The 57,671-nt window shown below is 71.1% G+C and carries 46 protein-coding genes and 1 pseudogene (1 of these 47 running past the window's edge); 23 read left to right on the top strand and 24 right to left on the bottom strand.

Features of this window, described 5'->3' with window-relative positions:
- Positions 1–223, top strand: partial view of an RNA polymerase sigma factor gene (locus ACH34Q_RS21730; RefSeq protein WP_395984831.1) — the 3' portion only. Its footprint begins 968 nt before the window's first position; only the last 223 of its 1,191 coding nucleotides appear in the window; its start codon lies beyond the left edge, outside the window; the stop codon is at positions 221–223.
- 751 nt (positions 224–974) lie between these two features.
- Here ACH34Q_RS21730 and ACH34Q_RS21725 read toward each other — a convergent pair.
- On the bottom strand, positions 975–2,504 hold the full coding sequence (locus ACH34Q_RS21725) for a DUF222 domain-containing protein (protein WP_395984830.1): 1,530 nt from the start codon (positions 2,502–2,504) through the stop codon (positions 975–977).
- A 267-nt stretch (positions 2,505–2,771) separates the two neighbouring features.
- Here ACH34Q_RS21725 and ACH34Q_RS21720 point away from each other — a divergent pair, with 267 nt between their 5' ends.
- Entirely contained in the window at positions 2,772–3,272 is a 501-nt protein-coding gene (locus ACH34Q_RS21720; RefSeq protein ID WP_395984829.1) for a GNAT family N-acetyltransferase, read from the top strand.
- Between the two features lie 251 nt (positions 3,273–3,523).
- Here the strand turns inward: ACH34Q_RS21720 and ACH34Q_RS21715 are convergent, their stop codons facing one another.
- The 3 genes and pseudogenes from ACH34Q_RS21715 to ACH34Q_RS21705 all read right to left on the bottom strand — a co-directional run bounded on the left by ACH34Q_RS21715 (position 3,524) and on the right by ACH34Q_RS21705 (position 5,143).
- Positions 3,524–4,264, bottom strand: a complete 741-nt coding sequence (locus tag ACH34Q_RS21715; RefSeq protein ID WP_395984828.1) for an SDR family NAD(P)-dependent oxidoreductase — start codon at positions 4,262–4,264, stop codon at positions 3,524–3,526.
- Positions 4,265–4,316: 52 nt separating this feature from the next.
- Positions 4,317–4,748 (bottom strand): annotated as a pseudogene (locus tag ACH34Q_RS21710) (TauD/TfdA dioxygenase family protein); the annotation flags it as partial.
- Positions 4,749–4,798: 50 nt separating this feature from the next.
- Positions 4,799–5,143 (bottom strand): TauD/TfdA dioxygenase family protein, encoded by a 345-nt coding sequence (locus tag ACH34Q_RS21705; RefSeq protein WP_395984827.1) that lies wholly within the window; start codon positions 5,141–5,143, stop codon positions 4,799–4,801.
- 604 nt (positions 5,144–5,747) lie between these two features.
- Between ACH34Q_RS21705 and ACH34Q_RS21700 the strand changes: the two genes are divergently transcribed.
- A complete protein-coding gene (locus ACH34Q_RS21700) occupies positions 5,748–6,182 on the top strand; it encodes a Fur family transcriptional regulator (protein WP_395984826.1) in 435 nt (144 codons plus the stop codon).
- 143 nt (positions 6,183–6,325) lie between these two features.
- Here the strand turns inward: ACH34Q_RS21700 and katG are convergent, their stop codons facing one another.
- Both katG and ACH34Q_RS21690 read right to left on the bottom strand, forming a co-directional pair.
- On the bottom strand, positions 6,326–8,548 hold the full coding sequence (katG, locus tag ACH34Q_RS21695; RefSeq protein WP_395984825.1) for a catalase/peroxidase HPI: 2,223 nt from the start codon (positions 8,546–8,548) through the stop codon (positions 6,326–6,328).
- Positions 8,549–8,621: 73 nt separating this feature from the next.
- Positions 8,622–9,053, bottom strand: a complete 432-nt coding sequence (locus ACH34Q_RS21690) for a Fur family transcriptional regulator (protein ID WP_395984824.1) — start codon at positions 9,051–9,053, stop codon at positions 8,622–8,624.
- 206 nt (positions 9,054–9,259) lie between these two features.
- On the opposite strand from ACH34Q_RS21690, the gene ACH34Q_RS21685 reads away from it, so the two are divergent.
- The 3 genes from ACH34Q_RS21685 to ACH34Q_RS21675 all read left to right on the top strand — a co-directional run bounded on the left by ACH34Q_RS21685 (position 9,260) and on the right by ACH34Q_RS21675 (position 11,584).
- Positions 9,260–9,679 carry a YciI family protein gene (locus ACH34Q_RS21685; protein WP_395984823.1) on the top strand — a complete coding sequence of 140 codons (420 nt, stop codon included), beginning with the start codon at positions 9,260–9,262 and terminating at the stop codon, positions 9,677–9,679.
- Between the two features lie 72 nt (positions 9,680–9,751).
- A complete protein-coding gene (locus tag ACH34Q_RS21680; protein ID WP_395984822.1) occupies positions 9,752–11,038 on the top strand; it encodes an RNA polymerase sigma factor in 1,287 nt (428 codons plus the stop codon).
- Positions 11,039–11,116: 78 nt separating this feature from the next.
- On the top strand, positions 11,117–11,584 hold the full coding sequence (locus ACH34Q_RS21675; protein WP_395984821.1) for a hypothetical protein: 468 nt from the start codon (positions 11,117–11,119) through the stop codon (positions 11,582–11,584).
- Here the strand turns inward: ACH34Q_RS21675 and ACH34Q_RS21670 are convergent.
- Entirely contained in the window at positions 11,561–13,075 is a 1,515-nt protein-coding gene (locus ACH34Q_RS21670) for an IS200/IS605 family accessory protein TnpB-related protein (RefSeq protein WP_395984820.1), read from the bottom strand. The genes ACH34Q_RS21675 and ACH34Q_RS21670 overlap by 24 nt on opposite strands.
- 519 nt (positions 13,076–13,594) lie before the next feature.
- On the opposite strand from ACH34Q_RS21670, the gene ACH34Q_RS21665 reads away from it, so the two are divergent.
- Positions 13,595–13,819 (top strand): hypothetical protein, encoded by a 225-nt coding sequence (locus ACH34Q_RS21665; RefSeq protein ID WP_395984819.1) that lies wholly within the window; start codon positions 13,595–13,597, stop codon positions 13,817–13,819.
- Between the two features lie 23 nt (positions 13,820–13,842).
- Here ACH34Q_RS21665 and ACH34Q_RS21660 read toward each other — a convergent pair whose 3' ends face one another.
- From ACH34Q_RS21660 to ACH34Q_RS21615, 10 genes are all read right to left on the bottom strand, one after another.
- A complete protein-coding gene (locus ACH34Q_RS21660; protein WP_395984818.1) occupies positions 13,843–14,865 on the bottom strand; it encodes a DUF418 domain-containing protein in 1,023 nt (340 codons plus the stop codon).
- 165 nt (positions 14,866–15,030) lie between these two features.
- Complete coding sequence (locus ACH34Q_RS21655) at positions 15,031–16,626, bottom strand: alkaline phosphatase D family protein (RefSeq protein ID WP_395984817.1); 1,596 nt, start codon at positions 16,624–16,626, stop codon at positions 15,031–15,033.
- Between the two features lie 45 nt (positions 16,627–16,671).
- Positions 16,672–20,415, bottom strand: a complete 3,744-nt coding sequence (locus ACH34Q_RS21650; protein ID WP_395984816.1) for a glycosyl hydrolase — start codon at positions 20,413–20,415, stop codon at positions 16,672–16,674.
- On the bottom strand, positions 20,412–21,239 hold the full coding sequence (locus ACH34Q_RS21645) for a carbohydrate ABC transporter permease (RefSeq protein ID WP_395984815.1): 828 nt from the start codon (positions 21,237–21,239) through the stop codon (positions 20,412–20,414). The genes ACH34Q_RS21650 and ACH34Q_RS21645 overlap by 4 nt, the downstream gene beginning before the upstream one ends.
- Entirely contained in the window at positions 21,236–22,204 is a 969-nt protein-coding gene (locus ACH34Q_RS21640) for a carbohydrate ABC transporter permease (RefSeq protein WP_395984814.1), read from the bottom strand. Before ACH34Q_RS21640 ends, ACH34Q_RS21645 begins: the two co-directional genes overlap by 4 nt.
- A 3-nt stretch (positions 22,205–22,207) precedes the next feature.
- Entirely contained in the window at positions 22,208–23,491 is a 1,284-nt protein-coding gene (locus ACH34Q_RS21635; protein WP_395984813.1) for an extracellular solute-binding protein, read from the bottom strand.
- 59 nt (positions 23,492–23,550) lie between these two features.
- Positions 23,551–26,298 carry a family 78 glycoside hydrolase catalytic domain gene (locus tag ACH34Q_RS21630; protein ID WP_395984812.1) on the bottom strand — a complete coding sequence of 916 codons (2,748 nt, stop codon included), beginning with the start codon at positions 26,296–26,298 and terminating at the stop codon, positions 23,551–23,553.
- A 373-nt stretch (positions 26,299–26,671) separates the two neighbouring features.
- Positions 26,672–28,087 (bottom strand): FGGY family carbohydrate kinase, encoded by a 1,416-nt coding sequence (locus ACH34Q_RS21625; protein ID WP_395984811.1) that lies wholly within the window; start codon positions 28,085–28,087, stop codon positions 26,672–26,674.
- A 16-nt stretch (positions 28,088–28,103) separates the two neighbouring features.
- Positions 28,104–29,243, bottom strand: coding sequence for an NAD(P)-dependent oxidoreductase (locus tag ACH34Q_RS21620; RefSeq protein WP_395984810.1), 1,140 nt, complete (start codon positions 29,241–29,243; stop codon positions 28,104–28,106).
- Positions 29,240–30,031 carry a DeoR/GlpR family DNA-binding transcription regulator gene (locus ACH34Q_RS21615; protein WP_395984809.1) on the bottom strand — a complete coding sequence of 264 codons (792 nt, stop codon included), beginning with the start codon at positions 30,029–30,031 and terminating at the stop codon, positions 29,240–29,242. Before ACH34Q_RS21615 ends, ACH34Q_RS21620 begins: the two co-directional genes overlap by 4 nt.
- A 256-nt stretch (positions 30,032–30,287) precedes the next feature.
- Here ACH34Q_RS21615 and ACH34Q_RS21610 point away from each other — a divergent pair, with 256 nt between their 5' ends.
- From ACH34Q_RS21610 to ACH34Q_RS21590, 5 genes are all read left to right on the top strand, one after another.
- A complete protein-coding gene (locus ACH34Q_RS21610) occupies positions 30,288–31,838 on the top strand; it encodes an FGGY-family carbohydrate kinase (RefSeq protein WP_395984808.1) in 1,551 nt (516 codons plus the stop codon).
- A 24-nt stretch (positions 31,839–31,862) separates the two neighbouring features.
- Positions 31,863–32,468 carry a histidine phosphatase family protein gene (locus ACH34Q_RS21605; protein ID WP_395984807.1) on the top strand — a complete coding sequence of 202 codons (606 nt, stop codon included), beginning with the start codon at positions 31,863–31,865 and terminating at the stop codon, positions 32,466–32,468.
- 136 nt (positions 32,469–32,604) lie between these two features.
- On the top strand, positions 32,605–33,726 hold the full coding sequence (locus ACH34Q_RS21600) for a TetR/AcrR family transcriptional regulator (protein WP_395984806.1): 1,122 nt from the start codon (positions 32,605–32,607) through the stop codon (positions 33,724–33,726).
- Positions 33,723–34,334, top strand: coding sequence for a transcriptional regulator (locus ACH34Q_RS21595; protein ID WP_395984805.1), 612 nt, complete (start codon positions 33,723–33,725; stop codon positions 34,332–34,334). Before ACH34Q_RS21600 ends, ACH34Q_RS21595 begins: the two co-directional genes overlap by 4 nt.
- Positions 34,335–34,347: 13 nt before the next feature.
- Positions 34,348–35,910, top strand: a complete 1,563-nt coding sequence (locus ACH34Q_RS21590; RefSeq protein WP_395984804.1) for a pyruvate, phosphate dikinase — start codon at positions 34,348–34,350, stop codon at positions 35,908–35,910.
- Positions 35,911–35,978: 68 nt separating this feature from the next.
- Here ACH34Q_RS21590 and ACH34Q_RS21585 read toward each other — a convergent pair whose 3' ends face one another.
- The gene (locus ACH34Q_RS21585) at positions 35,979–37,034 is read right to left on the bottom strand and encodes a class I SAM-dependent methyltransferase (RefSeq protein ID WP_395984803.1); all 1,056 of its coding nucleotides are present in this window, start codon (positions 37,032–37,034) and stop codon (positions 35,979–35,981) included.
- Between the two features lie 230 nt (positions 37,035–37,264).
- On the opposite strand from ACH34Q_RS21585, the gene ACH34Q_RS21580 reads away from it, so the two are divergent.
- Positions 37,265–37,765 (top strand): hypothetical protein, encoded by a 501-nt coding sequence (locus ACH34Q_RS21580; protein WP_395984802.1) that lies wholly within the window; start codon positions 37,265–37,267, stop codon positions 37,763–37,765.
- 70 nt (positions 37,766–37,835) lie between these two features.
- Here ACH34Q_RS21580 and ACH34Q_RS21575 read toward each other — a convergent pair whose 3' ends face one another.
- Both ACH34Q_RS21575 and ACH34Q_RS21570 read right to left on the bottom strand, forming a co-directional pair.
- Positions 37,836–40,922, bottom strand: coding sequence for a BTAD domain-containing putative transcriptional regulator (locus tag ACH34Q_RS21575; protein ID WP_395984801.1), 3,087 nt, complete (start codon positions 40,920–40,922; stop codon positions 37,836–37,838).
- A gap of 197 nt (positions 40,923–41,119) precedes the next feature.
- Complete coding sequence (locus ACH34Q_RS21570; protein WP_395984800.1) at positions 41,120–41,812, bottom strand: helix-turn-helix transcriptional regulator; 693 nt, start codon at positions 41,810–41,812, stop codon at positions 41,120–41,122.
- 110 nt (positions 41,813–41,922) lie between these two features.
- On the opposite strand from ACH34Q_RS21570, the gene ACH34Q_RS21565 reads away from it, so the two are divergent.
- The 6 genes from ACH34Q_RS21565 (at position 41,923) to ACH34Q_RS21540 (ending at position 47,931) form a co-directional block, all read left to right on the top strand.
- Complete coding sequence (locus ACH34Q_RS21565; protein WP_395984799.1) at positions 41,923–42,357, top strand: DoxX family membrane protein; 435 nt, start codon at positions 41,923–41,925, stop codon at positions 42,355–42,357.
- A gap of 150 nt (positions 42,358–42,507) precedes the next feature.
- The gene (locus ACH34Q_RS21560) at positions 42,508–43,305 is read left to right on the top strand and encodes an SAM-dependent methyltransferase (protein WP_395984798.1); all 798 of its coding nucleotides are present in this window, start codon (positions 42,508–42,510) and stop codon (positions 43,303–43,305) included.
- Between the two features lie 272 nt (positions 43,306–43,577).
- Positions 43,578–45,185 (top strand): ferric reductase-like transmembrane domain-containing protein, encoded by a 1,608-nt coding sequence (locus tag ACH34Q_RS21555; RefSeq protein ID WP_395984797.1) that lies wholly within the window; start codon positions 43,578–43,580, stop codon positions 45,183–45,185.
- A 48-nt stretch (positions 45,186–45,233) separates the two neighbouring features.
- The gene (locus tag ACH34Q_RS21550; protein ID WP_395984796.1) at positions 45,234–45,728 is read left to right on the top strand and encodes an FMN-binding protein; all 495 of its coding nucleotides are present in this window, start codon (positions 45,234–45,236) and stop codon (positions 45,726–45,728) included.
- An 11-nt stretch (positions 45,729–45,739) separates the two neighbouring features.
- On the top strand, positions 45,740–46,570 hold the full coding sequence (locus tag ACH34Q_RS21545) for an FAD:protein FMN transferase (protein WP_395984795.1): 831 nt from the start codon (positions 45,740–45,742) through the stop codon (positions 46,568–46,570).
- Between the two features lie 161 nt (positions 46,571–46,731).
- Positions 46,732–47,931 carry a cysteine desulfurase-like protein gene (locus ACH34Q_RS21540; RefSeq protein WP_395984794.1) on the top strand — a complete coding sequence of 400 codons (1,200 nt, stop codon included), beginning with the start codon at positions 46,732–46,734 and terminating at the stop codon, positions 47,929–47,931.
- Positions 47,932–47,981: 50 nt separating this feature from the next.
- Here the strand turns inward: ACH34Q_RS21540 and ACH34Q_RS21535 are convergent, their stop codons facing one another.
- Both ACH34Q_RS21535 and ACH34Q_RS21530 read right to left on the bottom strand, forming a co-directional pair.
- On the bottom strand, positions 47,982–48,644 hold the full coding sequence (locus ACH34Q_RS21535; RefSeq protein ID WP_395984793.1) for a Fic family protein: 663 nt from the start codon (positions 48,642–48,644) through the stop codon (positions 47,982–47,984).
- Positions 48,644–49,384 carry a hypothetical protein gene (locus ACH34Q_RS21530; protein WP_395984792.1) on the bottom strand — a complete coding sequence of 247 codons (741 nt, stop codon included), beginning with the start codon at positions 49,382–49,384 and terminating at the stop codon, positions 48,644–48,646. The genes ACH34Q_RS21535 and ACH34Q_RS21530 overlap by 1 nt, the downstream gene beginning before the upstream one ends.
- A gap of 132 nt (positions 49,385–49,516) precedes the next feature.
- Here ACH34Q_RS21530 and ACH34Q_RS21525 point away from each other — a divergent pair, with 132 nt between their 5' ends.
- Entirely contained in the window at positions 49,517–49,813 is a 297-nt protein-coding gene (locus tag ACH34Q_RS21525; protein ID WP_395984791.1) for a hypothetical protein, read from the top strand.
- 68 nt (positions 49,814–49,881) lie between these two features.
- On the opposite strand, the gene ACH34Q_RS21520 is transcribed toward ACH34Q_RS21525, so the two are convergent.
- Positions 49,882–50,751 carry an alpha/beta fold hydrolase gene (locus tag ACH34Q_RS21520; protein WP_395984790.1) on the bottom strand — a complete coding sequence of 290 codons (870 nt, stop codon included), beginning with the start codon at positions 50,749–50,751 and terminating at the stop codon, positions 49,882–49,884.
- A gap of 181 nt (positions 50,752–50,932) precedes the next feature.
- On the opposite strand from ACH34Q_RS21520, the gene ACH34Q_RS21515 reads away from it, so the two are divergent.
- On the top strand, positions 50,933–54,145 hold the full coding sequence (locus ACH34Q_RS21515; RefSeq protein ID WP_395984789.1) for a BTAD domain-containing putative transcriptional regulator: 3,213 nt from the start codon (positions 50,933–50,935) through the stop codon (positions 54,143–54,145).
- On the opposite strand, the gene ACH34Q_RS21510 is transcribed toward ACH34Q_RS21515, so the two are convergent.
- Entirely contained in the window at positions 54,138–55,073 is a 936-nt protein-coding gene (locus ACH34Q_RS21510; RefSeq protein ID WP_395984788.1) for a sigma-70 family RNA polymerase sigma factor, read from the bottom strand. The two genes, ACH34Q_RS21515 and ACH34Q_RS21510, sit on opposite strands and share 8 nt — an antisense overlap.
- 197 nt (positions 55,074–55,270) lie before the next feature.
- Between ACH34Q_RS21510 and ACH34Q_RS21505 the strand changes: the two genes are divergently transcribed.
- Together ACH34Q_RS21505 and ACH34Q_RS21500 are read left to right on the top strand one after the other, a co-directional pair.
- Positions 55,271–55,915: a TetR/AcrR family transcriptional regulator gene (locus ACH34Q_RS21505; RefSeq protein WP_395984787.1), complete on the top strand. Its 645-nt coding sequence runs from the start codon at positions 55,271–55,273 to the stop codon at positions 55,913–55,915.
- A 122-nt stretch (positions 55,916–56,037) separates the two neighbouring features.
- Entirely contained in the window at positions 56,038–57,645 is a 1,608-nt protein-coding gene (locus ACH34Q_RS21500) for a right-handed parallel beta-helix repeat-containing protein (protein WP_395984786.1), read from the top strand.
- Positions 57,646–57,671: the final 26 nt, after the last annotated feature.

Genomic DNA, 57,671 nt, shown 5'->3' with positions numbered 1-57,671 from the left:
CGTCGCCGAGGTGCACGGCCCGGCACCGGCGCTGGCCGCCATCGATGGACTGGACCTGCCGGGCTACCACCTGCTGCCCGCCACCCGCGCGGACCTCCTCACCCGCCTCGGCCGTACCGCCGATGCCGTCGCCGCCTACGACGCGGCGATCGCCCTGGCCACCAACGACACCGAACGAACCTTCCTGCAGAGGCGGCGGGCACGTCTAACACCGGACACCTGACCACCGCCCCACTCGACCAGATCCTGTGATCACTCCTTCTCAAAGGACCACAACGCAAGTCCCCGTCAACGAAGCGGTGTGGGAAACCGGCCCGTCGGAGGAGGGTCGCAGGGCCGGATTCGAGCGCAACGGATGGGCCATGGGCACGTCCACGACGAGCTCTTGACGTCCATCGACCAGATCTACCCGCGCGCCGAAGCGTTCTTGTTCCACGAGTTCTTCGCCCGCACCTGGGGCGCCCTGGAGGACATGGCGAACACCCCCATCGGACGTGCCTTGGGCACGCAGCCCACGTACGCGCGACGCGCTCAGAACCGCAACTGGGCGGAGACGACCGTCCTGTCCGGTGACGTCGTGGCGGCCACCGGCGAGCTGAAGCCAAGCAGGACCGGGATCTGCAGTTGCACACAGCGTGGCCCTGGCCCAGTGGATGCTAGAGAACAACCTCGTCGCCGAGATCAACCTGCGCATCGTCCCCGTAGTCGTTGGCCAAGGCACATGGCTGTTCCCCTACGGCGGCCGGAGATCGCGCTTGGCCTGGTCGACTCGCGTGCCGACTCGAAGGACGCAAAGATTCGCGTCTACCGGCCTGACGGTCGTCTGCGGTACGCAACGTGAGATGAGTGCGCAATCAGCAAAGTCGATCACGGAACGGTACGGGATCGCGTGGCGGAACGTGCCCACGGTGTGGGGCCATAGGCACCGGGGGCCGTGCCCGCGTCATCGCAGTGTGCTGGACACGGCGTCCCGGTCATGGGCGGGTGCGTTGGTGTGTGGGTGAGCATGTTCGGGCTGGTCGGCGGTGGTTGCGGCGGAAGGTGTACCGGCCGGAAACGATCTCCAGACCCCCCTCGTTCCCCTCGTGTTCCTGGGTCTCCTCCGGCGCCTCGCATTCCTGGGGTTCCCAGAACTCCTCGCTTTCCTGGGATTCTGAGGTCCAGGTGGGCTCTGGGGTGCAGGTGGGTTGTGGGGTATAGGTCGGTGGCGGGCGGCGTTGTCCGTGGGCGTCGGGAGGAGGCAGGAGTCGGTAGATGAAGCGGCCGTCCTGGTCTTTGTCGATCTGGAACAGGCCGGGGTCGGTGTGCTTGGCGCGGTTGTGCCAGCCGCAGCACAGCGCGAGCCGGTCCACATCGGTCGGGGCATCACCCAGCACCCACCCCTGGACATGATCGACCTCGCACAAGGTCCCGGGCACCTCACAGCCCCGCACCACACACCTCGGATACAGGGCCTCCAGCACCCGCCGCTGCCCGACCGAGGCGAACCGAACCCGCCGCCCCAGATACAACGGAACACCACCAGAACCCAGCAGCAACGGCGACACCCCGGCCGACAACGCGATCCGCCGAGCCTGCTCTGCGGGGATCGGGGTCCCGTCCAGCAACCGCGCCCCGACACCACCCCTGCCACCCACGTCGCGTAGCGGCCAGGACACAGCGGCGGGCACGGCTCCTGGCAGCCGCTCCACCGGCTTTCCAGTGCGATCGTGGTGTGGGGTGGTGCCGCCGGTCAGGGTGTCCAGATCGATGACGAGAGTGACCTTGGTACCGCGATGCCCACCCGACAGGACACTGGACAGCGCCGCAGCCGTCCGCTCCGGCAGATCCCGCCGGTCCTCGGGTCCGGCGGGCTTGGCCAGCGGCCCCAGAATGCCGTCCCACACGGCCGCGTCCTCGGCGTTCAGCCAGCCCTTCACATACCGGCCGCCGTCCAGTGAGCGCGTCGAGGCGATCCACGACCGCTCATAACCTCGTACGGCGTCATCGGGAGCCTGCTCGGTGCCGTCGCGTTCGGCGATCACCTCACGGATCCGCGACCCGAACGCCGCGACCTTGCCCGCCGAGAAACCGTCGTCGGCCATCTCCAGCAGCAGTTCCTCGGCGCGGACACAGTCCTCCTCGCCCAGGCGGGCCACCGACTGAACGATCGCCACCGCGTACCCCGACGACAGCGACCCATCACCCAGCCGTTCGGCCACCTCGGGCACGCGAGGCAACTGGCGAGCCAACTGGACGCGTTCCTTGGCGCGCGCATCACGCATCCCCAGCCGCGACCGCAACCACGCCTGCGTCGACGGCAATCCCCACCGGCGCAATTCCCCTGAACCATCCACCACACCGATCAGGCGAGCCAACACGCTTTCCTGCACATCAGCCGCCCGCATCAGCGCCTCGGCCCATTCCATGCACACCGCAGCCGAGTCATGGACCTGCCGGGCGGCGAGCTCAGACGCCACCGCCGCCGCCATATCCACCAATGCGCCGGTGGACAGCGCCCCCACATCGACTCCACTCGAACACATGACCTAATACTACCGAACGCATTCTATTGATCACAAGGAGTTACTAGAGCGCTGTCCCCGAAGTAAGCACACCCTTCCCTTTCTGTCTCCGCTCGGCCTGAATTTCCGCTCGGCTTGAGTCTCCGCTCGGCCAAGTTGATGCCCAATCAGCGAGCCTGAGCAGGCGGGCGCCCGCCTGGTGCCGGATCAGCGCATCTGATGCGGCAGCCTGATCTACCGAAGGAAGAAATGGAAAGGAGTCGTGTCATGGAGATCCGGCAGGGCGGGGTGGCCGACGTGCCAGTGGTCATGAAGATGCTGGACGGAGCGGTGGCCTGGCTGGCCGACAACGGCCGTTCGGGCCAATGGGGCGAACGCCCGTGGTCTGAGGATTCGGAGAAGGTGCGAAGCATCACCGACAAGGTGCGCACCGGCACCGCCTGGATCGCGGAGATCGACGGAGGACCGGCGGGTGCCATGACGCTCTCGCGGACGGTGCCCCACTATGTCTCGGCTGCTGACGAGCCGGAACTGTACATCACACTGCTCGTCACGGCTCGGTCCTTCGCAGGCCGCGGGGTAGGGGCCGCACTGCTGGCACATGCCGTCGCGGAGGCCGGGCGCCTGGGCGTCGGCCTGCTCCGGGTCGACTGCTATGCCGGTGAAGACCGCCAGTTGGTCGCGTACTACCGCCGCAACGGCTTCATCGAAGCCGAAGCGTTCAAGGTCGGCAGCTGGCCTGGCCAGCTGCTGTACCGAAGAATCTGAAGCGCGTCACCTGTTCTCGGATCTTCCGCCCGCGTCAGTTCCATTGAGGTTCTCTCTATGACCTTCTGTTGAGCGAGCCGAAGAACGTACAGGTCCGCTATCGCAGCAGCGAGCAACGCGATCATCTGAGCCGGACCGGCTGGTTGCTCAGCCGGCCCCCACCGACCCTCGCATTCGCTCGTGGCGTGTTCGCTGTCCCCGGCCACTTGGAATGGCGGACACACCACGAGTCGGCGCGAGGGAGGGCGGGGTCAGGTGTTGCGGCCGCCGTTGACGCCGATGATCTGGCCGGTGATGTAGCCGGCCTCCTCGTTCACCAGGAAAGCGCAGGTGGCGGCGACGTCCTCGGGCCGGCCGATCCGGCCTACCGGGGTGTTCGCGATCTGCTGGTCCAGGTCGAAGACGCCCTGCTCCAGGGTCTTGCGGAGCATCGGGGTGTCGATGAAGCCGGGCGGGATCGTGTTGACCGTGATCCCGTATGGGGCGAACTCCAGCGCCAGCACCTTGGTCAGGCCGACCACGCCCGACTTCGCGGCGACGTACGCGGCCAGGCCGCGCGAGCCGCTGTGGACGCTGGACGAGGAGATGTTGACGATGCGGCCCCAGCGTTCCTCGATCATGTCGGGCAGGACCGCCTGGCAGCAGTCGAACGTCCCGGTGAGGTTGACGGCCAGGGCGCGGTCCCAGGTCTCGGCGGCGATGTCGAGGAACGGGCCCGCGATGGTCGCCCCGGCACTGTTCACCAGGATGGACGGTCTGCCCAGCCGGGATCGCACCTGTTCCACCCCGGCGTCGATGGCGGCGCGGGCGGTCACGTCGACGGGCAGCCCGATGGCCTTGCCGCCGGCCTCCTCGATCGCGGTGGCCGCGGCTTCGGCCGCGGTGCCGTCGAGGTCGAAGATCGCCACCAGGGCGCCGTCGGCGGCCAAGTGCCGGGCGATGGCGGCGCCGATACCCGAGGCTCCACCGGTGACGATCGCGGCCCTGGTCATGCTGTCCCCATTCTGGGGACGGTCCCCCAGATCCCCCGAACGGCTTCGCCGCTCATTGGATGGGCTCGTCGCCGCGCAGCGTTGTGCGGTGCATCCGGCGTTCCTTCGTACGGTCGAAGGGGCAGGCGCGGTGGACGAGGCCTCGGTTGTCCCAGACCACCAGGTCGCCCACCGTCCAGGCGTGCCGCAGGACGCGGTCCGGTGTGGTGGCGCGTTGTTCGAGGTCCTTCAGCAGCGCGCGGCTCTCCTCGATGCCCATCCCGACGATGTGGGACGCGCTCGCGCTGAAGACCAGGTAGCGCCGTCCCGATTCGTGCTTCCAGACCAGCGGATGCTCGCGGGGGCGCCGCGAGTCCCACTCCGCCTGCTGCTTCGGCGTCGGGTCCGGGTACGACAGGCGCTGGATCGTCTCGAAGGTGTGGACGACGCGGAGGTCGGCGAACCGCTCCTTCTCCGCGTCGGAGAGGGCCTCGTAGGCCACGTAGGTGCTGGCGAACTACGTCTCGCCGCCCTCGGGGGCGACCGCGTGGGCGCTCAGGATCCCGGCCTTGGCCGGGATCGCGTCGAGGGCGCCGTCGAGGGCCAGTAGTCGTTGCTGGCGAAGTACTCCGCGTTCGGGTTGGACGGGTCGAAGCTGATCTCCATGACCTCGGGGTTCGTGTACCCGGGGAAGCGGACCAGGTCGCCCAGCCGCCGGCCGAACGCGGCCTGTGCCCGATCGTCGATGCCCAGTTCGCGGAACAGCAGCACGTCGTGCGCTTCGAGCGCCTCCAGGCAGGCGGCCGGGATGCCGTCGTCGTTCAGCAGCCGGTCGGCGTCGACGTCCAGGATCTCCACCCCGACGTGCTCGCTGAGCTTCCTCGTCTTGATCGCAGCCATCGGTTGCTCCTTCTCGGTTCCGCCTGGAGGTCTCGGTTCCGCCTGGAGGTCTCGATTCCGCTCGGAGGCCTCGGTTCCGCCTGGCGATCGGTCCTGCCGGCGACCTGGCCCTGCTCGTGCATGGCCGAGGCCCAGTCGTAGAGCGCCTTCGGGCCGCCGACGAACTCTCCCGCCGCGATGGTGGCGTCGTGGTGTTAGGCCGACAGGAACAGGTCCCGGTCGAAGCGGTCCGGTGAGGTCCTCGGGCAGCGAGAAGGCGTTGTTGACGAGGATGTCGAGCCGGCCCTGTTCGCGTTTCACCTGCGCGAACAGCGCGGCGATCTGGTCGTCATCGGCGTGATCGACCCGTACCGCGACGTCTTCGCCGCCGCGCCGGCCCGACCTCGGCGGCGGTCTCGCCCACGGTGCCGGGCAGCGGGTGGGAACCCGGCGTGACAGTACGGCCGGTGACGTAGACGGTCGCGCCTTCCGCGCCGAGCGCCTGAGCCCCACCCCACGTTGACTCGTGGCGTGTTCGCCCTTCACCGCCGGTGGCGGGGCGAACACGCCACGAGTCAACGGAGCGGGCCGGGGGCGGTTGGGGCATTCATGTAGATTTGGCGGCATGACCGCGTCCCAGGCTCCGACCACCGCCGAGCAGTTGCGCGGTGCCGGGCTGCGGGTGACGGCCGCTCGGGTGGCGCTGGTCGAGACCGTCCGGGACGGTGATCACCTCGGGGCCGAGGCCATCGCCGCCGGGGTACGCGACCGGGTGGGCCATGTCTCTCTGCAGGCCGTGTACGAGGCCCTCCACGCGCTCACCGCGGCGGGCCTCGTCCGCCGCATCGAGCCGGCGGGCAGCCCGGCCCGGTTCGAGGGGCGCGTCGGCGACAACCATCATCACCTGGTGTGCCGGAGCTGCGGAGCGGTCAAGGACGTCGACTGCACCATGGGGCATCCGCCGTGCATGGACCCGGTGGACGACGGCGGATACCTGGTCGACGAGGCCGACGTCACGTTCTGGGGACTGTGCCCGCAGTGCCGCCGGCCTGAGGACTGACCAGCCGAGGGCTGACCGGCCGGCTGAACCGCTGACTGAATCGCCGGCTGCCGGGGTCTCCCGCGATCTTTCGGCCGACCATGTCCAAGCCGACGACGTCCAGGCCGGCCGCGCGGGCCGGCCTGGACGCCTCGGCGCCTGGATCAGGCCAGGTCGAACCGGTCGAGGTTCATGACCTTGTCCCATGCCGCGACGAAGTCGCGCACGAACTTCTCCTTCGCGTCATCGCACGCGTAGACCTCCGCGAGCGCGCGCAGCTCGGAGTTCGACCCGAAGACCAGGTCGACGCGGCTGCCGGTCCACTTGACCTCGCCCGTGGCGGCGTCGCGGCCCTCGAACGCGTTCGCGTCCTCGGACGTCGCCTTCCACGTCGTGCCCATGTCGAGCAGGTTGACGAAGAAGTCGTTGGTCAGGGACCCGGGGGTCGCGGTCAGGACGCCCTGCGACGACCGCTGGTGGTTCGCGCCGAGGACGCGGAGGCCACCGACGAGGACGGTCATCTCGGGGGCGCTCAGGGTCAGCAGGTTCGCCCGGTCGACCAGGAGGTACTCGGCCGGCAGCCGCTCGCCCTTCCCGAGGTAGTTGCGGAACCCGTCGGCGCCCGGCTCGATCGCGGCGAACGACTCCACGTCGGTCTGCTCCTGCGTGGCGTCCGCGCGGCCCGGCGTGAACGGGACGTCGATGTCGAAGCCGGCGTCCTTGGCCGCCTTCTCGACGCCGGCGCACCCGGCGAGCACGATCACGTCGGCGATCGAGACCCGCTTGCCGCCGGTCTGGGCGGCGTTGAAGGCCTCCTGGACGCCCTCCAGGGTGCGCAGCACCAGCGCCAGCTCGTCGGGGTCGTTGACCTCCCACCCGCTCTGCGGCTGGAGGCGGATGCGGGCACCGTCGGCGCCGCCCCGCTTGTCACTGCCGCGGAACGTCGAGGCCGACGCCCACGCGGTGGCCACGAGCTGGGAGACCGCCAGGCCGGAGGCGAGGACCCGCTCCTTGAGGGAGGCGATGTCCGCGGCGTCCACGAGTTCGTGGGTCACCTCGGGCAGGGGGTCCTGCCACACCAGCGTCTCCGTCGGGACCTCCGGGCCGAGGTAGCGCACGACCGGCCCCATGTCGCGGTGGGTCAGCTTGAACCACGCACGGGCGAAGGCGTCCGCGAGCTCGTCGGGGTTCTCCAGGAAGCGGCGCGAGATCGGCTCGTAGATCGGGTCGAACCGCAGCGACAGGTCGGTCGTGAGCATCGTCGGCGCGTGCGTCTTCGACGCGTCGTGGGCGTCGGGGACGGTACCGGCGCCGGCACCCTCCTTCGGCCTCCACTGGTGCGCGCCCGCGGGGCTCTTGAACAGCTCCCACTCGTACCCGAAGAGGATCTCGAAGAAGCTGTTGTCCCAGGTCGTCGGGGTGTTCGTCCAGATGCCCTCCAGACCGCTGGTGATCGCGTCGCCGCCCTTGCCGGTCCCGAAGCTGTTCTTCCAGCCCAGGCCCTGCTCCTCGATCGAGGCGGCCTCGGGGTCGGCGCCGACGCTCTCGGCCGGGCCCGCGCCGTGGGTCTTGCCGAACGTGTGGCCGCCCGCGATCAGGGCGACCGTCTCCTCGTCGTTCATCGCCATCCGGCGGAACGTCTCGCGGATGTCGCGGGCCGCGGCGAGCGGGTCCGGGTTGCCGTTCGGGCCCTCCGGGTTGACGTAGATGAGGCCCATCTGAACGGCGGCGAGGGGGTTCTCGAGCTCGCGGTCACCGGTGTAGCGCTCGTCGCCCAGCCAGGTGGACTCCGGGCCCCAGTAGACGTCCTCGTCGGGCTCCCAGACGTCCTCGCGGCCGCCGCCGTAGCCGAACGTCGTGAAGCCCATCGACTCCAGGGCGACGTTGCCGGTGAGGACCAGCAGGTCGGCCCAGGACAGGTTCTGGCCGTACTTCTTCTTGACCGGCCACAGCAGCCGGCGGGCCTTGTCGAGGTTGCCGTTGTCCGGCCAGCTGTTGAGCGGCGCGAAGCGCTGCTGGCCCGACCCGGCGCCGCCGCGGCCGTCGCTGATCCGGTACGTGCCGGCGCTGTGCCACGCCATCCGGATCATGAACGGGCCGTAGTGGCCGAAGTCCGCCGGCCACCAGTCCTGCGAGGTGGTCAGCACCTCCGCGATGTCCCGCTTCACGGCGGCGAGGTCGAGGCTCTGGAACGCCTCGGCGTAGTCGAAGTCCGCGTCCATCGGGTTGGCCACGGCGGTGTTCTTGGCGAGGACCTTCAGGTTGAGCCGCTCGGGCCACCACTGGCGGTTGCCGCCGCCCTGGGTCGGGTGCGGTGCCCGCACCGGACAGCCGCCTCCGTCATCGGTCTTGGCGTCGGTGACGATCGCCTCATGGTTCTCAGTCATAGGAATCCTTCCGAACCGGGGGATCATGGTGTTGGGGAACACCGTGGTGGGAACTGGTGCTGGGGAACGTGTCTCAGGTATTGCGGGCGGTGGAACAGTCGGGGCACAGGCCCCAGTAGATGACCTCGGCCTCGTCGATCGTGAAGCTCCGGTCATCGGACGCGGTCAGGCAGGGCACTTCGCCGACCGCGCAGTCGACATCGGCCACGACACCGCACGACCGGCAGACGACGTGGTGGTGGTTGTCCCCGACGCGCGACTCGTAGCGGGCCACGGAACGGGACGGCTGGATGCGGCGCACCAAGCCCGCTGCCGTCAGCGCGTTCAGCGCGTCGTACACCGTCTGGTGGGACACCTTGGGGAGCTCCTGGCGTACGGCACGGATGATCGAGTCCGTGTCGGCGTGCGGATGCGCGTTCACCGCCCCCAGCACCGCCACCCGAGGACGGGTCACGCGCAGGGCGACTCCGCGCAGCATCTCCTGGAAGTCCGAGGTCGTGGACACGCCACAAAGGCTGGCCCACTTTCTGGAATCAGTCAAGAATCTGGGCCCGCGAACATCCGCTCCCGCGAAGAATCCGCTCCGCCGGAAACCGCTCCCGGAGAAACGGTGCCGAAAAATCCGGCGGTCGTGTTGATCCCTGGCCCTCCCGTTCGACCTAGGAGTGAGAGGGTCCGAAAGGGGGCCCGGACGACCCAGGGAGATGGATCATGAAGTACATGCTGATCATGCGTGCGACCGACGAGGCCTTCAAGGGCATGGTGGACATCGACTTCGACCAGATGCTCGAGACCGTCGGCACGTACAACCAGGAGCTGATCCGGGCCGGTGTGCTGCTCGCCGCCGAGGGGCTGGACGACGCCGAGGAGGGCGTGGTCGTCGACTACTCCGCCGAGCCGCCCGTGGTCACCGACGGCCCGTACGGCGAGACCAAGGAGCTGTTCGGCGGCTTCTACATCCTCAACGTGGCCTCCAAGGAGGAGGCCGTCGAGTGGGCCAGGCGCTCGCCGATGACCGGTCCCGGCTTCAAGACCGAGATCCGCCGCGTCACCACGATCGACGAGTTCCCGCAGGACAACGAGTGGATCCAGAAGGAGCGGGCGTGGCGCGAGGCCACCGGCCAGCTCTAAGGGGACACCGGCCGGCTCTGAGGGGACACCGGCCGGCTCTGAGGGGGCGAGCTCTGAGGGGAGACTGCGGAGATGGGTGACCCCACCGGCCGGGAGGCCGTGGCCGCCGTCTGGCGGATCGAGTCGGCACGGATCGTCGGCGCGCTCGCGCGGTACACCGGCGACTTCGCGCTGGCCGAGGACCTCGCCCAGGAGGCGCTGGCCGAGGCCCTGGTGACCTGGCCTCGCGACGGCGTGCCGCGCCGGCCGGCGGGGTGGCTGCTGACGGTCGGGCGGCGCCGCGCGATCGACGCGTTCCGGCGGCGCTCCGCCCGTGACGAGAGGTACGCCGCGCTCGCCCAGGACCTGGGCGAGGGCGGCGTCCTCTCGGGGAGCGCGCCCGCCGATCCGGTCCGGGAGGCCGAGGACGTGCTGTGGGATCCGGACCGGATCGACGACGACGTGCTCGCGCTGATGTTCACCTCCTGCCACCCCGTGCTGTCGCGGGAGGCGAGCGTGGCGCTCACCCTGCGCGTGGTCGGCGGCCTGACCAGCGACGAGATCGCCAGGGCGTTCCTCGTCCCGACCGCCACCGTGCAGGCCCGGATCACCCGGGCGAAGAAGACGCTCGGGGCGGCCCGGGTGCCGTTCGAGGTACCGCCGCCCGAGGAGCGGACCGGACGGCTCGGCCCGGTGCTCAGCGTGATCTACCTGATCTTCACCGAGGGGTCCACGGCCAGCTCGGGTGACGATCTGATCCGGTTCGACCTCGCGGGCGAGGCGCAGCGCCTCGCCCGGGTGCTGGCCCGGCTGGTACCGGACGAGCCCGAGGTCCACGGCCTGCTGGCGCTGCTGGAGCTGACCGCCGCGCGCTTCCCCGCCCGTACCGGACGGGACGGCGAGCCCGTACTGCTGGAGCACCAGGACCGCCGCCGCTGGGACCGCGCCGCGATCCGCCGTGGACGGGCCGCCCTGGCCCGCGCGGAGCGGGCCGGCCGGGGCCTGGGCGCGTACGGCCTGCAGGCGGCGATCGCCGAATGCCATGCCGTCGCCCCGTCCGTCGAGGCGACGAACTGGGATCGCATCGTCCTCATCTACGAGGCGCTCGGCCGGCTCGCGCCGTCCCCGGTGGTCGATCTCAACCGGGCGGTGGCGGTCTCCATGGCGCAGGGACCGGCGGCGGCGCTGCCGATCGTGGAGGATCTGGCGGCGGCCGAGGCGCTGCCGGTCTCGCACCTGCTGCCGAGCGTTCGCGGCGAGCTGCTCACCCGCCTGGGACGCGCCGATGAGGCGCGCACCCAGTTCGAGCTCGCCGTACGGCTGTGCGGCAACGAGCGCGAGCGGGCGGTCCTGGAACGCAAGCTCGACGACCTCGGCTGATCCGCACCGCCGGCGGACGGACACGGCGGTTTCAGGGCCCGTCGCGGCGGCTTAAGATCGTCACCGGGGGGTGGGTACGTGGACGACTGGGAGCTTTTCGACCAGGTCGGCGAGGTCGTCAGGGGTTCGGTGCCGCCTGCCCTGGGCCAGGTGCACCTGCAGGTGCGCCGCCAGGGAGTGAAAGCGTGGTTCGGCGGCCCCGAACCCCTGCGCGAGCACTACGAAGCCCAGATCATCGGCGCCGACATCGTCGCCGCCGCCCGTACCCGGGCCCTGGAGATCGGCTTCCACGCCGAGCACCGCGCCGAGGGTGACAACGACGCGGTGCTCGCACGCCTGGGCGCCGCCGAGCCGAGCTGGCGCCCGCTGCTGGGCGAGGACGCCGTCGCCGGAGCGTTCATCGGCCCGGCGTCCTGGCGGCGGATCTCCGAGGTCTGGCTCGATCCCGATCTGGACGGCGCCGACGTCGCGTTCGAGATCGGCGTGCGCCTGGTCGACTACATGCGCGCCCTCGAACCGTTCCTAGGGACTGAGCGTTGCTTGTAAGGGCTCAGTCGGACGCTCCGAGCGGTGTTGGGCGTCCTGGTCTTCCGCGTTCACGCCGCGTTCGGCGCCGACCGATCGTGTCGGTGGTCCGGGACTGCGGGGGCGGGGTCCCTCACGCCCTCGGTCATCGTGTCCGGCCTGGGCGGTCCGATGCCCCGCACGATCGCTCTGGTCGTGCGGGGGCAGTGCCGTCCGTCGCCGGATACGGTGCCCCAGGGCGCGTCGTCCGATCGCCACCGACGCGGCCTCATGCCGCGTAGCGGCCGGCTTCTTACTGGTGGCGGGCTTGTGCCAGTGCTGTGCTCCCCACTTGCTGGTGTAGGCGGGATCGACCGCGATCACGCCGAGACCGGCCTCGGCGCACATCGACAGCAGCCGTGCGCGAAGCCGCCCGGTCGGGATACCGGAGATCAGCTGCCGGAAGCGCTTGTTGCGGCCGTGCTTCTCGCGGGTTGTGGAGTGGGTGAAGTCCAGGTCTTCGATCGCGATGGCCTGCACGCCGGTGCGCTTGGCCCAGTGCAGCAGGCGGGTGAGGGCGTGCCGCAGTTGCGCGTCGCGGTGGGTGGCGGTGCCGGTCAGGTCGTAGCCGAAGCGGCGCGGCCGGCCGATCGGGTTGCCGTGCTCGTCCAACAGCCACGCGGCCAGATGGTCGGCGTTGGTGTTCACCCCGACCACACCACCGGCCCGCAACGAATCCAGAGGAACAATGGGCAGGTCTTTACGGGTCCACGAGGCGTCCAGGTACCAGCGGCTTCTGGTCACGTCCAGATGGATGCGGTAGGAGACGGCCCGGTTCGCGGCGATGCGGTCGCGCCACTCGGCGCCCCGGTGCGGGAAGGACACGCGGGCGGCCAGAACGTACCGGCCGTGCCGGGCGTTGGCGTACTCGGCGAGTGGGGCGGGCAGTTTGATGCTGATCTGGCCGTCGGGGGTGACGCGGATCGTCTCGTTGCCCCACCGCTTGCCGGACTCGCCGTCGGCGGTCAGGAACCAGCGCGCCGCCTCCCACTCGGCCCGCCACCCGGCCTCGGTCCTGCCCGCGGCATCCAGGTTGTGCCGCTGGTTGAACAGCCGCCTGCCACCCCGCACGACCGAGACGCGCCCGGCCGCGCGTTCGGCACTGACGCGTTGATACTCGGCTTCCAGGATCGCCAGTCGGCGGGTCTTGCAGAACCACTCGTGCCTGCTGCGGTAACCGCCGGGCCGCCCCGTGGCGCCCTTGTCCCCGACCGGCAGGGACAGCCGGTATCGGACGGTGCCGATTCCCGCGGTCAGCGATTGCAGGTGCTGCCACTGGGCGCGGCGGGACAGGCCCCACTGATCGTGGGTGCTGGAGGTGACCGACCCGGCCCACCGCGACGATGACTGGGCGGTCAGGTCCCGCTTGCGCGCCGCCCAGGTGTCGGTGGAGTGCGCCAGGCCGTCCCGGCAGCGCCGGGCCAGGTCACCCGAGGCCAGCGAACCCATATGCGCACCGATCAGGCGCAGCACCTCCTCGTCCCGGGCCGTCAGGCCCTTGAGACGATCTCGGACACTGACACCGGGCGACCCGCCGGCAACGAACGGCCGAGCGATCTCCCGCAAAGGCCTCCGGACAGTCTCCACCACGCTCAGCAGCCTCCAACACTCTGCGGGCACGGTCCTTGACCGACCCGTGCCCGTACAGACGGGCACCCCGCACCCACCCAGTCAGATACACACGGTAATCGTTACGAAACCCAAAGTCACATGATGAGGGATATCCGCCTCTCGGACACCCTGGACGAGCGCGCCGTACAGGGTGTCCTCGGGCAGCGCGCCGGTGAGGGCGGGCCGTCCATCGAAACGGAACACCGGCACACCAGTCACGCCCCCGGCCCGTACACAATCCAGGTCAACGCATGGCGGAAGGCCGCTGGAAGGCCGGCGGAAGGCCAGTGGAAGCCGGCGGGCGCCGGCGGTGTAGGGGTGGGCCCGGGTGGGCAGCCCTCAGCTGTATCGGCTTCTTCGGATTCCGGCCCAGGAGACTTCATGCTCGTCAAAACGCTGCTCGCGTTCGTCAAGGGGATGCTGGCCATCGCGACGGCGCTGGTTCCCGCGTCCGTCCCGGCCGTCGCCGCCGTCGCCGTCCTCGGCTCCACCGCCATGGTGACCGCCGGCTGCGGCGAGGGCGACGACGGCGACGACGGCGGGAACAACGACGACCAGGAAAATGACGACGGCGGCAACGACGACGGTGGCGACGACGGCGACTAACGATGACGGCGACTAGCCCCCGCTCATGACGGCGCTCGCTGGGGTGGGCGGGCTCGGATCGGCAGCAACCGCCAGTAGGTGACGCATCGCCATGCCCACTCCAGCGGGCCGTAACGGAACGCCCGCAGCCACGCGTTGCTGAACACTGCCTGGATTGCCAGGACACCGGCGCCTAGGAGAACGGCCAGACCCCACTGCGGCGTGTCCCGCAGCCCCAAGGCCCCGCCGATCGGTACGAACAGCATCGCCGCGGTGACGTAGTTGGTGAGCGCCATGCGTCCCATCGGGGCCAGAACCCAGGACGCGGCGGGCCCGGCGGGCGTGCGGAGTACGAGCAGGAACAGCACCAGATATCCGGCGGACATGGACAGCGAGAGGACCAGCCCGAGCCGGATCCCGGGCAGCCCGGACGCGAGCTCCCACCAGGCCGGAAGACCTATGGCCGCGATTCCGGCGCCGGCTACCGGGAGCCTCCGTACCGTCCAGCGCTGGAGGTTCTCGGGTACTTCCAGCTCGGCGAGGGCGAAGCCCAGCACGAGCAGCCCCGGCAGCACCGCGAACCCTCCGGTCCCCGCCAGTACGCCGACGGCGGTCAGCACGGCCCCGCTCAGCAGCAGCTCCCGTCCGGCGAGGAGGCTGAACGGGAGCAGGACGAGGACGCCGGTGATGGCGAACGGCAGCAGGACCTCGCCCGGTTGCAGCAGGTGGAACGGCACGCCCAGGATCCCCAGCGCCACGAACCTCCGCAGCAGCAGCACGCGGGGCCGCGCCGCGTGCCGCCGGGCCGACCTGAGGAAGATCCCGAACCCGATGCCGAACAGCAGAAAGAAGATGGGGTAGAAGCGCCCCAGAACGAAGACCCGCAGCTCGGCGGGCAACTCGTCGGCGTAGGCGAACATCTCCAGGGTCTGCGGGATGTTGATGAAGACGATCCCGCACAGCGCGAATCCCCGCAGCGCGTCGAGCTCGGCGATCCGCCGCCCCGGCCGCACGGGCACGGGACCCGCCGCGCTCCCCGGATCGTCACCGGCCGGCGTATCCGCCATGCTCGTCCCCACCCGGGCCAGCCTGGCACAGTCGCACGGCGCCGAACACGACCCGTACACCGCCGGGCGGGCCGCTGACGCCCGCCCGGCGGTCCGTGTGGTCAGACTGTTCGGTGCTCTGACTGTTTGGTGCTCAGGTTGGTCGGTGCTCAGGCTGGTTGGGGCTCAGGCTGGTTGCAGGCCCGGATTGCCGTTCTCGGTGACGAAGCTCTTCCGGACGCTCACCGGCGCCCCCGGGCGCGTCACGTATGGGAGCACCTTGAAGTCGGCGCGGCAGGTGTCCTTGTTCAGCGTGCAGGTCACGTAGCCGCGCTGGTAGCTGGTGAACTTGATGTGCTCGTTGGCGTCGAGCAGGTTCTGGCCGCCCGGGTCGAGGTCCATCCCGTCCATCTTGGTCGAGATGGATGTACCGACGAATTCCACGCCGAGCGTCCGGGACCGGGGGTCATCGAAGTCGAGCTTCAGGTCGGCGGCCATGTGCCGGTGCATGTCACCGGTCAGGACGATCGGGTTGCGTACCTTCGGGTCGGCGAACCGCTCGAACAGCCGGTCGCGGGCGGGCTTGTAGCCGTCCCAGAAGTCCATGACGAACGCCCTGCCGTCGCCGGGAACGGTGTCGACCTGGGTGACGGGGATCTGCTGCGGGACGATGTTCCAGGTGGCGTCCGAGCTCTTCAGCCCGTCGAACAGCCACTTCTCCTGGGAGTCGCCGAGGACGGTACGGCCCGGCAGGAGCCGGTCGGCGCAGTCGCTGGTCTTGTCGTTGCACGCCTGGTCGTCGCGGTACTGGCGGGTGTCGAGCATGTGGAACTTCGCCAGCCGGCCATAGCCGAGGCTCCGGTAGAGGCGGGCGTCCGGTCCCTTGGGCTTGGCGGCCAGCCGCAGCGGGAGGTTCTCGTAGTACGCCTGGAAGGCCGCCTCCTTGCGCTTGACGAAGACGGCCGGGTCGGTGCCGGGGTCCTTGCCCTTGTCGGCGACCCAGTTGTCGTCGATCTCGTGGTCGTCCCAGATGAGCGCCCACGGGTGCGCCTGGTGCGCGGCGATGATGTCGGGGTCGTAGCGGTGCAGCGCGTGCCGCAGCCGGTACTGCGTCAGGTCGTACGGCTCGGCCCGTACCTCGGGGGCGAGCGCGACCTTGCGGACGCCGCCGTCCGCGCCGATGGCGTTCTCGTAGATGTAGTCGCCCAGGTGGAGGATGAGGTCGAGGTCCTCTTCGGCCATGTGCCGGTACGCGGTGTAGTAGCCCTCGAACCACGCCTGGCACGACGCGAACCCGAACGCCAGCTCCTTGAGCGGGGCCCACGGCGGCGGGGCGGTCTTCGTACGGCCGATCGGGCTCTCGGCCCCGCGGACGCGGAACCGGTAGAAGTACTCGCGTCCCGGGTTCAGCCCGCGTACCTCGACGTGGACGGAATGGCCCAGCTCCGGGGTCGCGAACGTGCTCCCGCGCCGGACGATCTTCCGGAACCCCTGGTCGGCGGCGACCTCCCAGCGGACCTGCACCTTGCGGGCCGGCATTCCCCCGAAGCCGTCCACGGCGAGCGGCTCCGGCGCGAGCCTGGTCCACAGGACGAAGCCGTCCGGCCACGGGTCGCCGGACGCGACGCCGAGCGCGAACGGGTCGTCCTGGAACGCGGGCGCGGCCCATGCCTTGCTGGGTGAGAAGCCCACGGCGGCGGCGCCGAGGCTGAGGGCGCCGCCGCCGACGAGCAGCTCGCGCCGTCCCATCGCCGGGCCGGAAGGTCGTCGGGCACTGATCATGAAGCTCTCCTCGAAGTGGGGGAAGGGAGGGAGACCCGGTGAGGATCAGCTGTTCTCGGGAAGGCGCACGCGCACCGGCCCGAACAGGCCCGACACGCGCTGGCCGTCGAACACGAAGTGCGTCGGGCTCACGTCGTCGAGATAGGGGGCGAGGGTGCCGTAGACGACGGCCTCGATCTCGTTGATCCCGGGCCGGAGCGCCGTTCCGAGGTCGAACGTGTAGGGCGCGCAGATGCGGGTGCCGATCGGACGGCCGTTCACCGTCACCTCTGCGGTGCCGCGCACGCGCCCGAGATCGAGCGTCGCCGTACCGGAGAACGGGGGAAGCTCGACCTGGCGGCGGTAGCGGACGCCGCCGCTGTACCCGGCCAAACCGACGTCCTCCCAGTCACCCAGCTCGATCGTTCCGGGAGCCGCCGCGAACCGCACCGGTCCGGCCAGTGCGGCGCCCGCCTGGTGTCCGGGACGCGTACGGATCCGTACCGTGGCCGTGCGCACTCCCGCTCGGCTCCCGGGGAGTAGCGAATCGAACCCTGCCGAATCCGCGGTGAACTCCAGCGGGTGATCGTCCAGCCGGACGTCCAACAGTTCGCCGAAGACCTCGAAGGACATCCGGGTCGCGCCCGGCGGGACGGTGAAGCACAGCCATTCGACCCGGGGCTCTGCGCCGGGGGCGGCGAGCCGTACAGGCAGAACGGGCACTACAGGCGGTACAGACTCGTCGTCCTCGTCTTCCAGCCAGTTCGCGCCGGGCAGCGGGGGTGGGCGGCGGTGCAGGTGCAGCGCCGCCGGGTCGCCGTGCTGGCGGCGCCGCGGCAGAACGGTCACCGGCTCGCCGTCACGCGTCGCTGTCCAGCCGGGTCCGGAGACCGCCGCGCTGTCCACCAGTACGTCGGTCCCGGCGACGATCAGTGTCAGTTCCGTGCCGCCTTCGGGCAGCTCGTAGCGGCCGGCGCGCGGGGCCTCCTGCTCGGCGTACGGGTCGAAGCCGCCCTGGCGGCCGATCTCCTGCCCGTCCACCAGAATCTGGCACGGTGCCGCCGACACCACCTGAACGGTCGGCCCAGGACCCAGTGCGGTCGTGAACGTGACGTGGGTGCCGGGTCGTCCGTCCCCCTCGATGGTCATCCACTCCGGGCGGCGGTAACGCTCGGGGTCGTTCACCACGGCCACGTGGGCGCGCAGCCGTACGTCTTCGTCCGGTACGAGCCGGAGCTCGATGTCGTGGTCCCCGGCGGGGAGTGACTCCGTGGCGATGGCCAAATAGCCGTGGTCGTCGAGCGGAACAGGAGTGCCGTTGATCGTCAGCGTCTTCGCCGCGGCGGCGCCGATCGCCGGGTGACCACCGTTCCCCGCCGCGCTCCCAGCTGGCACGGTGAGCCGGGCGCGGAACGTCACCGGCTCCCCCGCGCGCACGTCACCGAAATCCAGGAACTCCTCGGGGACGTGGCCCTTGGGCCCGAGGACGTCGCGATGCACGGGGTCCTTGCGGATGCCGCGAGAGTCGGAGTAGACGGCCGTCTGCCAGGCGGCGCCGTCCGCCGTCCCTGTGCGCCAGATCCCGTGCGGGCCGAACGTGGCGTGCGCCTGCGTCCAGCCTTCTTCGCCCGCCTCGCTCGCCACGTCCTCCTCGCCCGCCACGTCCGCCTCGCCTTCAAGGCGATGCAGCAGGTCCCAGCGTTCCAGCGGTACGACATCGCCGGCCGGGCGGGCGAAGTCTCCCCAGGCGTTGTCGAGCGTCGGGACGAGTTCCATGTCCCAGGACGATCCGAGGTCGATCTCGCGCTCCGGACCTGGGACGGCGGGGGCCACGTCCTCGGCCTCGCCACCGGGGAAGACGAGCAGGGCGGCGGGTCCGTCGTCGAACGGCACGATCACCTCGACCGCCGTCCCGGAGACCGTGCACGCGAGCGGCCGTGGCGGGCCGCCGAACGGGCTCACCAGGTAGGCCGGGCCGCTCACCCCATCGACGCGGACGGGCATGTCCCGCAGGTAGCGGTCCGGGTCGAAGTCGTAGGTGACGTCGAGCCAGCCGAGATCGGCGCCTCGCTCGTCGGGCCGTCCGACCGAGACCTCGCTGGCCATCGACGCGGCCGCAGTGAGGAAGACCACGGTCGCGCCGTCCACCTCGCGAACCAGGGCCGGGACCGGCGCGTTCACCCGGCGCCCGTCGCGCAGCAGCGCGCCCAGACCGTCCACGTCCGGGACGGTCTCGACCAGCTCGGCGAGCCGCGCGACCGCTGCACCGGCCGCTTCATCGCCGACACCCTCGCGGGGAGGCGGCCCGATCGCGATGACGCGGCCGCCGTCCTCGATCAGTTCGGTGAGCCGCCGGGCCGTCTCGCCTTCCAGCACCGTGCAGGCGGGCAGCAGGACGGTGGCGTACGACTCGTCCGCGACGTTCAGCCGGCCCCTGGCGATCGTGGCGCGCTGGGCCGAGTCGTCGTCAAGAACGTCGGCGTCGATCCGCAGCCGGTCGAGGGCACCGGGCACCATCCGGAACCACGCCATGTCGCCGACAAGGGCGCGGTAGGTGTCCTGCGCGTACGCGGCGTCCGGGTCCACGCCGTCCAGCCGGCTCCCGGCCTGCGCGGTCGCGGTCGGGAAGAGCACGGCGACGTCGCACACGTGGCGTCCCAGCGACAGGACGGCGCAGAGTCGCGTGACGGCGTCGGCGAAGACCTTGTGGTGGGCCCAGTACGGCTGGCGCCAGTCGGTGGACGGCGGCGCCCACTCCCACCAGCCCGCCTTGGTCGAAGCGTAGACGGCGTGCGGGTTGTAGAGGGTCGCCCCGGAACGCAGCCAGGGCAGCAGCCAGTCGAACGTCTCCTCCAGCGTCCCGCCCCAGCCGCTGGAGTGGAACGCCTCGATCCACGTACGGTCCCGGCCGTACAGGTGCGCCAGGGACGAGTGAATGCGGGCGTCGCCATGGTGATCCGAGCCGGGCGCACCGAACCACCGGTGCGTGCGCGCGTAGTCGGCGTAGAGCCGGACCCCGTCGACCGGCAATCCCGCCCGCGCCGGGTCCTGCTGGTCGCAGCCGTGCAGCAGGCCGTGCCGTTCGTGCCATTCGGCGAGCGGGCGAAAGAACGCGTCCTCGGCCAGCTCCGCCCTGGTCAGGTGGTAGTCGCGCCGGATCGCGCGGGCGCCGGCCCCGTCGCCGGCCCCGTCGCCCTCTCCCCACAGGACACCGAGATGCGGCGCCAGGTCGTAGCCGCGCCGCCGCTGGAACTCCTCGGCGAACGACTCCGTCCAGGTCGGCAGCGACGCCAGCTCGTCCTGGAACGACCCGACGATCACGTTGCCGAGGCGGTGCCCGAGGCGCCGCTCGAACTCGCCGTGCACCCGGTCGAGCAGCACCGCGCACGCCTCGGCCGACAGGTAGTCGAAGCCGCGCGTCGCGGTGCCGCCGTCCCGTTCCAGCCACTGCCCGGCGAAGCCCGGGACCTCGCGAACGAGTCGGGCCTGCAGGTCGGCGCCGGAGAAGCCGAGCTGGTCGTAGAACCACAGCGACACCCCGAGCCCGGCGGCGTCCTCGCACACCCCGTCCAGCAGCTCCCACCACGCCTCCGAGAAGAACGCGGGGTCGTCGGCGTCCGAGCCGAACATCGGCCCGGACGGGGCCAGGTTGAGGATGACGAGGTTGAAGACGCCGCCCTCGGCGAACCGCTCCAGCTGGCGGCGCAGCCTCGGCCGGGTGAGCCGCTCGCCGCTCCACCACCAGATGGGCGCCGGGGAGTACGCGGGCGGCGGCTCCTCCAGGACCGCCCGCAGCCGTGCGGGGATCACCCCTTCAGCCCGCTCGCGAAGCCCTTGATCACGTACCGCTGCAGCACCAGGAAGATCACCAGGATCGGCAGCGCGGCCAGCACCAGCCCGGCGAAGACCAGGCCGTAGTCCGACACGTACTGGCCGACGAACGCGAAGACCCGGACCGGGACCGTCTCGCGCGCCGAGCCGCCGAGATACAGCAGCGGGGTGAAGAAGTCGTTCCAGATGAAGACCGCGTTGAGGATCAGGACCGTACCGGTGATCGGCCGCAGCAGCGGGAACACCACCTTGGTGAACGCCTGCAGATGGCCCGCGCCGTCGATCATCGCGGCGTTGGCGTAGTCGGCCGGCAGCGCCCGGATGAAGCCGGTGTAGAGGAAGATCGTGAACGGCAGCTGGATGCCGGTATAGAAGATGATCATCCCCTGGTAGCTGCCGAGCAGCCCGGCCGCGTCCACCATCTTGAACAGCGGGATCATGCCGAGCTGGAACGGCAGCACGATGCCGAGCAGGAACAGCACGTACAGCCCGAACCCGAGCCGCGAGGCGCAGCGGGCCAGGAAGTAGGCGGCGAACGAGCCGACCGCGATCAGCGCGATCAGGCTCACCGCCGTGATCACCGTGCTGTTCAGCAGCGCCGAGCCGAGCGAGGCCCGCTGCCAGGCGTCGGCGAAGTTGCCGAACGAGGGCGAGGTCGGCGGTGCCAGCGGCGCCGAGGCGATCTGCTGCTTGTCCTTCAGCGACAGCGTGATCAGCGCGTACACCGGGAACAGGAACGCCAGGGCGGCGGCGATCATCACCAGTTCGAGCAGGAACGTACGGAACCCGTAGCGGATTCTCACCCGGTCACCTCCCGGCCGCGCAGGTAGTAGATCTGGACGAGCGACACCGCGGCCACGAACAGCGCCAGCACCAGCGCGATCGCCGTGCTGTAGCCGTAGTTGCCGAAGACGAACGCCTGCTTGTAGAGCACCGTGGAGAGGGTCTCGCTGGCATGCCCGGGACCGCCGTTCGTCGCGGCGTACACCTGGTCGAACAGCTTGAGCCCGCCGATGGTGGACAGCATCATGTTGATCGTCACCGCGGGCGCGAGCAGCGGCCAGGTCACGCTCCGGAACCGCTGGAACGGCCCGGCGCCGTCGATCATCGCGGCCTCGTGCAGTTCCTCCGGGACGCCCTCCAGGCCGGCCAGGAAGATGACCATCGAGTAGCCGGCGAACTGCCAGACCACCATCCCGGCCACCGACCAGATCGCGAGCGAGGGGTTGCCGAGCCAGTCCTGGCGCAGCCCGCCGAGCCCGACGGCCCCGAGGATGCCGTTGAGCCCGGCGTCCGGCGCCGGGTTGTAGACGTACTTCCACAGGAACGCCACCATGACCGGGCTGACGACGGCCGGGGCGAAGAACACCACCCGCAGCACGGCCTTGGACTTGATGTGCGTGTGCACGCCGAGGGCGAGCAGCAGCCCGATGCCGTTCTGGACGAAGACGATCGCGACGGTCAGCAGCAGCGTGTTGATCAGCGAGCCGCGGGCCGCGTCGTCGCGCCACAGCCGGGTGAAGTTGGCGAACCCGTTGAACGAGCGGTCGCCCAGGCCGTTCCAGTCGGTGAAGGCGAAGATCATGCCGCTGGCGCTCGGGTAGAGCACCACCAGCGCGTACACGGCCAGGGCGGGTACGGCGAACCACCACGGCGGCGTCAGGAAACCGCCCCGCCTTCGCCGGGGGCGCCGCCCGGTCGGGACGGTGCCGCCCCCGGTCTTGCGGCCGGCCGCCGGCTTCGCCGGGGCACGAGTAGTGGGTGTCACGGGCTACTTCTTCCGGTAAGTCTCGTCCAGCTTCGCCAGACCTTCGGCGATGGTGGTCTTGCCACCGAGCAGTTCCTGGACCATCGCGAAGTGGGCGGGCTGGACCTCGGCGTTGGGCCAGGCCTGGTCCATGAACGGGACGGCCTTGCCGCCGTCCATGAACGGCAGGAACGGGTCCAGCACGGGGTCGATCTTGGAACTGGCGTCCCGGACGAACGGGACGCAGGCGACGGCCTCCGCCCAGGCGTTGATGTTGCGCTGCTCGCCGAGGAACTCGATGAACGCCTTGGCGGCGTCCTTGTTCTTGCCGCGTGCGCTGACGCCCAGGCCCACCACGACACCGGCGGGGATCCAGTTGTCGGCCGCCTTGTCCGCGCCGGGCACCGGGAACATCGACAGGTCGTCGGCGTTCGTGGCGGCCTTGCGGAAGTCGGGCAGCACGGCCGAGACCTGGATGGCCATCGCCGCCTTGCCGGTGGCGACCATCGAGGTGGCCTGCTCGAACGTGGTGCCGTTGGGGTTGTCGTTGAAGAAGCCGCGCTTCTGCAGGTCCAGGTACATCTCCAGGGCCTGCACCCAGCCCGACTGGGCGAACGACGCGGAGCCGGCCTTCATCTGGGCGTCGAACTGCGGGTTCTTGGCGTACACGGTGGACGGCACCAGCGCGTAGGTGATCAGCTGGGTGACCCACTGGGTCTGCGCGCCCAGCGCGATCGGGATCTTGCCCTTCTTCTTGATCTTCTCGCAGACCTCGAGGAACTCGCTCCAGGTCGTCGGCGGCTCCACCTCGGCCTCCGCGAAGACCTTCTTGTTGTAGATGGCGCCGATGACGCTGGAGCCGGCCGAGTAGATGAACGTCTTGCCGTCCATCTGGTACGCGGGCTTGAAGCTCGCGGGGATCTTCTTGGTCCACGCCTGGTCGCTGAGGTCGGCGAGCAGCCCGGCCTTGGCGATCTGCCCCATGCTCATGGAGGAGCCGTCGCCCGGGTACACCACGTGCACGTCGGGGGCGTTGCCCGCGCCGAGCTGGGTGCGCACCGAGGTCTGCACCTGGTCGGTGGGGGCGAAGGAGGTGGTGAACTTGGACTTGGTGTAGGCCTTGGTGAGCAGGTCGAGCGGCTTCTGCTGGTCGGCGACGCCGACCAGGCGCAGCGTGCCCGACGAACCGCCCGACGACCCGCCGCAGGCCGTCAGGGCCGCGGGCAGCGCTACCGCCGCCGCCCCGATGCCCGACACCCGCAGGAATCCGCGGCGGCTCAGCGGCACCCTCTCGAACGACGATGTCATGTGTCCTCCTCGATGACCGGCGGGAACCGCCGGAGACCGTCCCAGCCCGGGGACGGTGGTCAATGGGCTTCCGCGGTGAAGCGGTACTCCCCCGATGTCACGTGGCAGCGGAGCGCTCCAGGCCCCGTGCTGATGAGTTCTGTGCCGAGGGTCTGCACTCCTGGCGCTTCGGCCAGGGGGACGCCGCCCTCTCGTACTCCGTCCGGATCCGGGGTGGGAACGAGGATGGTGGCGGACGCTCCGGGCGGCACCGTCACCTGGAGCCGGAACTCCCCGCCCTCGCGCGTCCAGGCGGTGCGCACGGTGCCGCGCACCGACTCGTAGGACGCGCTCGCCGCCGACAGATCGCCGGGACGGGGACGGATCAGCAGCTCGCGGTACCCGGCCGAGCCGGGTGCCTGGCCGAGGCCAGCGACGCCCTGGTAGAGCCATTCGCCGACCGAGCCGAGCGCGTAGTGGTTGAACGAGTTCATCGCGGCGGCCTGGAACCCGCGCTCGTCGGTGTAGCCGTCCCAGCGCTCCCAGATCGTGGTGGCGCCGTGCCGCAGCGGGTGAAGCCAGGACGGTGCCTCGGTACGGCGCAGCAGGGCGTGCGCGAGGTCGGCGTGGCCGTGCTCGTCCAGCACGGGCGCGATCAGCCCCACCCCGAGGAACCCCGTGGTCAGACCGGGCCCCTCGGCCTCGACGAGCTCGACCAGGCGCTCGACGGCGCGCGGTACGAGCGCGGCGGGCAGCAGGTCGAACGCCAGGGCCAGCAGGTACGCGGTCTGGGTGTCGCCCTCGATCCTGCCGTCCGAGGTCACGAACCGTTCACCGAACGTCTTGCGGACGTGCTCGGCGAGTGACCCGTACCGCTGGGCCACCTCGCGGCGGCCCAGGACCTCGGCGGCGCGCGCGGTCAGCTCGGCGCTGCGGGCGAAGTACGCGGTGCCGACGACATCGCGCGGGGTCGGGGTGAGCGAGAGCCAGTCGGCGAAGTGCGGGCCGACGCGGCGGCTCCACACCAGATCCGGGTTGTTCCGGTGAAGGAAGTCCACCCAGGCGCACATGGCGTCGAGGTTGTCGGCCAGGACGCGCTCGTCGCCGTACACGGTGTAGAGGTGCCAGGGCACCAGCACGCCCGCGTCGCCCCAGCCGGGAGCGCCCTCGTCGGCGACACCGGCCAGCCTCGGCGCCACGTTGGTGAAGCCGCCCTCCGCCGACTGGGCGAATCGCACGTCGCGCAGCCAGCCGTCGAAGAAGGCCGCGACGTCCGCGTTGAGGCAGGCCGTCGCCAGGAACACCTGGGCGTCGGCGAGCCAGCCGAGCCGCTCGTCGCGCTGCGGGCAGTCGGTGGGGACGCTGACGAAGTTGGACCGCTGGCCCCAGGCGATGTTGTGGTGCAGCCGCTCGATGTCAGGGTCCGAGCAGGAGAACTCGCCCGCCCAGGGTGTGTCGCTGTGCAGGACGACACCCGTGACGTCGCCTTCGCCGAGCGTGTCGAGACCGCTCACCTCGGCGTAGCGGAAGCCGTGGTACGTGAAGCGCGGCTCGAAGACTGCCTCGGCGGCGTCGCCCGCGATGAGCACGTCCGTCGCGGCGGCCGTACGCAGGTTGTCGGTGTAGAGCCGACCGTCCTCGTCCAAGGCCTCGCCGTGCCGGATCACGATCCGGTCGCCGGCGGTCAGGCCGCGTGCGGTGAGCCGTACGCGGCCGGAGAAGTTCTGCCCGAAGTCGACGAGGTGGCGCCCCTCGGCGAGACGGGTGATGGACGCGGGGGCCAGCTCCTGTACGGCGCGTACGGGCTGCGCGACCGACGCGGTGAGCAGGGAGTGGTCAGTGCCGGTGACCTCGGCCGGAAGCCAGCCGTCCAGCGCTGCGCCCCCGTCTCCGTCCTCACCCGTGCCCGTGCCCGTGCCTGGACGATCCCAGCCCGGGGTCTCGCGGCGGAGGTCGTGACACTCCCCCATCAGCAGGTCGGCGTACCGGATGGGCGAACGGGCGGTGTGCCAGCCGTCCCCGGTGGCGATGACCTCGGTGGCGCCGTCGGCGTAGTCGAGGTGCAGCTCGGCCAGTAGTTCCGGGAACGTTCCGTAATGGGCGCCGGCGCGGCGCGGGTCGAAGCCGACGAAGCCGCTCCACCAGCCGTCCGCGAGGGTCGCGGCGAGCACGTTGCCGCCCTCGCGCAGCAGCGCGGTGACATCGTAGGCCTGGTAGTCGATCCGGTCGCGGTAGTCGGTCCAGCCGGGGGCCAGCTCGGCGTCGCCGACGCGGGCGCCGTTGACGCGCATCTCGTACAGGCCGCGGGCGGTGGCGTAGAGCCGCGCGCGGACCGGTACGGCGGGCGCCTCGAACGCGCGCCGCAGCCGGATCGCCGGCTGGAGCCCGTGATCGACGAGGGCCAGCTCGCCCTCCTCGGGGGCGTCCACCACGTCGAGCGCCGTCGTGTCATGCGTGATCCACGACGCCGTCCAGGCGGGCTCGTGCCCCGTCCCCATCCCGGTCTCGAACCACGACTCCGCCTCGCCCGTCGCGCCGTCCTCGGCGGTGACGGTGACCGTCCAGTGGTAGCGGGTACGGGGCAGCAGCGGCTCGCCCGCGTAGAGCGCCTCGACCGCCGCCGGATCGGTGACCTTGCCGGAGTCCCAGACCTGGACATCGCCCTCGGTGCGCACCCGCACCCGGTACGCGGCGGGCGCGTCGCCGCGCCGGCCGGAGGCCAGCCGCCAGGCGAGCAGGGGGGCGGCCGCGTCGAGGCCCAGCGGCTCGACGCGATGGTCGCAGCGGAGCCCGTAGGGCGCCAGCGTCGCGCTCGGGGAACCGGTCACCGACCCACTCCGATCTGAATATCAACGAAACAAATGAGAACTTAACGGCAATTAACGTGAACTTGAGAGTGAAGTTGAGAGTAGGAGGTGCCCGATCAGGTGTCAAGACGCTGGACGTGACCACTTCGATGGCGGTTCGTCCGTTCTCGGCGCACGCCGAAGCGACCCTCTAAAGGCGCACCGCGATAGCCGTCATCCGAACCATCACGTGAGGTCAAGCGGGCTGTACGGGCCCATCCCGAATGTCGTCCGGCGGAATTGCCGGATGAGTGAGCCGTACGAGATAAGCCGCAGAGATAAACCGCCGCATGGGATAAGTCGGGTGAGGCGAGCCGCGTGAGATAAAATCGTGGGTTAAGAACATGGCGTGCCGTTATGAACTGTCGTGCCAGCGTTCTCGCGCGTCCGCGACCCGGTCCCGATAGGCCATGTACTCCTCCTCGTAGAAGGCGACGCGGGAGGCGTCCGGATCGCGGATCCCGGCGGGGCGCGTCCATTCGGCCGCGTCCAGACCATGCCCGGCGGCCAGTACGGCGCCGCGCGCCCCGGCCTCCTCCGCCGCGACCCTCAGCGGGCGGCCCAGCACGTCGGCGAACAGCCCCAGCCAGGACTCGCTCCGCGTCCCGCCGCCCGCCACGGCCAGCTCACCGGACAGGCCGGCGGCCGTCAGGCAGTGCCGCGCCGCGTAGGCGATCCCCTCGCAGGTCGCCCGGACGAGGTCGGCGGTGGTGGTCTCCAGGCTGACGCCGGTGATCTCGGCGCGGGCCGCGGGCTCGACGAACGGCGCCCGTTCCCCCGAAGGCGAGAAGAACGGCAGCACCCGTACGCCGCGCGCGCCCGGCGGGGACGCGGCGAGCAGGTCGTCCAGGTCGCGATGGGCGGCGCCGACCGCGCCGAGCACCCAGTCGAGCGCGGCCGTGCCGACCATCGCGGGCATCCCGCGCAGCCAGCGGTCGCGCCGCCCGGTGGCGAAGTGGAACCCGGTCGGCTCGCCGTCCAGCCGGGGCTCGTCGATCACCGCCAGGCAGGCCAGCGTCGTCCCGATGATCAGCAACCCGTCGCCCGGCTCGGTCACCCCCGCCCCGAGCGCGCAGGCGGGCACGTCGAACGGCCCGGCGGTGATCGGAAGCCCCGCCGGCAGCGGGTGTCCCGCGAGCACGGCCCCCTCGGGCCTCGGCTCGGCGACGGGCGCGAGCAGGCCGGCGCGGTGGGTGAGCCCGCAGGCGGCGAGCGCCTCGGCGTCGTACGCGCGGGTCCGGGGGTCCAGGAACGGCACGGACGCGTCGCTCACGTCGGTGCCGCGCACACCGGTCAGCCGCTGGAAGACCATGTCCTTGCAGTACGCGGCGGTCGTGGCGGCGTCCAAGGATGCGGGCTCGTGCCGGTCGAGCCAGGCCAGCACGGGCGCCGGGCAGCCGGGAAACAGGGCGTTGCCCGTACGCCGGAACACCGTCTCCGCGACGCCGTTCGCCGCCCATTCGGCCACGATGTCGCCGGCCCGTGCGTCCATCCACGTGATCGCGGGACGGACGGGGCGGGCGTCTCCGTCGATCAGCCAGACCCCGTCGCCCTGGCCGGTCAGCCCGGCCGCGACGGGATCGGGGTACCGGGCGGTGATCGCGCCGAGCACCTCCGCGACGGCACCGGCGACCTCGTCCGGGTCCTGCTCGGCGCGGCCGTCCTGGGCGCGCGTCCGCGAGGGCCGCGACTCGACGGCCAGTACCCGGCCGGTCGCGTCGAAGGCCGCGGCCTTGACCACGGACGTGCCAACGTCGATTCCGATGAACATCGTGGCCTCCGTTCGCTCAGGAGGGGTTGAGGCGATGGGGGTTGAGGCGATGGGGGTTGAGGCAGTGGGCGAGCGGCTCGCCCCGGTGCAGGCGGCCGACCTCGGCCGCGACGATCCGGGCCGCCTTCTCCGCGACGGCGCGGCTCGCGCCGCCCAGGTGGGGGGTCATGACCAGGCCCGGCACGGAGAACACCCGCGCGCCGGGCGGCGGTGGCTCCTCGGCGAACGTGTCGAGCCCGGCCGCCAGCAGGTGGCCCGACTCCAGCGCGTCGCACAGCGCGTCCTGGTCCAGCAGCGGTCCGCGGGCGCAGTTGATCAGCACCGAGCCGGACGGCATGAGGCCGATCTCCCGGGCCCCGATCAGCCCGCGCGTCTCGGGGGTGAGCCGGGCGTGCAGCGAGACGATCTTGGAGCGGCGGAGCAGCTCGTCCAAACTGGAGGCGAAGCCGACCCGGGGGGTGTGGGGGGTCGCCCCCCCACGGGCGACACTGCTGGAGGCGAAGCCGACCCGGGGGGTGTGGGGGGTCGCCCCCGGGGCGGCGGTGGCTCCGCTGTCTGAGAGGTACGGGTCGTACACCTGGACGTCGGCGCCGAAGCCGGTGAGGATGCGCGCGACACGGCTTCCGACGGCGCCGCCGCCGACGAGCCCGACCGTGGTGCCCTCCAGCTCAAGGCCGGTGGCGTCGTAGGTGTAGTAGCGCCCGCCCCACTCGCCCCGCTGGGCGAGCGCCGCGTGCGTCTCGGGGATGCGCCGGAGCGCGGCCAGCAGCAGGCCGACCGTGTACTCGGCGGTGGCGGTCGCGTTGCGGCCGGGGGCGTAGCAGACCTGGACGCCGTGCGCCGTGGCGGCCTCGACGTTCACGTTGATCGGCCCGCCCCGCGCGACCGCGACGAGTTCCAGGTCGGGCGCGTTCTCCAGGACCTTCGCGGTGATCGGCGCCATCTGCGTGACGCACGCCCGGACGCCGTCCAGCGCCTCGATCAGCGAGTCCTCCGTACCGGACGCCTCGTCCACCTCGGCCACCGGCCCGAACGGGGTCACCGGCCAGGGCAGCTCCAGCGGCCGTACGTCGGCGGCGGCGCCGAGCTCGGCGCGCAGCGCCTCGTCCAGCAGTGCCGGGAGCACGAAGAGGTCCCCCGCGGCCAGCACCCTCATGTCGTCGCCATCTCGTAGGTCACCTTCTGTTCGTCGAGGTCGCGCAGTGCCTCGGCGCCGGCGCCGTCGTCGACGATGACGCGGTCGAACACCGAGAGCGGCGCCACCCGGTGCAGCGCCACGCGGTTGAGCTTGGAATGGTCGATCAGCAGTACGTTGCGGGCGGCGGCGCCGAGCATGGCCCGCTTGACCGACACGATGTGCTGCTCCTGGTGGTAGGCGAAGCCGCCCGAGACAGCGGAGGTGGACACGAAGCACAGGTCCACGTTCAGGGCCCCGATCGCGTCCACGCAGGCCACCCCGAGGAACGAGTCGTGCAGCGGGTCGTAGTCGCCGCCGAGCGCCATCAGCCGGATGTCGCGCTCGCTCGCGAGCAGGTTGATCGCCTCGCGGAAGTTGGTGATGACGGTCAGCGGCGTGATCCCCGCCAGCCGGCGGGCCAGCGCGAGCGTCGTGGTGGAGTCGTCCAGCATCACCGCCATGCCCGGCTCGATCAGCGCGACGGCCCGCTCGGCGATGGCGTCCTTGGCGGTGCGCATCGACTTCATCCGGTACGCGACGTTGCTCTCGAACACGCCGGACGGCTGGGCCGTGACGCCGCCGCGGTACTTGCGGACGATGCCCTGGCGTTCGAGCTCGTCGAGGTCGCGGTGGATCGTCATGAGGCTCACGCCGAAGCGCTCGGCGAGATCGGCGGCGGTGACCGAGCCCGCGGAGAGCACGTGGTCGGCGATGTCGTGCCGGCGGCGCTCGGGTCCCCGGCGGCCGCTGCTGTCATCGTGGGTCATGCTTCGATCCTCCCGTGACGGTGCACCGCACGACCGGTGATCGACGGAGACCAGGCGGCGCGAGAGGCGACACGGCGGGCCGCACTGGTAACACTTCGGTTGCCCACGTCCCGAAGCTTGTAACATCGGCCACCATCCCGTCAACCCCCTGTACAGACTGGGCAAGCTCGGCTTTCGGCGCCCGGTGGGCTCGACAAGATAACGCTTGGATATTGTAAGTTCACAAGACTTAGCGCGAAATCAAAGGGGTCATATCGTGGCAGAGGGGTCCCCAGACGCCGTCTGGGTCGGCATCGACGTCGGTACCCAGGGGGTCCGCGCGCTCGCCGTGACCGCCACGGGCCACGTCGCCGGGCGCGGCACGGCGCCGCTGACCGGGCGGCGCGAGGGCCCGCGCCACGAGCAGAGCCCCGCCGGCTGGTGGACCGCCGTCACGCTGGCCACCCGCGCCGCCCTCGCGGAGGTGCCGCCCGCCGCCGTACGCGGCGTGGCCGTCTGCAGCACCTCCGGAACGGTCCTGCTGACCGGGCCGGACGGCGAGCCGCTGACCGAGGGCCTCATGTACGACGACGGCAGGGCGCCCGACCAGGCCCGCGCCGCCCAGGATGCCGGGGCCGAGCTGTGGGACCGTCTCGGCCTCCGCATCCAGCCGTCATGGGCCCTCGCCAAGGTGCTGTGGCTCGCGCGCGAACGTCCCGCCGCCCTCGACCTCGGCCACGCCCGCATCGCGCACCAGGCCGACTTCATCGTCGCCCGGCTCACCGGCGCACCTGCCGCCACCGACTCCAGCCACGCCCTCAAGACCGGCTACGACCTCCAGTCCGAGACGTGGCCGTGCGAGGTGCACGAACGACTCGGCCTGCCCGCGTCCCTGTTCCCCGAGGTCGTCCGCCCGGGCACCGTCCTCGGCAAGGTGGGGGCGGGCGCCGCCGAGGCGACCGGCCTGCCGCAGGGCATCCCGGTCGTCGCCGGCATGACCGACGGCTGCGCCGCCCAGCTCGGCTCGGGCGCCCTCCGCCTCGGCCACTGGAACTCGGTGCTCGGGACGACGCTCGTCCTCAAGGGCGTGACCGCGACACCGATCCGCGACCCGGCCGGCGTCATGTACAGCCACCGTGCCCCCGACTGCGCGTGGCTGCCCGGCGGCGCCTCCAGCGTCGGCGCGGGCGTCCTGTCCGGAGACCTCCCCCGCCTGGACGAGCTGGCCTCGCACCACGAGCCGTCCGGAGCACTGGCCTACCCGCTGGTCTCCCCCGGCGAGCGGTTCCCGTTCCTCGCGCCCCAGGCCGAGGGGTTCCTGCTGGGCACCCCCTCCGGCGAGGGCGACCGGCACGCCGCGTACCTCCAGGGCATCGCGCTCATCGAACGGCTGGCTCTCGCGTACGTGCGGCAGCTCGGGGCAGTGGTCGAGGGGCCGATCACGTTCACCGGAGGCGCGACCCGCAGCGCGTACTGGAACCGGCTCCGCGCCGACATCCTCGGCCGCGAGGCCCGCGTCCCCGAGCACGCCGACGCCGCCCTCGGCATGGCCGTGCTCGCCGCGTACGGGACGGACTGGGATGGGACGAGCAGGAACGGGACAAGCAGGAACGGAACGAGTGGGAACGGGTCGAGCGGGGCCGGAACGAGCGGCGACGGAACGCTCGCGGATGTCGCGGAATCGATGGTGCGCGTCCGCACGGTCATAGAGCCTCGCCCAGGCGGGATGGAACGGTTCACCGAGCCGTTCCACCGCCTTCTGGACGAACTGGAACAGCGCGGCTGGCTTCCCTCCGAGGTGGCCGCCTACGCACGAGAGCATGGATGACGGGGCAATGAGGATGACGGGGCAATGAGCACGACACTCTTCCTGGCACGGCACGGGCAGACCGTGTGGCACGCCGAGAACCGCTACGCGGGCGTCAGCGACATCGCCCTCACCGCCACGGGGCGGGAGCAGGCCGAACGCCTCGGAGTCTGGGCCAAGACCGCCGCACTCGACGCGGTCTGGGCCTCCCCGCTCAAGCGGGCGAGGGCGACCGCGGCGCCCGCCGCCACGGCCCTCGGCCTGCCGGTCACCGTGGACGGCGACCTGACCGAAGTCGACTTCGGCTCGGCGGAAGGCCGTACCCTCGCCGAGATGCCGCCCGCCGAGGTCGCCGCGTTCCGCGCCGATCCGGTGACCGGAGCGTTCCCTGGTGGCGAGAACCCCGGCAAGGCCGCCGTCCGAGGCGCGACGGCCCTGCGCCGCATCGCCTCCCGTCACGGAGGAGGACGCGTCCTCGTGGTCGCGCACAACACCCTGCTGCGGCTGACGCTCTGCGAACTGATCGGCATCGCGCCCGCGCGCTACCGGGCACTGTTCCCCCAGGTAGGCAACTGCGCCATCACCGAACTCCGCGTCGATGGCACGGACACGGCCCTGATCTCGTACAACGCTCCCCTCGCCGGCGTCTGATTCCCGAGGCCACACACTCAGATGATATAAACATCTGAGTGTTCGAGATATCGGGATTCGGAGACCGGTGTCAGGTGGATCGATTTTCAGGTGGATCGGTTCTCAGGTAGCGGTTTTCAGGTAGCGAGGAGTCGCGATGGCCAGGCTGACCCGGGCCCAGCAGCAGGAGCGCACCCGAGCGGCCGTACTGGCCGCGGCCCGGGAGGAGTTCGCCGAGCGCGGTTACACCGACGCCAAGGTCGACCGCATCGCGGAACGGGCCGAGCTGACCCGAGGCGCGGTGTACTCCAACTTCCCCAGCAAGCGCGCGCTCTACCTGGCGATCCTGACCGACTCGATCGAGCACGCAGGCACAGACACGGGCGCAGACACGGGCACGGGCGGGGCGGCTCCGTCACCCGGCCTGGCCGACACCCTGGGCGCGTTCGCCCGCATCTGGCTGGAACGCCTGCCGCTGACGAGCGACACGCCCTCCGGGCAGAAGCCGCAACCGCGCTCGCTCGCCGGACTGTTCGAGGACGAGCCGGGACGTACCGCGCTCGCTCAGGTCACCCGGCTGGAGGCGCTGCTGCTCGCGCTCGCGCTGGAGTCACGCGAACCGCAGGAGGCACGACGGGTGCGCCTCGCCGAACTGGCCCTCACGCTCGTGAACGGAGCGGATCACCTGGCCGATACGGCGCCCGGATTCGGCGACCCGTTCGACCTGGCCCGCGCCTGCCGGCACCTGGCCGGCCTCGACCTCGCCGACACCTGGAACCCGCCGCACCTGCCCTACATCACGCCCGCACACCTCGTCCAGGACGACTGGGAGCCGCCGGCGGAGATGACCGATCACATCACCGGCCGCCCGGTCGGCTTCGAGCCCGACGGCGTGATCGCCGTCCTCGGCACCGGCCGGCTCGAGGCGGCCGAGGAGGCCGTCCGCGCGGCACGTCCCGGCGACCGGATCACCGTGGCCGTGGTGACGAGCGACCCCGCCGAGGTCGGACGACTCGTACGGCTCAGGATCGGCGACATCACCAGCTGCCTGCGACGCGTCGTCCCGGAGGACTCCTGGCCGGCCCCGCACCTCGTCCTCGACGACGGCGCCGCCATCGCGTCGGCCATCGGCATCCCGGACGTGGGCGACTCCACCGAGGCGGCCGTGCGCGTCCAGGCGGGCAGGATCTTCGCCCGAGCCCATGGACGAGGGGCCGCCTACGCCGTGGCGATCGCCGGCGAAACGACCACGGCGCGAACCGGCGAGGCCGGACGATGACCCGCGTCGCCCAGCATCCGGCGCTGCACGCCCTTCGCTGCATCGGAGCCGCCGGCCTCGCCCGCGTGTCCGCGGCGACGGGTCTCCCCGAGCCCGATGTGGAATCCGAGCTGATCGATCTCGCGGTGGCCGGTCTCGTCACGCACGTTCCGGGCGACTTCGGCGGCTGGAGCCTCACCGAGGCCGGCCGTACGGCGGACGCCGAGCGCATCTCCGCCGAACTGGACGCTTCCAGAGCCCGGATCCCGGTGGCCAAGGCGTACGAGGACTTCCTCGTCCTCAACCCGGAACTGCTCGATCTCTGTACGGCGTGGCAGTTGCGATCCACCGGCGGTGCCTTCACAGCGAACGACCACACCGACCTCGCCTATGACTGCCTGGTCCTGGACAAGTTCGCGGACCTCCACCGGCGCGCCGATCTCGTCTGCGCGGATCTGGCCGCTGCGATCCCCCGATTCCAGCGCTACCGGATCCGTCTCACCAACGCGCTCACGCTCGCCAGATCCGGTGCCCTGGATTACGTGACGGACGGTTTCGAGTCGTACCACACCGTGTGGTTCCAGCTTCACGAAGACGTGCTCGCCACCCTCGGGCTCACCCGACACTGAACCGGGGAAATCGATGACCTGGATTCACCCGCTCTCGCCGGCGGTCGAGGAGACATCGAACGAGGAAACGCCGAGCGTTCTTGGCGGCAAAGGGCACGGCCTCGTCGTATTGCGGCGTCTCGAACTCCCTGTACCCCCGGGATTCGTCATCAGCACGGCGGCCTGCCGCGCCTTCCTCCGTGCCGGCCGGTTTCCCGATGGCCTCACCGCCGAACTGGCGGCTGCCGTCTCCACTCTCCAGACCACCACGCGACGGCGGCTCGGCGGTCCAGAACGCCCGCTCGCGGTGTCCGTCCGCTCAGGCGGCAGCGTGTCGATGCCCGGCATGATGGACACGATCCTCAACCTCGGCCTCACCACCGCGACCACGGCACAACTCGCGGCCGATACAGGGGACGTGCGGTTCGCGCTCGACTCGCGCCTGCGCTTCCTCACCGGCTACGCCTCCGCGGTCATCGGCCTGGCACCGGAAATGCTGGAAGCCGCCACGCGCGAGGAGAAGAACCCCACCGATGCGATCCGCGCCGTTGAGGCCCTCATCCGCGAACGAGCCGGCGAACCCGTCCCGGACGACCCGATGCGGCAATTGGAAGCGGCGATCAGGTCCGTGTTCTCATCGTGGGACACACCGCGCGCCAGGACCTACCGCGAACTGAACGGCATCCCGCACGACCTCGGGACGGCCGTCACCGTACAGGCCATGGTGTTCGGGAATCGCGACGACCGCAGCGGCACCGGCGTCGCTTTCAGCCGCGATCCCAACACCGGTGAACGCGCTCCGTTCGGGGAGGTCCTTTTCGGCCGCCAGGGCGAAGACGTCGTCTCCGGAAGGTCGATGACCCGGCCGCTACCCGAATTGGCCGAACGGGAACCGGCAGTGTGGGCAGGCCTCCTGCAAGCCATGAACCGGATCGAGGAGCACTACCGCGACGCGTGCTACGTGGAGTTCACCTACGAGTCCGGCGAACTGTGGCTCCTGCAGGTCCGAACCGGCGGTCTCGTCGGGCGCGCAGCCGTCCGCGTCGCCGTCGACCTGGCCGACGAGGGCGTCATCAGCCGCCGCGAGGCGCTCCTCCGGGTCTCGCCGAAGGATCTCCAGTACACCGACACGCCGCGAATAGAGATCTCCGAGTCCCTCGACATCCTCACCCGAGGGCTGGGCGCCTGCCCAGGGGTCGCGACCGGCAGGGTGGCGACCACGGCCGATCAGGCGGCCCGGATGGCGGCCGATGGCCCGGTCGTCCTGGTACGGCCACAGACATCCCCACTCGACATGCACGGTCTGGCCGCCGCAGCAGGGATCCTCACGGCCAGTGGCGGGCCCGCCAGCCACGCCGCCGTCGTCGCGCGAGCCATGGGCAAGCCCGCCGTCGTGGGGGCCGCGGACCTCACCGTCGACGCCGCCTCGGCCTGTGTACGAGTCGCAGGCCGTACCGTCCCGGAAGGCACCCTCATCACCATCGACGGAACCGGCGGAGAGGTCGCCATCGGCACCCCCCGCATCGTCACCGCACCCCCTGACCCTCACCTGCACCGCCTACGCGAATGGGCCGACGCCACCCTCACCGACCGTTGACTCGTGGCGTGTTCGCCTGCTTGCAGCTCTGGAAGGGCGAACACGCCACGAGTCAACCTGCGGGGCGGTTAGGGACGGGCCTCGTACACGATGTTGAACGGCGTGTCGGCGACGCGGCGGAAGCGCGTGAAGCCGGCCTCGGTGACGAGCCGGCGGATCGGCTGCTCACCGGCCTGCGCCCCGAGCGAGTAGCCCCCGTCCTGGGAGAGCGCGTTGGGAACGCACAGGAAGGTGGAGAAGGAGTAGTAGACCCGGCCGACCGGGTTGAGGTTGTCGGCGGTGCTGTCCCCGGCGAACGGCTCGACGATCATCCAGGTGCCGTCCGGCGCCAGTGACTCGCGGATGTGCCGGGCGGCGTCGCGCGGGTCGCCCATGTCGTGCAGGCAGTCGAACGTCGTGACCAGGTCGTACGGTCCGCCGGTGAAGGTCTGGGAGGAGGCGACCTCGAAGACCGTCCGGCCGGCGCAGCCCGCGTCGGCGGCCCGCGAGCGTGCCTGGACGACCGAGCCCTCGTGGTAGTCCGAGCCCGTGAACTCCGAGCGCGGGTAGGCGTTGGCCATGATGATGGTGGAGGCGCCCAGCCCGCAGCCGACGTCCGCGACCCGGCCGCCGGTCTTCAGCTTGGCCTCGACGCCGTCCAGGGCCGGCAGCCATTGGGGGATCAGACCCGCGCTGTACCCGGGCCGGAAGAACCGCTCGCAGCCGCTGAACACCCCGGCGTCATGCTCGTGCCAGCCGAACCCGTCGCCCGTACGGAACGCCTCGGTGATCTGCGGCTCTGCGCGCAGCGCCGCGACGGCGAGCTCGAAGGCGCCCGGCATGAACAGCGGCCCGTCGGGGTCGGTCAGCGCGAAGGCCTGCTCGGCGGAGAGCGAGTAGGTCTCCGAGTCCTGGTCGTACTCGACGTACCCGCCGGCGGCCTGCCCCCGCAGCCATTCCTCGACGTAACGCGGGGCGGTTCCGGTGCGCTGGGCGAGTTCCTCCGGACGCTGCGGCTTGTCGGCCAGCGCCTTGTAGAGGCCGAGCCGGTCGCCCACGACGATGCTCCCGGCCGCCATCACCGCACCGAGGTCGCCGACGAAGCGCTGCAGGAAGTCGTTGAGCCTGTTCTGATCGATGTCCATCGAACCTTCTCCCCGAAGTTGACGATTGATTCCTTTCTAGGCGGGGCCTGTTGCCGCCCGGTTGCCACCGGGCGGCCGCCCAGATCGTCATGCGATCTCGAACGGCAACCGGCGGGCAACCGGCGCTCGGTACGAATGGATTCCACCCGTCACGAGCGACCACAGAACTCATGGCGCAGGAACGCATGACACAGGAACGAATGGCACAGGAACTCGTGATATAGGAACTCGTGGCGCAGAAACTCGTGGCGCAGAAACTCTTGGGGAGAGCGATGACCAGAGGTCAAGGAGCCGGCCCGTACGACCAGGGCGGGCAATATTTTCAGCACCCGCAGCATTCCCAGCACCCGCAGCCGGCGGGCCCGCCTCAGCAGTGGGCGCCGCCCCCGCGGAAGCGCCGCAAGACGGGCCAGACAATCGTCCTTTCTCTGCTGGCCGCCGGCATTTCCGCTATGGCCGTGGCGGGCTGGATGGCGAGCAAGAGCTCCCCGGATATGGCCGCCGTGGGCGATTGCGTCGCCCGCGACGGCGACTCGAACATCCGGATCGTCGACTGTACGGATCCCAAGCGGCAGTACGAGGTCGTCGGCAAGGTGCCGGACAAGACGCAGGTCCAGTTCAGCATCAGTTCGCGCACCATCTGCAAGGCCTACCCCCAGGCGAAGACCGCTTTCTGGAAGGGCGAATCCGGAGGGGACGGCTACGTCCTCTGCCTTGCCCCTGTCAAGTAGGGCCTTTCACGTAGGGCCTTTCACGTAGGGCCTTTCACGTAGGGCCTTTCACGTAGGGCCTTCGCTGTCGCTAACAGAGGTCCGGCAACCGGTGCAGGAGGCCATCGATGTCCGGGGCGTGCGGCGGGTCGGACGAATCGAGGGGGTCGGACGGCTCGAACGGGTCATAGGGGTCGGACAGGCCGCAGGGACCGGGGCCGGCATTCGATAGGGCGGGCATTCGCGCGCGGGTCGCCTCCAGTGCCGGCCGCTCGGCGGGTGGCACTGGAGCGCCGATCGCCGTCCGGACGGTTCGGGCCGCCCGCAAGGACTCGGCGGCCAGCGGCAGGTCACCGATCATGGCGACGCATCGGGCGAGGGCCTCCAGAACGCTCGCCTGCCGCCAGCGGTCGCCCAGTTCCGTGTGCAGCCGCAGGCTGACGGCGAGCCTGCCCAGGGCGTCGCGCGGGCGCCGCCGGTCGAGATCGACCAGCGCGAGGAGGTTCTCCGCCCAGGCGATGCCTTCCTTGAACCGCAGTTCCCGGAACTCCGCGAGGGCCTGTTCCAGCCGGTCCGACGCTCCGGCCTGGTCGCCGGTGTAATACGCCGCCGCGCCGAGGTCCAGCCGGCACCAGGCGAGCCGTTCCTTGTCGCCGACCTGGACGAGGAGTTCGCGGGCCCGGCCGGACCAGCGGACCGTGGCCGCGAAGTCGCCCGACAGCCAGGACGCGAAGCCCAGCAGTTGCAGCGCGTGCCCGGCGGCCCAGCGGTCGTCCGCCGCCTCGGCGAAGGCCAGTGCCTCCCGGCACAGCTCGATGGAACGGCCGTAGTCGCCCAGTTCCCGGGTGACGGAGGCCAGGAGCGACTTCGACCGCGCGACGCCTTCCGCGTCGCCGGTCTTCTGGCTCTCCTCCAGGGCGCACTCTGCGAGCCCGATCGCCTCCTGGTAGTCGCATTCGAGGGCCGCGAGCTTGGCCGCCGCCCAGCAGGCCTTCGCGTACACCGCCGGCGAGATGCCCGGACCGTACGCGGCGAGCGCCTGCCTCAGCCAGTCGCGGCCCTCGCTGTAGCGGCCGCGCAGGTAGTGGTAGCGCCACAGCGCCGACGCCAGGCGCAGCGCCGCCTCCGGTTCCGCCGCCGTCAGCCAGGCCATGGCGGCCCTCAGATCGTCATGGTGGTCGGGAAGCCGCTCCATGAGCGAGCCGAGCTCCGGTCCCTGGAGGCGCGGCTCGATCTCCTCGGCGCGCTTGAGGAAATGGCGGGCGTGGTCCCGGCCCGCCTGCCGGAACTCGTCCGGATCGTCGGCGAGCCGCGCGACGGCGTACTCCCGGATCGTCTCGGGGAGCCGGTAGCGCATGCCCGCCGCCGTGGGGACGACCTTGAGCAGCGACTTGTCGGCGAGGCGGCCCAGCACCGACAGCATCGGCAGGCCCGGCCACACGGCCTCGGCGGCCTGCCGGGTGAACCTGCCGGGGAACACGCTGACCCGCCGGAGCGCGCCGCGTTCCTCCTCGGCGAGCAGACCGTAGCTCCACGCCACCGTCGTGAGCAGGGCGCGGTGCTGGGGCCGTACGGACAGCGGGCCGTCGGCGAGCACCGCGAACCGGTCGCGCATGTAGCGGGCCGTCTCGGGCAGCGACAGCAGGCCCGCCCTGCCCGCCGCCAGTTCGATGGCCAGCGGTAGCCCTTCGCATCGCGCGCAGATCGTGGCCACGGCACGGGCGTCCTGCGGGGACAGCCTTTCCACCGCCTCGATGCGGGCCCGTTCGGCGAACAGCGTGACGGCGTCGTGGCCGGTCAGGTCCTCGGCGGTACGTACCGTCCCGGGATCCGGCACGCCCAGCGGCGGTACGGCCCACGGCACCTCGCCCGGCACCCGCAGGACCTCCTGGCTGGTGGCCAGGATCGTGAGATGCCGGCCGCTGGTGAGCAGCCGGTGGGCCAGCCGGGCGCACGCGCCGACGAGATGCTCGCAGTTGTCGAGCACGATGAGGATCCGGTCGTGGGCGACCCGCTGGATCAGGCCGTCGATGATCGGCTCGGCGGACCGCTCGCGTACGCCCAGGGCCTCGGCCACCGCCGCGGTGACGAGCCCGCCGTCGCGCAGCACGGCCAGGTCCACGAACGCGACCTCGCCGAAGTCCCCCGCGACGGCCTTGGCCACCTCGACCGCGAGCCGGGTCTTGCCGCTGCCACCCAGCCCGGTCAGCGTCACCAGCCGTGCCGAGCCGAGCCGCTCGGCCACGCTCGCGATGTCCCGGTCGCGCCCGATGAGCGCGTTCAGCGGCTGCGGCAGCGCGGGCGGCTCCACGGCGGGCACCGTCCGCGGCGCTGTCCCGGGCGCGGTCGTGGGGGCCGTCCGCCCGTTCCCCTCTCCTCGCAGGATCGCGGCCTCGGCGTTGCGCAGGCCCTCTCCCGGTTCGGTCCCCAGCGCGTCCACGAGGGTCCGGCGAGCCCGCTGGTACGCCTCCAGCGCCTCGCCCGTACGGCCGCCGGCCTGGAGGGCGACCATGAGCAGGGACCAGAACCGTTCGCGCAGCGGATGCAGCGCCACCAGCCGTTCCAGCTCGCCGACCGCACCGTCCGGCGTTCCGGCCGCCACCAGCGCGGCGTACATGCCCTCCTGGGCGTCGAGCCGGCGCTCTTCCAGATAGGCGACCTCGGCGGCCGCCCAGCCGTACACGGTGCAGTCGGCCAGCGCGTCGGCGCGCCAGAGCGCGAGCCCGGCCCGGTAGGCCCGCGCCGCCTGCGCGAACCGGCCCTGCTCGGCGTGCCGCCTGCCCTCGGCGGCGAACTCCTCGAAGCGCGCCAGGTCGACGTGAACGTGGTCGGCGGCGAGCAGGTACCCGGGCTCGCGCCGCTGGATCAGCCGTTCGGCCTGGCTTCCGGTGAGCGGCGCGCCCAGCTTGGCGATGTGGCTGTGCAGCGTCCGTACGGCCGTGGGCGGTGCGTCCTGTCCCCACAGGCCCTCCACCAGCCGGTCCACCGTCACGACCTTGCCCGGCCTGAGCGCCAGCAGCCCGAGCAGGCTGCGGCGCCGCTTGGGCAACGGCACCGCCTCACCGCCGCGGCGTACCCGCAGCGGCCCGAGCACATCGATCGCCGTGTGAGGCGCGGTGGAAAGCCCGCCTGGCGGCCGTGCCTCCCGCACGCCGAGCCGCGTGGAGTCCATGGTCATGCGATCTCCCCCTGATCGGCGGGAGAGGTCCGTCCCCGTTCAGGACCTGATACCGCCAAGCCGGATGATGCGTTGCCACCGTGTGGGCGAGCGTGTGACAGGCATTCCTAGACACCGACGCTGGTCCGCGACCTCGTGTTCGCTACCTCCGGCACATTGGGCCGAGTCGGGACAATCACCTCTTACTGAAATCGGCCTTACCGGGGTGGCGCTTCGAGGCGTACGCAGCAGCGGCCGGGGTCGGGGTCCAGGCGGGCGGTCAGGCCGGTGGCGGTGAGGCCGTCGAGGATCCCGCCGAGCAGGCACAGGTTCATGCCGCACACCAGTTCGGTGTGCTGCTGCGCCAGCGTGTGGAACGGGCAGTTGCCGAGGACGATCGCGCCCTCCTCGTCGCGCGGCTCGAACCCGAAGTCCTCCAGCGTCCGCATCGCGGCGTCCCGGCCGTCCTCGTCCGGGTGGGCGTCGCGTGCCGCCTGGCCGATATCGCCGCCCAGCTCGCGAGCGAGCCGGTCGACCACCCGGCGGGGTGCCTCGCCGGTGTCGCCGGCCTCCTGGATCGCGGTCGCCAGCAGCCGGCCGGCGAGCTCGTACCGCCGGTCGGGCAGCGACACCGCGATCTGCTCCGCGGCGCGCCGGTAGAGCTTGGACGGCCGGCCGGCGCCGGGTCCGGTACGGCCGGTACGGCGCTCGTACACGACCTCGAGCAGCCCCTCGTTCGCGAGCCGGTCCAGATGGAACACCACCGTGCTGCGCGACATCCCGAGCGCGTCGGCGGCCTCGTCGCGGCTCACCGGCGCGGGCCGCCGGGCCACGAAGTCGTACAGCCGGCGCCGGGTCGGCTCGTCGAGGGCGGCGACGGCCGACACGTGCGAGGTCGAGGATCCGTCCATCTCTGAGAACCTCCATCTCTAAAAACTATTTCTATTGAAGAAATCTCCGCTACGTTCTAACGTCAACAGTAGTCGTTGTTAGAAGGTCGTCGTTAGAAGGAGGGACTCTCATGGCTTCGCGGTCATCCACCGCCACGCAGGGCCCGGGCGTGCTGTCCGACCCCGGGTATCAGGCGTTCCTGATGCTCCGGACGGTGTTCACCGTCGCCCCCATCCTGTTCGGGCTGGACAAGTTCACCGGCCTGCTCACCGAGTGGCCGCAGTACCTGGCCCCCTGGATCGACGATCTCGTCCCCGGAACCGCGCAGCAGGCGATGTACGCGGTGGGCGTGATCGAGATCGTGGCCGGTATCGCGGTGGCGCTGGCGCCCCGGTTCGGCGGCCTGCTGGTGGCCGCGTGGCTGGCCGGGATCATCCTCAACCTGCTCACCATCCCGGACTTCTTCGATGTCGCGCTGCGCGACTTCGGGCTGCTGATCGCCGCCGTGGCGCTGGCCCGGCTGGCGGTACGGTACGGCCCCGCGCACCGCGACCGGGCCGCCTGACGTTCCTGGTTCGCCTGACATTCCCGGGCCGTTCTCGGGCCGCCGGTGCCGGCCACCGGCGGCCGGAAGCGGCACCCGTCATTGCGCACGGGATCGGAACCGGCGAAGGTGAACGGGAGTAGCCCGCATCCCCCGCACAGGAGCCTGGCCATGGCCGACGCCAATTCCGAACTCGCCTCCCGGCTGCGGTCCGAGATCCCGCACGCGGCACGGATGTGGAACTACTGGATGGGCGGCAAGGACAACTACGACTCCGACCGCGCCGCGGGCGACGCCGTGGCCGAGGTGTATCCGGAGATCGCCGTCATGGCGCGGGAGTCACGGCGGTTCCTCATCCGGGTCGTGCGCTTCCTGGCCGCCGAGGCCGGCGTGCGGCAGTTCCTGGACGTCGGGACGGGCCTGCCCACCATGGAGAACACCCATGAGGTGGCCCAGCGGATCGCGCCCGAATCCCGCGTCGTCTACGTGGACAACGACCCCCTGGTGCTGGTGCACGCGCGCGCCTTGCTGGCCAACTCCTCCTCCGAGGGGCTGACCACCTACCTGCACGCCGACTACCACGACCCCGGCAGGATCATCGAAGAGGCCGCCGCCGTCCTGGATCTCGACCGGCCGGTGGCGGTGATGTTCATGGGCGTCCTCGGCTACGAGCCCGGCCTGGACGTGATGCGCTCCATCGTCGGGCGGATGATGGGCGCCGCCGCGTCCGGCAGCCACCTGGTGCTGTGGGACGGCACCGCCACCGGCGAAGCCGTCGCCGAGGGCGCCGACAAGCTCGTGGAGAGCGGGGGCGTGCCGTACATCCTCCGCAGCCCCGCGCAGCTCGCCGAGTGCTTCGAGGGACTGGAGACGCTGGAGCCCGGCATGGTGCCGATCACCCAGTGGCGCCCGGACAGCGCCGGCGAGAAGCCGATCGACGCCTACGGCGCCGTGGCCCGCAAGCCCTGACCGCCTGACGCGTCACTCTCGCCCCTCCCCTGCTGGTCGGCACGACGTCCAGTCGGCGCGGCGTCCGGTCGGCCCGGCTGCCGGTCGGCACGACCTGTGCGCGGCACGGCTTGCGGGTGGATGTGCCGTGCCGTGAACCCGATGTCCGCGCTGGACCGTACAACGTGCTGTCAAGCCCGGGTGGGCACGTTCGTGCTCGGGACGCGTCCGGTGGAGGAGGTTCGCGTGCACGCAGGAAAGACGGTTCCCACAACCGACCACTGCGGGCTCTGATGGACGACGCTCTGAGACCGGGCGGGTCGTCCTCACTGTTCGACAGTCGCGGCCCTGGTGAGCCGCGCGAGCGTTCCGGTGGCGAGGCGTACGGCAGCTCATGGGACCAGCGCCGGACGGCCGTACGCGAGGCCCCTGACCTGTCATGGCCGCCACGGAACGCGGACTCGCAGCGCCCCGTACGTCCGGAGAACCGGACGGCGCCCCTGGTGGCCGACCGGTCCGGCGGCCCGCGCTACGCCCGGCACGCGGCGGCACCCGAGTGGTCGGCGCCCGAGCGGCGGGACGCTCCGGCGGCGCGGATCGCGGGCAACCGGCTACTGGTGATCATGCTGTTCTGGTCGCTGCTGGCCACCAGCGTCGCGCTGTGGGCGTTCGGGACGCCGCCCAGCGCGCTCAGCGAGCCCGCCGAGATCATCACCGCCGTCGGGCGGGTCACCGGGCTGATCGGCGGATACCTGCTGCTGGTGCAGATCCTGATGATGAGCCGGGTCGCATGGCTGGAGATCTGGGTCGGCGGCCACGATCTGATGCGCTGGCACCGGAGGCTGGGCGCGTACCTGCTGGTGATGGTGCTGGCACACGCCGGCTACATCACGGTGGGCTACGCGATGACCGAGAACGTCACCGTGGTGGAGGAGACGGCCACCCTGTACGGGACCCTCACCACCGCGTTCGCCGCCGCCGGGATCCTGGTGGCGGTCAGCGCGATGGCGATCCGCGGCCTGCGCCGCCGGCTGCCGTACGAGCTGTGGCACCTGCTGCACCTGGCCGGCTACGCGGTCCTGATCCTCGGGTACGGGCACCAGTTCACCGAGGGGACCGAGCTCTCCCAGGACGGCTTCGGCCGCTGGTTCTGGATGGGCCTGTACGCCCTGGTGATCGCGTGCCTGTTCTGGGGCCGGGTCGTCGAGCCCGTGTGGTTCAACCTGCGGCACCGGCTCCAGGTCATCGACGTGGTGTCCGAGTCGGAGACGATGTTCTCGATCTATATCGGCGGGAACCGGCTCGACCGGCTGGAGGCACAGGCCGGGCAGTACTTCCGCTGGCGGTTCCTGGCCGGCGGGAGCTGGTGGCAGTCCCACCCGTTCTCGCTGTCGGCGGCGCCCAACCCGCAGTGGCTGCGGCTGACCGTGAACGCGGTCGGCGGCCACACGACCGAGCTGAGCCGCATGCGGCCCGGGACCCGGGTGCTCGCCGCCGGTCCCTCGGGCACGTTCACCGCCGGCCACCGGACCCGCGCGCAGGCGCTGCTGATCGCCGGTGGCAGCGGGATCGCCCCGATCCGGGCCCTGATGGACGAGCTCCCCCACGGAACCGTGGTCATCTACCGCGCGGGCGACACCGGCGACCTCGTCTTCCGTGACGAACTGCGCGGGCTCGCCCACCGGCGCGGTTTCGAGCTGCGGTACGTGCTGGGCTCGCGCGACGAGCCGGGACCGCAGCGCCTGTTCACCCCCGGGGGACTGCGGGAGCTGGTCCCCGACGTACGGCACCGCGACGTCTACCTGTGCGGACCGGCCGGCATGGTCGAGGCCGCGACCGCCACCCTGCGCCGCCTGCGCGTGCGCCGCCGCCAGATCCACCTGGACCCGTTCGAGTTCTGACCCCCGTGGACCCATCCACCCGTGAACCCACTCACCTGGAGGTACGTGATGCGCCGAACCACCGCGGCCCTCGCCGGCACGCTGACCGGAGCCGCCCTGATCCTCGCCGCCAAGTTCGGCGCGGACGCCACGTTCGAGGCCAACGCCGCCGGCGCGAACCAGGCCGCCGGCGGGACCGGCGAACTCGAACCGGCGCCCAGCGCGTCCCGTACACCCGGGCGCGTCAAACCCCAGACCAGCGGCCGGAGCACGCCGGCGAGCGGGCTGAAGGACGGGCTCTTCCGCGGCCAGACCTCGGTCAACCAGCACGGTCCCATCCAGGTCAGCATCCGGGTGGCCGACGGCCGGATCACCGGCGTCGCCGCCAGGCACGCCACCACCCCGGCCAAGACCCTGCAGGTCAACAGGCGGGCCATCCCCGTCCTCCGGCAACAGGCCCTGTCCGCGCAGAGCGCCCGAGTCGACACCGTGTCCGGCGCCACCTACACCTCCGGCTCGTTCGCCACCTCGCTGCAGTCGGCGCTGGCGGCGGCCAGAGCCTGATCAGGGGAAACGTGCACCACATCGAGAACGTGATGGGAACGGCGGTCACCATCGACATCGCCGACCTGCTCCCCCGCGACACCCTGACCGACCTGGTCGAACGGACGTGCGCCTGGCTGCACGAGGTGGACAGGCGCTTCAGCACGTACCGTGACGACAGCGAGATCAACCGGCTCGACGGCGGCGACCTGTCCCTCGACCAGTGCTCGCCGGACACCCGCGCCGTCCTGGACGCCTGCGAGGCCCTGCGCCGCAGGACCGACGGCTACTTCGACGCGCGGGCGACCGGACGGCTCGACCCGTCCGGGTACGTCAAGGGCTGGTCGGTCGAGGTCGCCTCACGACTGCTCGCGCGGGCCGGATCGTTCAACCACTGCGTCAACGCCGGCGGCGACGTCCGCAGCCGGGGCCGTCCGGCGCTCGGCGGGGCCTGGCGCGTCGGGATCCGCCACCCCTGGGAACACGACCGGACGGCCTGGGTCCTGGCCTGCACCGACCTGGCCGTCGCCACGTCCGGTACGTACGAGCGCGGCCTGCATGTGATCGACCCGCACTCCGGTGAGGCGGCCGGCGCCCTGCGGTCGGTCACCGTCACCGGCCCCGACCTGGCCATCGCCGACGCGTACGCCACCGCCGCGCTGGCCATGGGAACGGACGGCCTGCTCTGGCTCGCCCGGCTGGCCGACTCCGGATACGAGTCGGCCGCCATCACCAGCGACGGCCACGCCTACACCTCCGACGGCCTCCCCATACTCATCGAACCCGTGCCCGTCGAACCCGTACCCGTCGACCCCGTACACACCGAACCCGTACACATCGAAGAGCCCGCCGCGCTCGCCTGAAAGGACGGCTCCATGCACAGGTTGTTCTTCACGCTCATCACCATGGCCCTGCTCACCGGCCTCGGCACGGCCGTCGCGATCAGCGTCACCGGCACGCCCCCCAGCTCCGCCACCGGAAGCCCCTGAACGGTCACGGCCAGCCGGAATGGCAGACTTCGGGCATGAGCTATGACGTCGCCGCCGTCCGCGCGCGGTTCCCCGCCCTGAAGGCAGGCTTCGCCCACTTCGACGGGCCCGGCGGCACGCAGACACCGCTCCCCGTCATCGACGCCATCGCCGGCGCCCTGGCGAACCCGCTGGCCAACCGGGGCGGCAACACCGCCGGTGAACGCAACGCGGAGAAGATCGTCACCGACGCCCGCCAGGCCATGGCGGACCTGCTCGGCGCTCCCGCGACCGGAATCGTCTTCGGCCGCAGCGCCACCCAGCTGGCGTACGACTTCTCCCGTACCCTCGCCAAGACCTGGGGCCCGGGCGACGAGGTCGTCGTCACCCGCCTGGACCACGACTCCAACATCCGTCCCTGGATCCAGGCCGCCGAGCAGGCCGGCGCCACCGTCCGCTGGGCCGATTTCGACCCCGCGACCGGCGAACTGTCCCCGGACGCGATCCGCGCGGTCCTGTCCGACCGCACCCGCCTGGTCGCGATCACCGCCGCGTCCAACCTGCTCGGTACCCGCCCCCCGATCGCCGAGATCTCCCGCTCCGTCCACGAGGCCGGAGCCCTCCTCTACGTCGACGGCGTCCACTACACCGCGCACGCCTCCGTGGACATCGAGCGAATGGGCGCCGACTTCTTCGCCTGCTCCCCGTACAAATTCCTCGGCCCCCACATGGGTGTCCTCGCGAGCCGTCCCGAACTCCTGGAAACCCTGCGGCCCGACAAACTGCTGGCGTCGACGAACGCCGTCCCCGAGCGCTTCGAATTCGGCACCCTCCCCTATGAACTCCTCGCCGGCACCCGCGCCGCGGTCGATTTCCTCGCCGACCTGGGCCCCCGGAAGGGTGAACGCCGCGAGAGGCTGCTCGCCGCGTTCACGACCCTGGAAGAGCACGAGGACTCTCTGCGGCTCCGGATCGAGAAAGGGCTGGCCGCGTTCGACCGGATCACCGTCCATTCGCGGGCCGCCGAACGTACCCCGACGCTCCTTCTCACCATCGAAGGCCACAGCACCGCCGACGCCTACAGCTTCCTCGCCGAACGCGGCATCGACGCGCCGGCAGGCTCCTTCTACGCGATCGAGGCGTCCCGCCGCCTCGGCCTGGGCGACACCGGAGGACTCCGCGTAGGCCTGGCCCCGTACAACAACACGGAGGACGTAGACCGCCTCCTCCAGGGCCTATCAGACTTCATGGCCTAGCGGACTTCCTCCAGCAACACTCCTGACCGCTAAGGCCTCACGGCTCCCCGTCATCCGGCACCGGGGAATCGTGGTGGCGTCCGCTCGCACCGCCGTTGGGTGGCCTGGATCAGGACGGCGACCAGCCCGGCGAATTCCAGCGCTCCTTCGCCGTCATCGGCGCTTCGGCGGAGACGCTGGATCGGGCCGACCTGGTCCAGGACGACACCTGAGCGGGCGAGGACGAAGGTGAGCGCCAGCAGCGCGGCACGGGCGTTGCCGTCGTCGAAGGGATGGAAGAAGCACACGTCCAGATAGGCGCGAGCAGCCCGGGCGGGCAGCGGAACGGCCGGGTCCCTGGCCTCTACGAGGCATTCATCGAACTGCCGCCGGGTCTCGCCGTCCAGCCCGTAACGCTCCCGCCCTCCCTTGGCGAAAGCAGGTCCCGTCCGGAAGGCCGGATCCTCGATTCCCAGGACGTGGCTCTGCCACCGGCACATGGTGGCGAAGTCGAGGGTACGAGCGTGGGATACATCGGAACGGACGGCGTCCAGAGCCGAGAGAAGGCGGCGGGCACGGTCCGGTTCACGGTCGAATTCGACCGTGCGGACGAAATGGGCCGCGCCGTCACGGACCCCGGCGACCTTGGCATTCGTGTCCGGCCGCGGATCGTTGACGCATTCCCAGGGCACCTGTCGGCGCGTCCGGCGCCAAAGGGCCAGATGGTCGGGCATCAAGCCTCATCAGCCAGTGGCTCGGACAGTGACTCCGACAGCGACTCGGTCAGTGACTCGGCCAGCCGTTCCGCCACGTCCGCGACAGCGACCCGCGACGGCTCGATCCAACTCTCGAAGCGGCCGTCGATCGCCTCGTCCACGAGTTGTGCGGCCCGGTGGCGAGGGACGTCCCAGCGCGTGAGGAACCACGTCAGGACCAGTCGGCAGTGGCCGTACCACGCGTCTCCCGCGCCGGTCCGGTCCACCACCACGGTCACCAGGTGCGCGGCGCCCCGTTCCCAGACGAGCCGGCGGTCCTCCTCGGGTCCGCCGATGTCGAGCGGGAACCGTTCGAAGCGTTCCGCCAGGTCCTCCAGCCAGTCCCGCCATTCCACCAGCGACGCGACCACCCGTGTCAGGGTCTCCGCCGGAGTGGTGATCGAGTCGCGCGGGCAGCACCAGGACCCCACCGGGCCGCCACCGAGACCGCCCTCATCGAGCGCCCACCGCCACCCCAGCGCCCATCGGCCGTACCGTTCGGCCAGCGCCCGGGTCATCTCCTCCACCCACGCCTGCCCTGCCTGATGACTCCAGGCGATGACCGTCGAGTCCGCGGCCGGCCCGGCCGGACGGGAGGGCACCCGCGACGCGGGACCAAGTCCGGCGACCACCTCGGCGGCCCGTACCGCGTCGAACGGGTGACGCTGCGGATCGACTTCGTCCCACGTCAGGGAGTAAGGCAAGAGTTCGTGCACCACTCCCCGAACATGGCACATCACCTCCACCCTCTCCACCGGTTTGTCCAGCGCCGATATCCGGCAAGGGCCCCTTTCTGAGCTCCAGTGCGCAAAGAGGCAACGTCTCTGGATGGTCGCGAGAAGATGGCCGGTATGGGCGACGCAGAGCGGGCGATGTTCGCGGACGAGCTGGAGATGCGCGGGTCGCCGTTGTGCGACTGCGGTGGAGCCGGGCAGGCCGTCGGCTCCACGACAGGGGTCCCGGTCGCGCATCATTGCGGGTGCGCCGCGGTACGCGCGTCGGCGATCGTACGCCGGGCCGCGTCGGTCACCCGGCATGCGCGCGAGTGCGGGTGCTCGGAGGCCGACCGGGCCGCCGCCCTGTTCTGGGAACGCGAGTTCGCCGCCGCCCGTCCCGGCGCGCGAACCCCCGGCCGCGGCGCCTGCTGACGGACGTCGCGGTCAGGGGATCGGGATGTTCGCGCCGGGATCGATGAGCCACGGAATGGCGGACGCGATCAGCGGGCCATCAGGGTACGGAGGGCGGTGGAGATCTCGTCCGGGGCTTCCTCCGCCATGAAGTGTCCGCAGGTGACGGTGGCGTGGTGCAGGTCGGACGCCCATTCGCGCCAGCGGGCGGCGGCGTCGAAGCCGAGCGCGGCGCCCCAGTCCTGCTGGAGGACGGTGACGGGCATGCCGAGGCGGTTGCCGGCGGTACGGTCGGCCTCGTCGTGCTCGATGTCGACGCCGGCCGAGGCGCGGTAGTCGGCGACGATCGACGGTACGGCCTCGCGGGACGCCTTCAGGTACGCGGCGCGGACGTCGGCGGGAATGGCGGCGGGGTCGCTCGCCCAGATGTCCAGGAAGTGCCCGAAGAACGCGTCGGCGCTCGCGCTGATCATCTGTTCGGCCAGGCCGGGCGGCTGGGCCATCAGGTAGAGGTGGAACCCCACGGCGGCGGACGCGCCGTGCATCACGTCCCACATGTCCAGCGTGGGCAGCACGTCCAGGCTCGCCAGGTGGGTGATCGTTCCGGGGTGGTCGAGGCCGGCGCGGATGGTGACCAGGGCGCCGCGGTCGTGGCCGGCGAGGGCGAACCGCTCGTGGCCGAGAGAACGGGCCACGGCGACGACGTCGGCGGCCATGGTGCGCTTGGAGTAGGTGTCCCCGTCACCGGCGGGCTTGTCGCTGTCGCCGTATCCGCGCAGGTCAGGAGCGATGACGGTGTGATCGGCGGCCAGGTCGGCGGCGACGTGGCGCCACATCAGGTGGGTCTGCGGGAAGCCGTGCAGCAGCACGATCGGGGGTCCCGAGCCGCCGACGGCGGTGTTGAGCGCCACTCCCGGCGCGACGGTGATCTTCTCGTAGGTGAATCCTTCGATCTTCATGTCCCCAGCTTGGATCCGCCCGGTCAGCAGCGGATCAGCACAGAGCCAGCCAAGCACGGAGTCAGCCAAGCACGGCGTCAACCAAGCACGGCGTCAGGTGCACGGCGACAGGCGGCACGGGGTCAGCCAGCACGCGGTCAGGTAGCACGGAGTCAGCGGCGCGGGGCCATAGATTGAGGGCATGGCGGGGGTGTCGTTCAACGTGCTCGGGCCCTTGGAGGCGACCGCGGGCGGGGAGCCGCTGGACCTCAAGGGGCCGCGGCATCGGGCCGTGCTGGCGCGGCTGCTGATCGCCGGTGGCCGGGTCGTCCCGCTCGCCCGGCTGATCGATGATCTCTGGGACGATCCGCCGGCGGGCGCGGCGGGGGCCGTCCAGACCTTCGTGGCCGCGCTGCGGCGGGCCCTGGAGCCGGACCGCCCGCCCCGCGCCCCGGCACGGCTGCTGGTGTCGGTCGCGCCGGGGTACGCGTTGCGCACCGAGCCCGAGGCAGTGGACGCCTGGCGCTTCGAGGCGGGGGTACGGGACGCCGCCCGGCTGCTGGCCGAGGGCCGGGCCGCCCAGGCGCTGGCCCGGCTGGACGAGGGACTGCGCTCGTGGCGCGGCCCGGCCTACGCGCAGTTCGCCGAAGAGGATTGGGCCCGCGGCAAGATCGCCCGCCTGGACGGGCTGCGCCTACTGGCCGTGGAACGCCGGGCCGAGGCGGTGCTCGCGCTGGGCCGTCCCGCCGAGGCCGCTGTCGACCTCGAGGCGCATGTCACCGGCCATCCGCTGCGCGAGGACGCCTGGCGCCTGCTGGCCCTGGCCCTCTACCGGACGGACCGCCAGGGCGACGCGCTGGGCGTCCTGCGCCGCGCCCGGCAGATCCTCCGCGAGGAACTGGGCGTCGATCCCGGCCCCGAACTGCGCCGCCTGGAAGCCGACATCCTCGCCCAAGCCCCCCACCTGCATCCCGTCCCGCAACCGGCCACGACCGAACGGCGGTTGGTGGGCCGTGACCGCGAACTCGCCGAGCTGGAACACACTCGTGAACGCCTCGCGCTGATCTCCGGCGACGCCGGAATGGGCAAGACCACGCTGGCCGAGGCATTGTCGTCCAGCCTCGCCTCCCAAGGCTGGACGGTCGCCTGGGGCCGTTCACCTGAGGAGGGTGCCCCCGCCGGATGGCCCTGGACCGAGATGCTCGGCACCCTCACGGCGGCCGGCTTCGAGGCCACGCCGTCCACCGGGGACGACCGGTTCAGTGCCCACCGGGCGATCGCCGCGTTCGTGGCCGAGGTCGCGCGGGAGGCACCACTGCTGCTGGTCTTCGACGACCTGCACTGGGCAGGTGAGGAGACCCTGTCGCTGCTGACCTCCCTAGTCACCTCGCTGGATTCCGTGCCCGATCTGGGACGGGTGCTGATCGTCGCCACGTTCCGCGACACCGAGATCCCCGACGGCCTGGCCGCCGCGCTGGGACGGCTCGCGCGCGCCGAACCCGTCCGGCTCCGGCTCGGTGGCCTGCCCGCGAACGCCGTCGAAGCCCTCGTCCGTACGACCGCGGGCGAGCCCGTCGACGCCCGCGCCACCCGGACGATCCAGGAACGCAGCGGCGGCAACCCGTTCTTCGTCCGGGAACTCGCGCGGCTGCTCCGCGCCGAGGGCCAGGCGGCGCTGTCAGCCGTTCCAGCAGGTGTACGGGACGTCATCCGGCACCGCCTCGCCAAACTCCCGGAACAGGCCCGCACGACCCTGCGCCTGGCCGCGGTGATCGGCCAGGACTTCGACCTGGACGTCCTGGCCGCACTGGAGGGCGACGTCCTCGACGCCGTCGACGCCGCGCTCTCGGCGGGCTTCATCATCGAACGAGACGGCGGCAGCCTGGAACAGGACAGCACAGGACGGGACGGCCTGGCCTTCGCGCACGCGCTGGTACGGGAGACCCTGTACGCGGACCTGTCCGGCCCGCGCCGCGCGCGCCGGCACGCCGAGGTCGCCGAAGTCCTGGAACGGCTGCGTCCGGCCGATATCGAGGCGATCGCCCACCACCTCCTCAAATCCGGGCAGGCGAGCAAGTCCGGGGAGGCGAGCGCGAAGACCGTCCGGTACGTCCGAATGGCCGCGGAACGGGCCGAGCAGCGCTTCGCCCCGCACGAGGCGGCCCGGCTGTGGCACGCCGCGATCCACGCCCACGACGGCACCGAAGATCACGACGGTACGGAACAGCGCCTGGACCTGGTGATGGGCCTCGTACGGGCCCTGGCGGTGACCGGCGACCTGGACGGCGCGCGCCGGCACCGCGCGGCCGCGATCACCACGGCCGGATCGCTGCCCGATCCGCAGGCCGCCGCGGAGATCATCGGCGCGTTCACCACCCCGGCGAACTGGCCGCGCAACGACGACGAGCAACTGTCCCGCCTGATCGTCGACGTCACCACCCGTACCCTCGCCGCCCTGCCCCCGTCCACCGATCCGGCAAGCGAACGGGCCCGCGCACGCCTCCTCGGCACGATCGCCATGGAAACGCGCGGCGGCACGCAGGACCACGGCCGCGAGGCCGCCCGCAAGGCGGAAGAGATCGCGCGCCGCCTGGACGACCCCGCCCTGCTCGCCTTCGCCCTCAACGGACGCTTCCTGCACACCTTCGAGCGGACCGGCCTGGCCCCGGAACGCGCCGGGCTCGGAGCCGACCTGATCGAGCTGTCCCGGCGCCACCACCTGGTGGTCTTCGAGGTGCTCGGCCACCTGATCATGATCCAGTCCCGTTCCGCACTGGCCGACTTCGCCTCGGCGGACGAGCACGCGGCGGCCGCCACCCGCCTCGCCGAACGCCACGACGTACCGCTCGTGGCCGTCTTCACCGGCTGGTACGGCGCTCTCAAGACCGCCGTCGCGGGAAGGCCCGCCGAGCCCGCGTACCGGCAGGCCGCCGCACGCCTCACCGGATCAGGCATGCCCGGCATGGAAGAGGGCCTGCTCCCCCTCGCCCTCCTCTGCCTGCGCCTCCAAGGAGCCGCCGCCCCCACGGAAATCGGCGACCTGGGCCCGTACGAACCCTGGGCCCGCCCCCTCACACTCCTCGCCACCGGACAACGCGAAGACGCCGCAAAAGCCCTGCACGACCTCCCCGAGTCCCCGTGCGACCTGCTCCTGGAGGTACGCCTGTGCCTGGCGGCCATCGCCGCCATCGACCTCGGCGACCGCACCACGATGGAACGCCTCTACGATGACCTGCTCCCCGCCGCCGGCGAACTGGCCGGCGCCGGCAGCGGCGTCCTCACCCTCCGCCCTGTGGCCGCATACCTGGCCGACCTGGCCACCGCCCTCAACCGCACCCCCGCCGCCACCCAGCACCACGACCAAGCCCGAGCGATAGCCGAACAAGCCGCGTCCACCGCCGCAGAGGTCAGGTGAGGAGGTCGGCCAGGGCTCGGGTGCGAGCCGGGTGGCGGAGTTTGAGCATTCCCTTGGACTCGATCTGGCGGATGCGCTCGCGCGTCACCCCGTACCTCTTGCCGATCTCGTCGAGGGTCTTGGGCTCGCCGTCGTCGAGGCCGTAGCGCAGGGCGATGACGCCCGCCTCGCGTTCGGTCAGGGTCTCCAGCGCGACGTCCAGCTGGCCGCGCAGGAGTGAGGAGGCGACCGTGTCGGACGGGTCGGGCGCGTCGTCCTTGATGAGATCGCCCAGCTCGCCGCCGCCGCCGTCGTCGCCTACATGGGTGTGCAGGGAGATCGGCTCGCGGGCGTAGCGCAGCAGCTGCTCGACCTTCTCGGGGGTCAGGTCGAGCTCGGCCGCGAGTTCCGCGGGGGTGATCTCCCTGCCGAGTTCCTGGGTCATGGTGCGCTTCGTACGGGTCACGCGGTTGAGGACCTCGACCACGTGCGAGGGGATGCGGATCGTCCGGCTCTGGTCGGCCAGCGCGCGGCCGACCGCCTGCTTGATCCACCAGGTGGCGTACGTGGAGAACTTCAGCCCGCGCCGGTGGTCGAACTTGTCCACCGCGCGCATCATGCCGATGGTGCCCTCCTGGACCAGGTCGAGGAGGGGCAGCGCGCCGGTGGCGGCGTAGCGCTTGGCGATGGAGACGACCAGCCGCAGGTTGGCCTCGACCATGTGGTCCTTGGCGCGGCGGCCGTCGGCGGCGAGCCGGGTGAGCTCGCGCCGTTCCGCCGTGGTGAGCGCCTCGCCCTCGCCCTCGCCCTCGGCGTCGAGCCGTGCCTGGGCGAGCGTGCCGGCCTCGATGCGCTCGCCCAGTTCCACCTCCTGGTTCGCGGTCAGAAGCGGGGTGCGCCCGATCCGCCTGAGGTAGTCCTTCACCGGGTCTCCGGCGGAGAGGGTCATGGGGGTCCTGCGGACGGTATGGGCCTGGCGGGCGGTAGCGGTCAAAGAGCTCCCCTTCCTCGGTGGTGCTTCCTTCGCGGCGTCTTCTGTGGCGGTGTCTCGGTCGCAGTGTCTCGGTCGCGGTGTGACCTAAACTTAGGTCACACCTAAAAATATGTCAAGCGTGATTTTAGGTCGAATCTATGTATGCTGGTCGGATGAGCGAGCAGGCGGTCGGCCTCCGGGCCATGAAGAAGCGGCAGACCAGGGAGAACATCTCCCACCAGGCGACCCGGCTGTTCCTGGAGCGGGGCTTCGACCGGGTGACGATCGCCGACGTCGCGGCGGCCTCGCAGGTGGCCAAGATGACGGTGACCAACTACTTCCCGCGCAAGGAGGACCTCGCGCTCGATCTGCAGGACGTCTTCGTGAACTCGCTGGCCCGTACGGTCCGGGAGCGGAGGGCGGGCGAGTCCGCGCTGGCCGCGCTGCGCCGCGCCTACCTGGACGCGGTGGCCCGGCACGATCCGGTGATCGGGTTCTCCGGTGCCGAGTTCGCCCGGATGCTCACCGGTAGTACGGCACTGGTGGCGCGGTTGCGGGAGTTCCATGACGAGCGCGAGGTCGCACTGGCCGGCGCGCTGGCCGAGGAGACGGGTGCCGGGCCCGACGACATCGCGCCCCGGGTGGCGGCGGCGCAGCTGGGCGGCGTCCACCGGCTGCTGTTCGACGAGACGCTGCGCCGTACGATCGCGGGCCGGCCGAACGAGGAGATCGCGGCGGCTCTGACCGGGCAGGTCGGCACCGCTTTCGATCTCCTGGCGCCCTCCCTGGGCGGCTACGCGGTCCGTCCCGCCGGCTGACGTTCCGGTACGGGCGGGGCGGGTCGGCCTTATGTGGGCGGCTGGCCTTATGTGGCCATCTGGCCTTATGTGGACGTCTGCGGGCCCTGGGCAGCGAACGCGAATTGGGTTCATATTCCCCCATGACGGATCCACGCCTGTCCCGTGCCGCAACCGTCGCGCTCGCCTTCGTCGTCGCGCTCGGCCTGATGGCGGCCCCGGCCTTCGCCCATGAGGAACGGCCCGTCACCTTCCCGGCCGGTACGGGCAAGGTGCCCACGTACCGCCAGCCGCTGTCCTCCCCGCGCCTGGTGGTCTGCAAGCCCGATTCGGCCGAACGAATCGCGGCGTACACCGGCTGGCTGCGCACCATGAACGAGCGGCTGCTGGCGGAATGCGGCTACGAGCACATCCAGGCCGCGGTGAACGCCGTCGAGAAGCGCGGGACGACGATCTACGTCCTGCCCGGGAAGTACCGCGAGGAGCCCAGCCGGGCCGCGCCGAGCCCCGAATGCGCCGCGCTGGGCAACAGGCACGCGCTCAGCTACGCCGAGCAGTACAGCTGCCCGAACCTCCAGCAGTTGGTCGCGATCTTCGGGGACCGGACGCCCGGGGACGCGAGCCCGGTATGCGACAGCGTGCGCTGCGACCTGCAACTCGAAGGCACGGGCAAGGAGATGACCGACGTCATCCTGGAGGGCGGCTACAAGGAGGACGGCACCTGGGCCAAGCTGAACGGGATCCGCTCGGACCGCGCCGACGGCTTCTACCTGCGCAACATCACCGCCCAGCTGTTCGAGTTCAACTCCGTGTACGTCCTGGAGCAGGACGGGTTCGTCATCGACCGGGCGCTCGGCCGCTGGAACGAGGAGTACGGGTTCCTCACCTTCGCCAGCGACCACGGTCTCTACACCGACTGCGAGGCCCACGGCAACGGCGACGCCGGGCTCTATCCGGGTTCGGCCTCACCGCTCAACGGGCGCCGCCATTCCATCGAGATCCAGCGCTGCGACTCGCACCACAACGCGCTGGGCTATTCGGGTACGGCCGGGGACTCGGTGTACGCCCACGACAACACGTTCCATCACAACTCGGCCGGCGTCTCGATGGACAGCGCGTTCCCGGGCCATCCCGGACTGCCGCAGAACCACGCGACGTTCGAGAACAACCTGATCTACAGCAACAACGAGAACTACTACGGCAACATCTGGGACGGCACCTGCAAGAAGAAGCCGCGCGATCGCGGCCATGAGCAGGGCCTGGTGTGTCCGGCACCGCCGATCCCGGTCGGTACGGGCCTGCTGCTCGGCGGCGGGAACGACAACAACTACACGGGCAACCGGCTGTACGACAACTGGCGCCACGGCTTCCGGCAGATCTGGGTGCCCGCCCCGATCCGCGGCGAGAACGACCTGCTGAAGTTCCGCGACACGTCGCACCGCAACCGCTACACCGGCAACGCCTTCGGGATCACCCCGCAGGGCGCCGAGCAGCCCAACGGCCTGGACGTCTGGTGGGACGAGCAGGGCGACGGCAACTGCTGGCAGCAGAACACGTCCTCGTGGGGGACGGTGAAGTCGGACCCGGCCAAGCTGCCCAACTGCGACCGGCCCTCCGGCTGGACGTTCAACTCCCTCCTCGGCAACCTCGGCAAGGTCTTCTCCGGGCTGCCGTGCTCGGAGTACGGCCGCGACAAGCCGAGGCCGCAGGGCTGCGACTGGTTCGACACCCCGCAACGCCCGTCCCGTTGACTCGTGGCGTGTTCGCCCTTCTGCGA

The organism is Actinomadura sp. 9N407, from assembly GCF_044326315.1.
Taxonomy (GTDB): Bacteria; Actinomycetota; Actinomycetes; order Streptosporangiales; family Streptosporangiaceae; genus Spirillospora.
Note: the sequence above shows the minus strand (reverse complement) of the source record. Positions and strands in the feature narration are given on the sequence as shown.

Coding starts and splice junctions, on each gene's coding strand:
- ACH34Q_RS21680 (WP_395984822.1), top strand. CDS start 9,752: ATGGGTGACCCCACCGGCCGGGAGGCCGTGGCCGCCGTCTGGCGGATC.
- ACH34Q_RS21660 (WP_395984818.1), bottom strand. CDS start 14,865: ATGGCGGATACGCCGGCCGGTGACGATCCGGGGAGCGCGGCGGGTCCC.
- ACH34Q_RS21655 (WP_395984817.1), bottom strand. CDS start 16,626: ATGATCAGTGCCCGACGACCTTCCGGCCCGGCGATGGGACGGCGCGAG.
- ACH34Q_RS21720 (WP_395984829.1), top strand. CDS start 2,772: ATGGAGATCCGGCAGGGCGGGGTGGCCGACGTGCCAGTGGTCATGAAG.
- ACH34Q_RS21500 (WP_395984786.1), top strand. CDS start 56,038: ATGACGGATCCACGCCTGTCCCGTGCCGCAACCGTCGCGCTCGCCTTC.
- ACH34Q_RS21555 (WP_395984797.1), top strand. CDS start 43,578: ATGGACGACGCTCTGAGACCGGGCGGGTCGTCCTCACTGTTCGACAGT.
- ACH34Q_RS21635 (WP_395984813.1), bottom strand. CDS start 23,491: ATGACATCGTCGTTCGAGAGGGTGCCGCTGAGCCGCCGCGGATTCCTG.
- katG (WP_395984825.1), bottom strand. CDS start 8,548: ATGACTGAGAACCATGAGGCGATCGTCACCGACGCCAAGACCGATGAC.
- ACH34Q_RS21515 (WP_395984789.1), top strand. CDS start 50,933: ATGGCGGGGGTGTCGTTCAACGTGCTCGGGCCCTTGGAGGCGACCGCG.
- ACH34Q_RS21595 (WP_395984805.1), top strand. CDS start 33,723: ATGACCCGCGTCGCCCAGCATCCGGCGCTGCACGCCCTTCGCTGCATC.
- ACH34Q_RS21705 (WP_395984827.1), bottom strand. CDS start 5,143: ATGGCTGCGATCAAGACGAGGAAGCTCAGCGAGCACGTCGGGGTGGAG.
- ACH34Q_RS21665 (WP_395984819.1), top strand. CDS start 13,595: ATGCTCGTCAAAACGCTGCTCGCGTTCGTCAAGGGGATGCTGGCCATC.
- ACH34Q_RS21625 (WP_395984811.1), bottom strand. CDS start 28,087: ATGTTCATCGGAATCGACGTTGGCACGTCCGTGGTCAAGGCCGCGGCC.
- ACH34Q_RS21540 (WP_395984794.1), top strand. CDS start 46,732: ATGAGCTATGACGTCGCCGCCGTCCGCGCGCGGTTCCCCGCCCTGAAG.
- ACH34Q_RS21590 (WP_395984804.1), top strand. CDS start 34,348: ATGACCTGGATTCACCCGCTCTCGCCGGCGGTCGAGGAGACATCGAAC.
- ACH34Q_RS21685 (WP_395984823.1), top strand. CDS start 9,260: ATGAAGTACATGCTGATCATGCGTGCGACCGACGAGGCCTTCAAGGGC.
- ACH34Q_RS21565 (WP_395984799.1), top strand. CDS start 41,923: ATGGCTTCGCGGTCATCCACCGCCACGCAGGGCCCGGGCGTGCTGTCC.
- ACH34Q_RS21620 (WP_395984810.1), bottom strand. CDS start 29,243: ATGAGGGTGCTGGCCGCGGGGGACCTCTTCGTGCTCCCGGCACTGCTG.
- ACH34Q_RS21575 (WP_395984801.1), bottom strand. CDS start 40,922: ATGACCATGGACTCCACGCGGCTCGGCGTGCGGGAGGCACGGCCGCCA.
- ACH34Q_RS21715 (WP_395984828.1), bottom strand. CDS start 4,264: ATGACCAGGGCCGCGATCGTCACCGGTGGAGCCTCGGGTATCGGCGCC.
- ACH34Q_RS21605 (WP_395984807.1), top strand. CDS start 31,863: ATGAGCACGACACTCTTCCTGGCACGGCACGGGCAGACCGTGTGGCAC.
- ACH34Q_RS21570 (WP_395984800.1), bottom strand. CDS start 41,812: ATGGACGGATCCTCGACCTCGCACGTGTCGGCCGTCGCCGCCCTCGAC.
- ACH34Q_RS21560 (WP_395984798.1), top strand. CDS start 42,508: ATGGCCGACGCCAATTCCGAACTCGCCTCCCGGCTGCGGTCCGAGATC.
- ACH34Q_RS21505 (WP_395984787.1), top strand. CDS start 55,271: ATGAGCGAGCAGGCGGTCGGCCTCCGGGCCATGAAGAAGCGGCAGACC.
- ACH34Q_RS21615 (WP_395984809.1), bottom strand. CDS start 30,031: ATGACCCACGATGACAGCAGCGGCCGCCGGGGACCCGAGCGCCGCCGG.
- ACH34Q_RS21525 (WP_395984791.1), top strand. CDS start 49,517: ATGGGCGACGCAGAGCGGGCGATGTTCGCGGACGAGCTGGAGATGCGC.
- ACH34Q_RS21600 (WP_395984806.1), top strand. CDS start 32,605: ATGGCCAGGCTGACCCGGGCCCAGCAGCAGGAGCGCACCCGAGCGGCC.
- ACH34Q_RS21510 (WP_395984788.1), bottom strand. CDS start 55,073: ATGACCCTCTCCGCCGGAGACCCGGTGAAGGACTACCTCAGGCGGATC.
- ACH34Q_RS21550 (WP_395984796.1), top strand. CDS start 45,234: ATGCGCCGAACCACCGCGGCCCTCGCCGGCACGCTGACCGGAGCCGCC.
- ACH34Q_RS21700 (WP_395984826.1), top strand. CDS start 5,748: ATGACCGCGTCCCAGGCTCCGACCACCGCCGAGCAGTTGCGCGGTGCC.
- ACH34Q_RS21535 (WP_395984793.1), bottom strand. CDS start 48,644: ATGCCCGACCATCTGGCCCTTTGGCGCCGGACGCGCCGACAGGTGCCC.
- ACH34Q_RS21585 (WP_395984803.1), bottom strand. CDS start 37,034: ATGGACATCGATCAGAACAGGCTCAACGACTTCCTGCAGCGCTTCGTC.
- ACH34Q_RS21520 (WP_395984790.1), bottom strand. CDS start 50,751: ATGAAGATCGAAGGATTCACCTACGAGAAGATCACCGTCGCGCCGGGA.